47 protein-coding genes, 1 rRNA gene and 1 pseudogene (2 of these 49 cut by a window edge) are annotated in these 57,671 nt (G+C 34.7%); 27 read left to right on the forward strand and 22 right to left on the reverse strand.

Annotated features, from left to right (window positions below; all coding sequences use genetic code 11):
* On the forward strand, positions 1 to 562 hold the final stretch of the coding sequence (locus FEZ18_RS01415) for a metallophosphoesterase (RefSeq protein WP_153266665.1). The gene continues 659 nt to the left of window position 1, outside the view; the window shows 562 of its 1,221 coding nt (coding positions 660-1,221); its start codon lies beyond the left edge, outside the window; it ends in the stop codon at positions 560 to 562.
* A gap of 506 nt (positions 563 to 1,068) precedes the next feature.
* Positions 1,069 to 1,530 (forward strand): pyridoxamine 5'-phosphate oxidase family protein, encoded by a 462-nt coding sequence (locus FEZ18_RS01420; RefSeq protein WP_153266666.1) that lies wholly within the window; start codon positions 1,069 to 1,071, stop codon positions 1,528 to 1,530.
* A 152-nt stretch (positions 1,531 to 1,682) separates the two neighbouring features.
* On the opposite strand, the gene FEZ18_RS01425 is transcribed toward FEZ18_RS01420, so the two are convergent.
* The 4 genes from FEZ18_RS01425 to FEZ18_RS01440 all read right to left on the reverse strand — a co-directional run bounded on the left by FEZ18_RS01425 (position 1,683) and on the right by FEZ18_RS01440 (position 5,093).
* Complete coding sequence (locus FEZ18_RS01425; RefSeq protein WP_153266667.1) at positions 1,683 to 2,045, reverse strand: hypothetical protein; 363 nt, start codon at positions 2,043 to 2,045, stop codon at positions 1,683 to 1,685.
* Positions 2,046 to 2,057: 12 nt separating this feature from the next.
* Positions 2,058 to 2,990, reverse strand: a complete 933-nt coding sequence (locus FEZ18_RS01430) for a DnaJ C-terminal domain-containing protein (protein ID WP_153266668.1) — start codon at positions 2,988 to 2,990, stop codon at positions 2,058 to 2,060.
* Between the two features lie 31 nt (positions 2,991 to 3,021).
* On the reverse strand, positions 3,022 to 3,780 hold the full coding sequence (locus FEZ18_RS01435; protein ID WP_194269498.1) for an RNA polymerase sigma factor: 759 nt from the start codon (positions 3,778 to 3,780) through the stop codon (positions 3,022 to 3,024).
* A 158-nt stretch (positions 3,781 to 3,938) separates the two neighbouring features.
* On the reverse strand, positions 3,939 to 5,093 hold the full coding sequence (locus FEZ18_RS01440) for a hypothetical protein (RefSeq protein WP_153266670.1): 1,155 nt from the start codon (positions 5,091 to 5,093) through the stop codon (positions 3,939 to 3,941).
* 154 nt (positions 5,094 to 5,247) lie between these two features.
* Between FEZ18_RS01440 and FEZ18_RS01445 the strand changes: the two genes are divergently transcribed.
* On the forward strand, positions 5,248 to 6,072 hold the full coding sequence (locus FEZ18_RS01445) for an SDR family oxidoreductase (RefSeq protein WP_153266671.1): 825 nt from the start codon (positions 5,248 to 5,250) through the stop codon (positions 6,070 to 6,072).
* Positions 6,073 to 6,094: 22 nt separating this feature from the next.
* Here the strand turns inward: FEZ18_RS01445 and FEZ18_RS01450 are convergent, their stop codons facing one another.
* From FEZ18_RS01450 to FEZ18_RS01465, 4 genes are all read right to left on the reverse strand, one after another.
* Positions 6,095 to 6,712, reverse strand: coding sequence for a hypothetical protein (locus FEZ18_RS01450; RefSeq protein WP_153266672.1), 618 nt, complete (start codon positions 6,710 to 6,712; stop codon positions 6,095 to 6,097).
* 131 nt (positions 6,713 to 6,843) lie between these two features.
* A complete protein-coding gene (locus FEZ18_RS01455; RefSeq protein ID WP_153266673.1) occupies positions 6,844 to 8,727 on the reverse strand; it encodes a hypothetical protein in 1,884 nt (627 codons plus the stop codon).
* Positions 8,728 to 8,853: 126 nt separating this feature from the next.
* On the reverse strand, positions 8,854 to 9,936 hold the full coding sequence (locus FEZ18_RS01460) for a mechanosensitive ion channel family protein (RefSeq protein ID WP_153266674.1): 1,083 nt from the start codon (positions 9,934 to 9,936) through the stop codon (positions 8,854 to 8,856).
* A gap of 349 nt (positions 9,937 to 10,285) precedes the next feature.
* A complete protein-coding gene (locus FEZ18_RS01465) occupies positions 10,286 to 11,032 on the reverse strand; it encodes an SDR family NAD(P)-dependent oxidoreductase (RefSeq protein WP_153266675.1) in 747 nt (248 codons plus the stop codon).
* Between the two features lie 386 nt (positions 11,033 to 11,418).
* Here FEZ18_RS01465 and attM point away from each other — a divergent pair, with 386 nt between their 5' ends.
* The 3 genes from attM to FEZ18_RS01480 are packed head-to-tail and all read left to right on the forward strand — an operon-like array spanning position 11,419 to position 14,807.
* Complete coding sequence (attM, locus tag FEZ18_RS01470; RefSeq protein ID WP_194269499.1) at positions 11,419 to 12,213, forward strand: N-acyl homoserine lactonase AttM; 795 nt, start codon at positions 11,419 to 11,421, stop codon at positions 12,211 to 12,213.
* An 11-nt stretch (positions 12,214 to 12,224) separates the two neighbouring features.
* Positions 12,225 to 13,352 (forward strand): zinc-dependent alcohol dehydrogenase family protein, encoded by a 1,128-nt coding sequence (locus FEZ18_RS01475; RefSeq protein ID WP_153266676.1) that lies wholly within the window; start codon positions 12,225 to 12,227, stop codon positions 13,350 to 13,352.
* 9 nt (positions 13,353 to 13,361) lie between these two features.
* Positions 13,362 to 14,807 (forward strand): NAD-dependent succinate-semialdehyde dehydrogenase, encoded by a 1,446-nt coding sequence (locus tag FEZ18_RS01480; RefSeq protein ID WP_153266677.1) that lies wholly within the window; start codon positions 13,362 to 13,364, stop codon positions 14,805 to 14,807.
* A gap of 395 nt (positions 14,808 to 15,202) precedes the next feature.
* Here the strand turns inward: FEZ18_RS01480 and FEZ18_RS01485 are convergent, their stop codons facing one another.
* Complete coding sequence (locus FEZ18_RS01485) at positions 15,203 to 16,738, reverse strand: YifB family Mg chelatase-like AAA ATPase (protein ID WP_153266678.1); 1,536 nt, start codon at positions 16,736 to 16,738, stop codon at positions 15,203 to 15,205.
* 396 nt (positions 16,739 to 17,134) lie between these two features.
* Between FEZ18_RS01485 and FEZ18_RS01490 the strand changes: the two genes are divergently transcribed.
* The gene (locus FEZ18_RS01490; RefSeq protein ID WP_153266679.1) at positions 17,135 to 17,473 is read left to right on the forward strand and encodes a cupin; all 339 of its coding nucleotides are present in this window, start codon (positions 17,135 to 17,137) and stop codon (positions 17,471 to 17,473) included.
* Between the two features lie 299 nt (positions 17,474 to 17,772).
* Here the strand turns inward: FEZ18_RS01490 and FEZ18_RS01495 are convergent, their stop codons facing one another.
* The 4 genes from FEZ18_RS01495 to FEZ18_RS01510 all read right to left on the reverse strand — a co-directional run bounded on the left by FEZ18_RS01495 (position 17,773) and on the right by FEZ18_RS01510 (position 23,138).
* Positions 17,773 to 18,738, reverse strand: coding sequence for a YheT family hydrolase (locus FEZ18_RS01495; protein ID WP_153266680.1), 966 nt, complete (start codon positions 18,736 to 18,738; stop codon positions 17,773 to 17,775).
* 2 nt (positions 18,739 to 18,740) lie between these two features.
* On the reverse strand, positions 18,741 to 20,363 hold the full coding sequence (ade, locus tag FEZ18_RS01500) for an adenine deaminase (RefSeq protein WP_153266681.1): 1,623 nt from the start codon (positions 20,361 to 20,363) through the stop codon (positions 18,741 to 18,743).
* Positions 20,364 to 20,401: 38 nt separating this feature from the next.
* On the reverse strand, positions 20,402 to 21,712 hold the full coding sequence (gene tilS / locus FEZ18_RS01505) for a tRNA lysidine(34) synthetase TilS (RefSeq protein WP_153266682.1): 1,311 nt from the start codon (positions 21,710 to 21,712) through the stop codon (positions 20,402 to 20,404).
* Between the two features lie 124 nt (positions 21,713 to 21,836).
* A complete protein-coding gene (locus FEZ18_RS01510; RefSeq protein WP_153266683.1) occupies positions 21,837 to 23,138 on the reverse strand; it encodes an anthranilate synthase component I family protein in 1,302 nt (433 codons plus the stop codon).
* 85 nt (positions 23,139 to 23,223) lie between these two features.
* On the opposite strand from FEZ18_RS01510, the gene FEZ18_RS01515 reads away from it, so the two are divergent.
* From FEZ18_RS01515 to FEZ18_RS01535, 5 genes are all read left to right on the forward strand, one after another.
* Positions 23,224 to 24,114 carry an aldose 1-epimerase family protein gene (locus tag FEZ18_RS01515; protein ID WP_153266684.1) on the forward strand — a complete coding sequence of 297 codons (891 nt, stop codon included), beginning with the start codon at positions 23,224 to 23,226 and terminating at the stop codon, positions 24,112 to 24,114.
* 36 nt (positions 24,115 to 24,150) lie between these two features.
* Positions 24,151 to 25,503 (forward strand): DEAD/DEAH box helicase, encoded by a 1,353-nt coding sequence (locus FEZ18_RS01520; protein WP_153266685.1) that lies wholly within the window; start codon positions 24,151 to 24,153, stop codon positions 25,501 to 25,503.
* A gap of 91 nt (positions 25,504 to 25,594) precedes the next feature.
* Positions 25,595 to 26,545 (forward strand): calcium/sodium antiporter, encoded by a 951-nt coding sequence (locus tag FEZ18_RS01525; RefSeq protein ID WP_153266686.1) that lies wholly within the window; start codon positions 25,595 to 25,597, stop codon positions 26,543 to 26,545.
* Positions 26,546 to 27,069: 524 nt separating this feature from the next.
* Positions 27,070 to 29,256, forward strand: a complete 2,187-nt coding sequence (locus FEZ18_RS01530; protein WP_153266687.1) for a glutamine synthetase III — start codon at positions 27,070 to 27,072, stop codon at positions 29,254 to 29,256.
* A gap of 764 nt (positions 29,257 to 30,020) precedes the next feature.
* Positions 30,021 to 30,827 (forward strand): carbonic anhydrase, encoded by an 807-nt coding sequence (locus FEZ18_RS01535; RefSeq protein WP_194269500.1) that lies wholly within the window; start codon positions 30,021 to 30,023, stop codon positions 30,825 to 30,827.
* 507 nt (positions 30,828 to 31,334) lie between these two features.
* On the opposite strand, the gene FEZ18_RS01540 is transcribed toward FEZ18_RS01535, so the two are convergent.
* From FEZ18_RS01540 to FEZ18_RS01560, 5 genes are read right to left on the reverse strand one after another with little or no spacing between them, the layout of a single operon-like run.
* Complete coding sequence (locus FEZ18_RS01540; RefSeq protein WP_153266689.1) at positions 31,335 to 31,829, reverse strand: DUF192 domain-containing protein; 495 nt, start codon at positions 31,827 to 31,829, stop codon at positions 31,335 to 31,337.
* Position 31,830: 1 nt separating this feature from the next.
* Positions 31,831 to 32,760 (reverse strand): prolipoprotein diacylglyceryl transferase, encoded by a 930-nt coding sequence (gene lgt, locus FEZ18_RS01545; RefSeq protein WP_153266690.1) that lies wholly within the window; start codon positions 32,758 to 32,760, stop codon positions 31,831 to 31,833.
* A 50-nt stretch (positions 32,761 to 32,810) separates the two neighbouring features.
* Positions 32,811 to 33,926 carry a peptidylprolyl isomerase gene (locus FEZ18_RS01550; RefSeq protein ID WP_153266691.1) on the reverse strand — a complete coding sequence of 372 codons (1,116 nt, stop codon included), beginning with the start codon at positions 33,924 to 33,926 and terminating at the stop codon, positions 32,811 to 32,813.
* 2 nt (positions 33,927 to 33,928) lie between these two features.
* Positions 33,929 to 34,477, reverse strand: a complete 549-nt coding sequence (gldI, locus tag FEZ18_RS01555) for a gliding motility-associated peptidyl-prolyl isomerase GldI (RefSeq protein ID WP_194269501.1) — start codon at positions 34,475 to 34,477, stop codon at positions 33,929 to 33,931.
* Complete coding sequence (locus FEZ18_RS01560) at positions 34,461 to 35,489, reverse strand: DHH family phosphoesterase (RefSeq protein ID WP_153266692.1); 1,029 nt, start codon at positions 35,487 to 35,489, stop codon at positions 34,461 to 34,463. Before FEZ18_RS01560 ends, gldI begins: the two co-directional genes overlap by 17 nt.
* Before the next feature lie 89 nt (positions 35,490 to 35,578).
* On the opposite strand from FEZ18_RS01560, the gene FEZ18_RS01565 reads away from it, so the two are divergent.
* Positions 35,579 to 35,998 carry a nucleoside-diphosphate kinase gene (locus tag FEZ18_RS01565; protein ID WP_153266693.1) on the forward strand — a complete coding sequence of 140 codons (420 nt, stop codon included), beginning with the start codon at positions 35,579 to 35,581 and terminating at the stop codon, positions 35,996 to 35,998.
* Between the two features lie 122 nt (positions 35,999 to 36,120).
* Here the strand turns inward: FEZ18_RS01565 and FEZ18_RS01570 are convergent, their stop codons facing one another.
* Both FEZ18_RS01570 and FEZ18_RS01575 read right to left on the reverse strand, forming a co-directional pair.
* The gene (locus tag FEZ18_RS01570; protein ID WP_153266694.1) at positions 36,121 to 36,312 is read right to left on the reverse strand and encodes a cold-shock protein; all 192 of its coding nucleotides are present in this window, start codon (positions 36,310 to 36,312) and stop codon (positions 36,121 to 36,123) included.
* Between the two features lie 272 nt (positions 36,313 to 36,584).
* Entirely contained in the window at positions 36,585 to 37,589 is a 1,005-nt protein-coding gene (locus FEZ18_RS01575) for a 3-oxoacyl-ACP synthase III family protein (RefSeq protein ID WP_153266695.1), read from the reverse strand.
* A 152-nt stretch (positions 37,590 to 37,741) separates the two neighbouring features.
* On the opposite strand from FEZ18_RS01575, the gene FEZ18_RS01580 reads away from it, so the two are divergent.
* The 13 genes and pseudogenes from FEZ18_RS01580 to FEZ18_RS01640 all read left to right on the forward strand — a co-directional run bounded on the left by FEZ18_RS01580 (position 37,742) and on the right by FEZ18_RS01640 (position 53,977).
* Positions 37,742 to 40,150 carry an alpha/beta hydrolase family protein gene (locus tag FEZ18_RS01580; RefSeq protein ID WP_153266696.1) on the forward strand — a complete coding sequence of 803 codons (2,409 nt, stop codon included), beginning with the start codon at positions 37,742 to 37,744 and terminating at the stop codon, positions 40,148 to 40,150.
* A gap of 657 nt (positions 40,151 to 40,807) precedes the next feature.
* Positions 40,808 to 42,721, forward strand: coding sequence for a molecular chaperone HtpG (gene htpG, locus FEZ18_RS01585; RefSeq protein WP_153266697.1), 1,914 nt, complete (start codon positions 40,808 to 40,810; stop codon positions 42,719 to 42,721).
* A 996-nt stretch (positions 42,722 to 43,717) separates the two neighbouring features.
* The gene (locus FEZ18_RS14970; protein ID WP_410505126.1) at positions 43,718 to 43,891 is read left to right on the forward strand and encodes a hypothetical protein; all 174 of its coding nucleotides are present in this window, start codon (positions 43,718 to 43,720) and stop codon (positions 43,889 to 43,891) included.
* Between the two features lie 12 nt (positions 43,892 to 43,903).
* Positions 43,904 to 44,092, forward strand: a pseudogene (locus FEZ18_RS14975) (helix-turn-helix domain-containing protein); the annotation flags it as partial.
* A 47-nt stretch (positions 44,093 to 44,139) separates the two neighbouring features.
* Positions 44,140 to 44,568 (forward strand): hypothetical protein, encoded by a 429-nt coding sequence (locus FEZ18_RS01600; protein ID WP_153266698.1) that lies wholly within the window; start codon positions 44,140 to 44,142, stop codon positions 44,566 to 44,568.
* A gap of 67 nt (positions 44,569 to 44,635) precedes the next feature.
* The gene (locus FEZ18_RS01605; RefSeq protein ID WP_228122810.1) at positions 44,636 to 45,034 is read left to right on the forward strand and encodes a GNAT family N-acetyltransferase; all 399 of its coding nucleotides are present in this window, start codon (positions 44,636 to 44,638) and stop codon (positions 45,032 to 45,034) included.
* 167 nt (positions 45,035 to 45,201) lie between these two features.
* Positions 45,202 to 45,879: a tRNA (guanosine(37)-N1)-methyltransferase TrmD gene (gene trmD / locus FEZ18_RS01610; protein ID WP_153266700.1), complete on the forward strand. Its 678-nt coding sequence runs from the start codon at positions 45,202 to 45,204 to the stop codon at positions 45,877 to 45,879.
* Between the two features lie 205 nt (positions 45,880 to 46,084).
* Positions 46,085 to 46,435: a 50S ribosomal protein L19 gene (rplS, locus tag FEZ18_RS01615; RefSeq protein WP_153266701.1), complete on the forward strand. Its 351-nt coding sequence runs from the start codon at positions 46,085 to 46,087 to the stop codon at positions 46,433 to 46,435.
* Between the two features lie 855 nt (positions 46,436 to 47,290).
* Entirely contained in the window at positions 47,291 to 49,498 is a 2,208-nt protein-coding gene (locus FEZ18_RS01620) for an NADP-dependent isocitrate dehydrogenase (RefSeq protein WP_153266702.1), read from the forward strand.
* Positions 49,499 to 49,571: 73 nt separating this feature from the next.
* Entirely contained in the window at positions 49,572 to 51,947 is a 2,376-nt protein-coding gene (locus FEZ18_RS01625; protein WP_153266703.1) for a TonB-dependent receptor, read from the forward strand.
* A 94-nt stretch (positions 51,948 to 52,041) separates the two neighbouring features.
* Entirely contained in the window at positions 52,042 to 52,857 is an 816-nt protein-coding gene (locus FEZ18_RS01630) for a DUF4249 domain-containing protein (protein WP_153266704.1), read from the forward strand.
* A 72-nt stretch (positions 52,858 to 52,929) separates the two neighbouring features.
* Positions 52,930 to 53,760 (forward strand): N-acetylmuramic acid 6-phosphate etherase, encoded by an 831-nt coding sequence (gene murQ, locus FEZ18_RS01635; protein ID WP_153266705.1) that lies wholly within the window; start codon positions 52,930 to 52,932, stop codon positions 53,758 to 53,760.
* Positions 53,738 to 53,977, forward strand: a complete 240-nt coding sequence (locus FEZ18_RS01640) for a DUF6095 family protein (protein WP_153266706.1) — start codon at positions 53,738 to 53,740, stop codon at positions 53,975 to 53,977. Before murQ ends, FEZ18_RS01640 begins: the two co-directional genes overlap by 23 nt.
* 78 nt (positions 53,978 to 54,055) lie before the next feature.
* On the opposite strand, the gene FEZ18_RS01645 is transcribed toward FEZ18_RS01640, so the two are convergent.
* Positions 54,056 to 54,997: a hydrogen peroxide-inducible genes activator gene (locus FEZ18_RS01645; RefSeq protein ID WP_153266707.1), complete on the reverse strand. Its 942-nt coding sequence runs from the start codon at positions 54,995 to 54,997 to the stop codon at positions 54,056 to 54,058.
* A gap of 92 nt (positions 54,998 to 55,089) precedes the next feature.
* Here FEZ18_RS01645 and katG point away from each other — a divergent pair, with 92 nt between their 5' ends.
* Entirely contained in the window at positions 55,090 to 57,264 is a 2,175-nt protein-coding gene (gene katG / locus FEZ18_RS01650) for a catalase/peroxidase HPI (RefSeq protein ID WP_153266708.1), read from the forward strand.
* A 348-nt stretch (positions 57,265 to 57,612) separates the two neighbouring features.
* Here the strand turns inward: katG and rrf are convergent.
* Positions 57,613 to 57,671: ribosomal RNA gene (gene rrf, locus FEZ18_RS01655) — 5S ribosomal RNA — on the reverse strand (it continues 49 nt past the right edge of the window).

Below are 57,671 nucleotides of genomic sequence, written 5' to 3' on the forward strand. Positions count from 1 at the left end.
CCTAAAAGCGAAATCAGGTAAATACGCCATTTTGGGCAATCATGATTATGGTGATTATAGCACATGGGAAACCCCAGAAGCGAAACAAGAAAATGCTGAAGCCATAAGGGCGTTTTTTAAAAATACTGGTTTTAAACTCTTGTTAAATGAAGCTGAAGTTATTTCAAAAAACAATGAAAACATTGCAATAATTGGTGTAGAAAACTGGGGCATTCCGCCTTTTAAACAATACGGTGATTTAAAAATGGCTTTAGCAGAAGTTAAAGATGTGCCCTTTAAAATTTTATTATCCCACGATCCCACTCATTGGAGCGAAGAGGTAATAGACAAAACAGATATTACATTAACATTGGCTGGACATACACATGGCATGCAAGCCGCTTTTCAGTATAAAAATTTACAATGGAGCCCTATTAAATATAAGTTTAAACATTGGGCGGGACTGTATAAACATAACAATCAATACCTTTATGTTAATAGAGGTTTAGGCTGGTTGGGCTTTCCGGCAAGGATAGGAATGCGTCCAGAGATTACGTTTTTAAAATTAAAAAACGAGGACTAATATTAAATCATCAATGTACGATAAAAGATATAAGACCGCTTCGCTTTTAGAATTAAGAACAAAGACTTGAATCTAACGAATTGATAAACAGAAGTGCCTTAATGAACAAAATATCTCCTTTAATTCTTAATAATTGTTTAAATAAGCAAGGTAACATTTAAAAAATGTGCAAAGTTCTTTATTTTAAAAGGATTGACTGCATCATACTATTTTTAAGCGGACATTAGTGATATTAAATTAGAACTAAAAACATATTTATAGGCTTTTTCTTGTTAAATTGAATTGTTTTTTGTGCCGATGAAATAGAAAATCAATGTATAGCCTTGGTTATGATTGTATGTTATACCGAAATATGAGTGAAAAAGAAGCCAATTATAGGCGACATTACATTGTTAACTTGGTTAATCCCCTTAAACAGCTTCATGTATCAAAATTTCTATAACTGATTAATATCATTATTAATTAAGTAGAAATAGAATACCTTAATCGAATAAAATCCACTCTAAATGATACAAGTTTTAGACACCCATGCGTGCATAAATATATTATCTAGTAATTACATAGGTAATTTAGCTTACATCTATAGAAATAGACCTTATACAGTGCCTATTACTTATTTTTTTGATGCGAAAAACAATACTATTTATGGCTATTCTGCCGAAGGACATAAAATAGATGCTATGCGCGAAAACAACAAGGTATCGCTAAGTATTTCTGAGATTGATTCTGTAAGTTCATGGAAATCGGTGTTAGCACATGGTACTTTTGAAGAATTCTCTGGCAGTTCATCGAAAGCTAAATTACATCAGTTTTCTTTTGGAGTAAAACATTTAATTATGCTGAAAGAAAATAAAAAGCTAGATTTTATTAGTGAGTTTTCCAGTAAAATATACCGAGGTAATTTACCTATTGTCTTTCAAATTAAGATTGAAGAAATAACTGGAAAGATGAGAAATGTTGATATCTAAAAATTCAATCCTTTAAAAAAAAGTCGAAAATTGATTAATAACTGGTGAATACTTTTAATTTACAAAACTGGTAAACATATTTTCTATGCGCCCAAATAACGCACCACAATTAGATTTAATAATCTCGAATTAAAATGAATAAATTTCTAATTCTAAGAGCGATTCTTATCGATATAACATTGCAAAACATCCACTTGAAAATTAGCGACAACAGCGAGGTTTAAATCGGCATTTAAAAGTACTAATCCGTATCCTAAACGCGACAATTTACAATCTTCGATTACCCCTTGCTTTATCCCACTAAATACTGGCTTAAAATGCGCTTTAGTATTAATTTTTGAAGCATTAGCTATTTTTATGGCAGCTATAACGGCTTCAGAAATTTGCTTAGGAGACAATCCTTTATCCAATAAATCACTCGCCAAATACGTCATATTTAAACTGTAATACATATCCATAAAGTTATGAATAGCTTCAGACTCAGTATATTTTTTACTAAATATTAATAACTCCATTTTTGCTAAATTTTAATTATGACTTACCTTTTGTGCGGCTCTTAAGGCTTGTAATTTTTTGAATAATTCTTCTTCTTCAGTAGTCAGATTCTTTGGAAACTCTACCTGAAGTTTAACCAATAAATCTCCATATTGAGCAGTTTTGCCATATCTTGGCATGCCTTTGCCTTTTAGTCGCAAAATCTTACCAGTTTCACTGCCTTTAGGTACAGGAACCTTAACCTTACCTGTAAGTGTCATCACTTCTATTTTTCCGCCTAAAATAGCCGTATATAAATCTACTGGAACATTAGAAATTAAGTTATCACCATCACGCTGAAAACGAAAATCTGGTTGTACTCTTAAAACAATATATAAATCGCCTCGCTTACCACCTTGAACCCCTGGCTGCCCTTTTCCTTTTATTCTTAATTGCTGCCCATCGTAGGCACCAGGTTTTATTGTAATTCGCAATTTTTGGTTATGAATTTCGAAGGTGCGTGTACTGCCTTGATAGGCCTCTAACAATGTAATGGGCATTTCTGCTTGGGTATCGCCACCAGTATAAGCCGCTTGTTGACCTCTACCACCACCTCCAAAAAAGGCTTCAAAAAAACTAGAAAACCCCTCTGCTCCTGCTCCGCCTTGTCCAAAAAACTCAGAACCGTCTCCTTGATAATACTGTTGGTTTCTTCGACTTTGATTGGCATATTCTCGCCAATCGTCACCAGTATGCTGGTAGGCCTCCCAATTAGAACCTAAAGTATCGTATTTTTCTCGTTTTTCGGCATCACTTAACACTTCATGAGCCTCATTAATTTCCTTAAATTTATCTTCGGCTACCTTGTCATCAGGATTCTTATCGGGATGGTATTTTGCAGCTAATTTCCTGTAAGCCTTTTTGATGTCTTTTGGTGACGCGTCTTTACTAACTCCTAAAATTTTATAATAATCTTTGTAATTCATGTTATAATTAAGAATTTATAAAAACTATTTTTTATTGTGCTGGATATCTATTAAACAAACTCACTTGCAATGCTTTTCTAGCATCCTTCAAAAGGGTTTCAACGTCTTCAACTGCCATATTTCTTATTTCAGCAATTTCTGCTAAACTGAACTTTTGTTCAGCGTAAAGCTCATAAACGTCTTGCATTGATAAAGGTAAATTATAAAGCACCGTTTTTAGGTGATTGGCTATCGTTTTGTCGTCTAAACTTTTATCTATTTTATCAATTAAAGCCTTTTTATTGTCTTCTACAAACACATGGTTTAAAGTGTAACCTTCGTGACTGTATGAGACATCGTCAAACTCTTCCATCATTACAAAATCCCGTCCAGCATCAACACTAAATTCTTGCTCCATAGCATCCCATTCGAGTTTAGAATAAGTATCGATGTTTTTGAAGAAAAAATCGTCAAATTCTTCTTCAACAATAACATCTTCAAGAAGTTCGTTCGTTTTTTTAAAGAGCCATAAATACAAGTGTTTTTCTTCTTTAACAGTATCTATGTTATCGTAAACCTCTATAAAAAGTTGACTAACGAAATCGTCCACACTATATTTATTTTTTGGAAAATATTCTTTTTTAAGAGCCACAGTCAACCGGCGATTAATATGCTTTTTTATATCTGGTAATAGCTCTAGTAATTCTTTATTAAAAGATTCTCTATTCTTTTGTTTTTTTAATCGTTTAAGTTGTTGAAAGCTGTTTTCAATACGTAAACGTAAAACTTCTTGCTTTTTAGAATGTGCCATATTTGTATTCATTTTTTACTACAGTTTATTGTAATCGTTAAAGTAACTTTATGTATTTTTTACTACCCTACAATCTTATCACACCAATTTAGATTTATAGAGCCGTTATAAATCTAAATTGGTATGATTTAAGGTCTTTTAAAGAACAACTGATACTACTAAAAACGGTACAAAGCATTTAATTTCGCATTCGGATTTGGCATGTCTTCTTTATCTAATAAATAAACCTTACCTCCTTTTATTAAAGCTTCAACAGCAGCTAAATTCATTAACGACACGCCATGATCATCTTCACTTTCAGAAACCACTATAGTGTTATTTTCTTTTTTATAGGAGCCAAAAATATCTGCTTTATTTTCACAAAATAAGGCGTCAATTTTCCCATCTATTGCCGCTGGTAAAACTTTGCCTATTCCAATGGCGGTTTTGCCTGTGCCTTCTTCTTTTCTAAAAAGTGCGATTTTATCTTTTCGCTCTTGATCGAAAATTGGCTCTATAAGCTCCCAAGCTAACTCATGCAATTCTGAAGCATCGGTAGCATTTAAATTTACTTTAATGGCTCTTTCGTGTAAATTCGGGTAAGTATTCACTGTTTTATAAATATCGAAAAGATAATCTTGAGAAGCAATAAAGAATGGAATACTTCGGTCTTTTAAAACTGGTATAATACCATCATTAATCGCCCTAAAATATTTTTTAATTTCATTTTTTCTTTTCGCAGTGGCTGGCTCATGACCATGATACATCACATGATCTGCATTGGCCTGCTGAGTTCTAAACTGTAAATTTTTTTGTTCAAATTCATAGCCTACGCGATCTTGTTTACTTGCAGGAATTAAATCGTCGATAATAATTTCGGCGTAACTGTGCTTGGAACATTTGTATAATTTAACATCACTTAAGGCTAGCGACATTAAATAAAATTCACCATCGCCAACAAACATGGGCATTAATGGTTTTAAATAAAATTCTGTAGACACATAGTTAAATTCTTTAAAGTGCACAGGAAGTACAAATTTTTCAAAAACCCCATTGGCTAAAAAAATGGCTAAACCATCAGAAAGATTTCTCCAAAACGAAACATCTTCTATAAGTTCCTCTACAGGTCTTACAAAATTGCTAATTTGCCTATTGTCTAAACCCTTTTTAGACAGCTTAGTTTTTACGTCTTTTAATTGATTTTTTAAGTACAAGGTATCTTCACGCTGTAAAACTTTTTTTCCTGCTCTGTGGGTAGGTATAAAAATTGAAACACAGTTTTCTTGATTTACCTTATGTAATTCCGCTATTTTTTCTTTAGATATTAAAGTCATATTTTTTAGTTTATAAATTAATAATTAATTAAACAAGTCCCATTTTAAGCCACAACTAAGATACTATCCATAAAGCTGTTACGAAATGATATATATCAGTTCAAAAACGAAAGTTTGTTATTAGTTTTAGTGTTTAAACTTAAAATTTATAAAAATGAATTCTAGTGAAAACGTAATCGTTATTACAGGAGGCTCTGGAGGTATAGGTCAAGCCTGTGCAAGAGCTTTGAAAGGAAATCAATTAATTATTACCGATTATGCGCAAGACACGGTTAATAAAACAGTTGAAACACTAACCAAAGAAGGCTTTAATGTTACAGGGATAGCCTGCGACATTACAAAGCAAAATGACATTGATAAACTTATAAATTTTGTAGCCAAACACGGAGAACTAAAAGCCTTAATCCATACTGCAGGTGTAAGCGGAACAGTTAAAGACTTGAATAAAGTATTTACTATAGATTTAGTGGCTACAGAATTATTAGTTGAGGCTTTTTATAAGCTGGCCACTAATAATTCGGTTGCTGTGCTACTCGCTTCCATGATGGCTCATACAGTACCTGCTAATGAAGAATATGATCAAGCACTTAGAAATCCCCTAAAAACAAACGCCTTCGAGACGGTTAAAAAATTTGTTCATGGTAGTTCAGACACCATGTACAACTTTGCCAAACGTGGGGTTAAACTCCTTGTTGAAAAACATGTAGATAAATGGGGAGCGAAAGGCGCCCGAATTGTTTCGGTTTCGCCCGGTGTAATTGAAACACCCATGGCATTAAAAGCTGCAGAAGAGCATCCAGAAAGAATGAAAATGATTAAACAAATGACACCTTTACAACGCAACGGACAACCTAGTGATATTGCCGATGTTATAAATTTTTTAGTTAATGATGGAGCTCGTTTTATTACAGGCACCGATATTTTGGTTGATGGTGGGGTTATTCGTAATATTAAAAAATTAGAACAGCCTAGTGTATAAACTCATTCGGTTCTCTTTAAATTCAACTCACAAAGGTTACTGCTGTAACAAAAAGCGTCCATAAACCAACACCATTTATAAATAGTAATTCTGTGGCACCGTTTACACCATTTTTTAAAATAGAAAGCCCTACTGCTATGACTGTAAGTACAATAATTGCCATTCCTGATAAGCCTAAAAATTGCATCTCTGGAATGGCTATAAGTATAGCCTGAAAGGTAATAATAAGCGCTGGCAGAGATAAAAACACAACTACAGCTAATACATTATGAAGTAAACGCTGTAATGTTGGCCCAAGACTCTTAAAACTATAAGGTTTTAAATTATGCGGTACAAATGCCAGTAAAGCAAGCGATGCGAAACCCAAGTCTATATATTGCATAAGTTTGGTGTGCTGGCCTAGATCGTAATACTGTGTTAGCAACCAAAAGAAAACATAAGTGAATATGGCTGTACCAAAAAGCATCCATTTATAGCCTTTTACAAAGGTATTGCCATAAAGGCTCTTGTTACTTAAAAAACTAAGGGTTTCGTTTTTTAAGTCTAATTTTACATGCTGTAACGCTTTTTTTATCGCGTAAGGTAATAGGCTTGCTTGCGCAAAACCAATAAGTAAAATGCCCAATTTTGTAAAAATCATGAGTTTATCGAATTTACTAAAACGCTAACAAATCAAAGTTACAATACCTTATTTAAATCGCATCTTTATACGCCATTACCAATTTAAATTGGTGCTCTATTACTTTTAAGATAGCTTTATTTTTATAGCTACTAATTATACCAAATAGGCGACGGTTTTTGCAATTCAAAGCCTTGTAATCGAAAATCATCATTTTTAATTGCATTCGTTTTAAATATATTATTGCCTTGCCCCGGAATGCTTGGGTAAAAAGATAAAGATAATTGGAATGAATTGAAGACCAAATAATCATTTCTTATGATCAATCCAACACTAAAAGACGAGTATAACTTATTATTAATGTAACGTACCTTTTCATCTTTAATCATAGCCAAATTAAGGTTTAAGTATGGGTTAAACTTAAAACTCAAAATTTTCCATGGCGAATAAAATTGCGTTTGAAGAGAGAGCACATATTTTGATGTGCCCATTAAATTACTATTAAAACCAGGTATACCAATGCTGCTTTTACGTTCTTCTTCATTACCGTAAAAACTTCTAAAACCATTTGCTTCGTCAATTGTTAAACGGTCTCCAATAGAGTTCAAGCGATTTTTACCAATTAAAACCTCTGGCTTTATAAACTGGCGCATTTTCCATTTGCTTCCTAAAGGAATTAAATTGGTAAAATAATTAATACTAAAGGAATAAGCGGCTTGTTCGGTTTTCGATTTTTTAAGAAAGGTTCCAAACTCAAAATTAGCACTAAAATATCCCCAATTATAGTAGTTGCCGTGGGCTATTTTTGCTCCTAAATAAAATCTGTTTTGTTTGTTCTTATATTGATTACCAAAAGTAAAAGCATAAACATCTCCTATGGGTACGTTTTCTATAATACCATCTCTAAACAAGTAACGTTCTTCTATAAACTGTCTTGACGAAATACCGATACTTCCCAAATAAAATGTTTCGTTTGAAAAAAACTGGATATCATCAAACTCAAGTCCTGGTTTTTCACGATAATCTTTATTGAGAAACCTAAACGAGCTAATAAGGTTTGCACTTCTTTCTCTTTCAGATTTGCCTTTAAATAGATGAAATGAATAACCCGCCCAGAAATCTTGCGATTGGTATTTAAAATTCTGACTTATAAATTCCTGATTGACATTAGGTAAGAATTCTCTTTTAAATTGCTGATCAAAATACATACCTGCCGCCCACTTTGTATAGGGTGAAAAAAACGGCCTTACGATATTAAACCAATTGCTATAAGAATCGTCAAGACGAGACGTATGTGCAAGCGTACTACTAATATAAGAGTTTTTAAAGTTGGGCATTCTATACAAAAAACTAGGTGCTGTTTTACCATCATCAAACCTGTTTTCAAGCCCTAGATTTAATCGATGCCCAAAACCTAGATAATTATACTCTGTTAATTTCAAATTCATTCTCGTATTGGAAGTTGAAACTCCTGGCACTAAACTCCAAGCATCTATTGTTTTAATATATACATCAACAGAATCGGTACTTTTATCTGGGTGTTTAACTGTAATTTCAACAGATCTTATAAATCTTTGAGAACGTATTAATCGCTCAGATTCTTTAATTAATAAACTATCTAACAAACTGTTCTTTTTAAAAATTATATAGTTCTTAATAGCAAAATCTTTAGATCTTACATGCAGTTTATTTCCTGTTTTTTCCAACCAACTATTTGCTGTTTCTGTACTATCTGTAAGTGAAACACCAAAAGGATCATGACTCTTAACTATGATATCTCTAATAATTTTCCCTTCAAAAGGACTGTAATTTTGACTTTTTGAAGCGATTTTTTCATTTTTAGGTTTATCTTTAGATTTAAATATTAGCCAATGTAACAGTTTTGAGGGTTTGGTTTTTTTAGAATAATCTTCAATTCTTTTATAAATAACCGCTGTAGAATCCTTTTTTTGCTCTTCTACTTGTGAAAAAGAATAACTAAAACTACAGATACAAAGTATTATAAGAAATTGATTATTTTTTAAAAACTTCAACATTAAGTGTTAGCTTATTATAAAAAGATGTTTTTCTACTTTGGGTAGCGTTCTAAAAAACATAAACAATTCTAACATTCTGATAACCCTAGATACAGCCTATTGTCTTATATGAATTTTAAAACGCTACTAGTCTTGTGCTTTCATTAGCACCGTTCGATGTGGATATGGAATATCGATACCTGCTTCGTCAAACCGTTTTTTAATGCTTTCTAGTACATCACACTTTAAATTGTAAGCATCAGCATAATTAAGTGTCCAGGCCCAAGCTCTTAGATTTACAGACGAATCTCCCAATTCTATAACCGCCGTTCTTACCATAGGTTTATTGTCTTTTTTCTCTAAAAGTGTACGGTTGTCAAGAATTAACGGATGATTCTCACATTCTTCTTTCATAATTAATTTAGCTAAATCGATATCGCTTTCATATGATATTCCCATTTCTATGAACTCGCAAGATTTGTGTTCGCCTAAATCGTAATTTATTAGTTTCTCTTTATTAATAACGGCATTTGGAATCACGATCATTCTATTTTCGGTATTCCTTATTACCGTATGACGCAAAGTAATATCGGTTACGATACCCACCATACTGTCTGAAACCTTAATTCTATCCTTAATTTTAAATGGCTTAAAAGCTATAATAAATAAACCGCCTGTAATATTGGCTAGAGCTTCTTGAGCGGCAAAACCTGCAATTAAAGTTAATATTCCTGCACCACCAAGTGCGGTTTGTGCCACCCCTTTTAAAGATGGAAAGGCCAATGAGACTAATAAAACCCCTGCAAGACTTATAAGCGCTATAACAACATAACGCAAAAACTTATAATTAGTAGGGTCGTTGTTTGCAGCATTGGTTTTATTAATTTTATAATTAAACCAAATATTAGCAATTGTAATTGCTACAATGGTAATTACCGATATAATACCCAAGTAACTAAATAGCTTAAAGTAGTCAATAAAATCGGTGCGCTTCTCGGTTTTAATAAATATAAGACTAAGCGCAATAACACCCAGAACTAACCAAAGTGTTTTTAAAATGCGGTTTATTAAATTTATTGATTTAACAGGCGATCCTGGAAAATGTTCTTGTAATTTTCGATGCAGCCATTTGTGTAAAACTCTAGTTAATATATAGAGTGCCAAAACAATGACAAGAACTATAACAACGTATATGATATCAGATTTATAAGTTTCTAAAAATTTATTCATAGGATTAAAACGAGTTAATTAAAAATTGATTCTTATTTAAAGTTTGTTATGCTTTATGCTGTTTAAAAATAGTCATTAAAAACACAGAAATCTAGAGAGTTTACAAGAATTTTATACAATTACTGTATCCTTTGCTTAAATTAAATTTTCTATTTCTACTGTTTTTGCTTTTGAATCTATAAACAGGGTATTCAATCGGTTCGAATAATTTTGAGGTGCAAAAAATATGTTTAAACATATATCTTGGCTAAACGTTTTATTCTCGATACCAATTTCTATAATTTTTTCAGTAAAATTCACATGGTTCCCCGAAATCCTTCAAATTAATATCTTTATAGAAAACAGTTAATTACCTAAGTTTAATAGCACCACCATCTGCCATCAGAGTTTGCCCGGTCATATACTGGCTATCATCGCCTAATAAAAAAGCAATAATGGGTGCCACATCTTTTTCTGGGTCACCAAAACGACCTAAGGGAATTTTATCTGCAGAATCTTTGTACTGCTCGGGGAATTTGGCTTTCCAATGCTTTACACCATCTGTGAGTGCCATGGGGCATACTACATTTACTCGAATATTATCATCTGCCCATTCGTTTGCGGCCACTCGACTCAATCCGCGAATGGCTTCTTTTGCTGCGGCATAACTCGCTTGATTTTTTTGTCCGCTTAATCCTGCTCCCGAACCAAAATTAACAATAGAACCACCATGTTTTGATAATTCTGGATAGGCCGCTTTCATAAAATATAAAGTGGCGTTTAATCCGGTACCAAAAGACAAAGCCCAATCGTCTTCAGTAAGTTCCATTAAGGGTTTTTGTCTTGAGGCATGCGCGTTGTTTAAAAGACCAGTAAGTTTTCCAAATTTTGAAATGGCTAAGGCGACCGCCTTCTCGGCAGTAAGCATTTTAGAAACATCGCCGTTTAAAAATACAATTTTATTGGGATTCTGGGCGGCTATGCGCTCGCCGGCTTCATCATTAATATCTACGGCTATAACCGATGCACCCCGATCAACAAGAACTGTTGTTATGGCGGCTCCTATACCTGCCGCACCTCCAGTAACTATAACCACTTGGTTTTTTAAATCTTTCATATTATTTTAATTATGTGCTTTAAAATGTTCAGAAAACAAAACTAAAGGATGTAAAACTCGAGCACAATGACATTAATCACTTAAAATAAAAAACAGCCTGTCTTATATTTATTATGGCATTTAAATACAAAAGAGACCTGCTAATAACCCAATGCAGAGCTCAGAATAAATCGGCTAATAAAAACACATCTTATTGGTTGCAAGACTTACTTGAAAGCCAGCTCCAAATCATGAAAAAGCACGAAACTGACTAATATCATTTCACAAAACACTAATAGTAAATATTTTAACATCACAAACATCAATTTTAGCGCATTCCAGCTGAAATACACCAAGCAAAAAATCATAAATCTTTTAATAGAAGATATAACTAAAACTGAAAAGATATGAAAGATGAAATTAGGTTGTACATGTTTCAAACAGGCGTTTTGAAATGCAAGGAGAACAATATTAAAATGAACGCCTCCTTAGATCCGTACGAAATTCCAGTACCTTGGTATTTTATTAAACATCCCAAAGGTAATATTGTAATTGATGGTGGCAACGCTGTTGAATGTGCTACCAATCCCAAAGAGCATTGGGGTGGAATAACAGATGTTTACTGGCCCGAGATGAAAGCAGAGGAAGGCTGTGAAAACGTTATTAAAGGTTTAGATATCGATCCCGCTTCTATTAAGTATGTTTTACAATCGCATTTGCATTTAGACCACACGGGTGCTATAGGCAGGTTTCCCAATGCCACTCATATGGTACAACGCAAAGAATATGAATATGCGTTTACTGCCGACTGGTTTGCTACTGGAGGCTACATTCGTAAGGATTTTGACCGTCCTAATTTAAAGTGGCATTTTCTTGAAATCGAAAAAAACGAAATTTACGATGTCTATGGGGATGGCGTTATTAAAATCATCCCTACTCCTGGGCATTCGCCGGGGCATTGTAGTTTTTTAATCACATTACCCATTGATGGAGCTATCTTACTCACCGTAGATGCCGCATACACCATCGACCATTATGAAGACAAAGCGCTACCAGGCTTTTTAGCCTCTGCGGTAGATGCTGTAAGATCGGTAGCTAAATTAAGGGAAATAGCTGCTATAAATGATGCCTTGGTAGTTACTGGACATGACCCAGAGGCCTGGGGAAAATTTAGAAAAGGGCCAAAACAATTTTACAAATAAAAACGTATAAGATGAAAACTAGAGCTGTAGTATTACATAAAATTGGCCATGAACGGCCTTATCATAAAACCAAACCACTAACTATTGAAGAAGTAGAGTTGGACGATCCAGGCTTCGAAGAGGTCTTAGTAAAAATAAAAGCGGCAGGAATTTGTCACTCCGATTTATCTGTGGTCGATGGCAACAGGCCACGTCCCGTACCCATGGTACTAGGTCATGAAGCTGCTGGTGTTATTGAAGAAGTTGGTGACCATGTGAAGGGGTTTAAAAAAGGAGATCACGTTGTTTTTGCATTCCTTCCGTCGTGCGGGCAATGTAAATATTGCCAATCGGGAAGAACCGCGCTTTGTGAGCCAGGAGCTGCTGCAAATACTGCTGGCACACTTTTAAATGGTGATAGAAAAATAAAAAAAGACGGAAAAAGTTATTACCATCATTTGGGCGTTTCAGGTTTTGCAGATTACGCTGTAGCTTCTATTCACTCCTTAGTGAAAATTGATAAAAAAATTCCGTTTGATGTGGCTGCCATTTTTGGATGCGCGATATTAACAGGGGTTGGTGCTGTGGTTAACACGGCCAAAATGCGTGCAGGAGAGTCTGCTTTGGTAGTAGGACTTGGTGGTGTTGGGTTATCGGCGATATTAGGAGCCCAAGCTGCAGGAGCTTCAAAAATAATTGGCGCAGATATCAGTCAATATAAACTAGATATTGCGAAAGATTTTGGAGCCGATGAGGTTGTAAATTCTGGCGATAAAGATGCTATGGATAAAGTAAAAGCCATGACCAATAAAGGCCCAGATATTGCATTAGAATTTGCTGGTGCGATGCCCGCTTTAGACTTTGCTTTTAACGCTACCAATAGAGGTGGCAGAACCGTAACCGCAGCCTTACCTCATCCCGATGCGCGTTTATCACTTAATCCGCTTACTTTAGTTGGACAGGAGAAATCACTTAAAGGCTGTTATTTAGGAAGTAGTTCTCCAAAAGTAGATATTCCCAATCTTATGGACATGTACCAAGCAGGGCGCCTACCTGTAGAAAAGCTAATTACCCACCATTTAAAACTGGAAGATATTAATGAAGGTTTTGAACGGCTAGCGGCTGGCGAGGCCATTAGACAAGTAATACTATTTGATTAAACTGAACCTATGAAAAATTATAAAAATTTAATATTCGAAGCATCCTATGTTAACGGAGAATGGATTAAAGATTCTGATGAAAAAGTAGCTGTAAAAAACCCTGCCGATGGCTCGACTGTTGGCTATGTTTATAATAACGATGCTACCACCATTAATAAAGCTATCGATGCCGCCTACGACGCTTTTCCTAATTGGAGAAAAAAAACTGCAAAAGCACGTTCTGGCATTCTTTTAAACTGGTATCAGCTCATTATGGAAAACAAAGATGAGATTGCTCATATTATGGTTCTTGAGTCTGGTAAACCTTTAACCGAATGTAAAGGTGAAATCGATTACGGCGCTGCATACATACAATGGTATGCAGAACAAGGCAAGCGAAATAATGGCACTGTAATTCCGGGATTTACTGAAGATAGACGCATCTCGGTTATTAAGCAACCCATAGGCGTAGTGGGCTCCATAACACCATGGAATTTCCCCATAGCCATGATTACACGAAAAATTGCGCCTGCATTGGCAGTGGGCTGTCCCGTTGTGGCGCGCCCCAGCATATTAACGCCTTTTACAGCTTTGGCTTTAGCGCATCTTGCTCATAAAGCAGGTTTTCCAGAAGGTGTCGTTAATATTGTGGTAGGCAAAGATTCTTCAGCCATGGGTAAAGCACTTTGCGAACACCCAAAATTGGCTAAATTATCCTTTACAGGGTCAACACGGGTTGGGAAAATTTTAATGAAACAATGTAGTGATGGTCTTAAAAAATTAAGCTTAGAATTGGGTGGTAATGCCCCTTTTATCATTTTTAATGATGCTAATATCGATGATGCCGTGAAAGGCGCCATTGCGGGAAAGTTTAGATTTTCTGGACAAACCTGTGTATGTGTAAATCGCTTCTTGGTTCAAGATGAAGTATATGATGAATTTGTTGAAAAATTTGTAGCTCAAGTAAAAACCTTTAAAATTGGTAACGGTTTGGAAACAGATGTGAATTTTGGTCCACTTATAAACAAAGAAGCCATTACTAAAATGGAAGATTTTGTAGAGGATGCCATACAACAAGGTGGTACACTAGCTACTGGTGGTAACAAAATAGATGATTACTTCTTCGAGCCTACAGTTATTACGCAGGCCAACGCTAAAATGAAGTTTGCTAAAGAAGAAATATTTGGCCCTATCGCTCCTATCTTCAAATTTAAAACTGAAGACGACGCTATTAATATGGCAAACGACACCGAGTTTGGCTTAGCTTCCTATTTTTATACCAACGATTTAAACCGTTCCATTCGAGTAAGCGAAGCCTTGGAGTATGGTATGGTTGGACTTAATGCAGGTTTAATTTCGAGTGAAGTAGCGCCCTTCGGCGGCATAAAACAATCTGGACAGGGTCGCGAAGGTTCTGTTTACGGATTAGATGATTTTGTGGAATTAAAATACATTTGCACAGGAAGTGTAAAATAATAGCACCAAAAATAAAGACTTCTATTAAAAATAGGGCTTTTACCTTATCTTTTTTAGGAGTCCTTATTATCATGTAACGGGGTTAAACACCTTCAAAATTAGAAACAAATAATAACATATAATTTTAGATTTGTAAAGCGAATGTATCACCTTGTTTAATTAAATTTGCATAAAAAAGATATGTTTAGTCAAGGTCAAATTATTTTCGGTATCCTATTTTTTATTGTCTTTGCTATCATTATTGGTGTCATGTACAGAAAAGATTTAAAACTACATCAGCGGTATTATAAAGGCAGTTTATGGATGCTCCTTGCTTTTATTTCGTTTATCTTGTTTATCGCTGCTATTAAATTCTTTTTAAAGTGATTTAAATCAATTCAATAGTTAAAAATTAACTAGCCTAACCACCCCTCTCGATCTAAGCTTCTGTATTGAATGGCTTCACTAATATGAGTGCCATTAACCTGAGTAACGCCCTCTAAATCTGCAATGGTTCTAGACACTTTCAGTATTCTATCGTAGGCGCGCGCCGATAAATTTAAACGCTCCATAGCTGTTTTTAATAATTGCTTTGAAGCTTCGTCTAAAACGCAGTACTTACGAATTTGTTTGGTATTCATCTGTGCGTTATAATGTACTGCATCAGAATCTTTAAAACGTTCGGTTTGTATTGCCCTAGCTGCAGTAACACGTTTACGGATATCAACAGAAGATTCACCTTTTCTGTCGTCTGAAAGTTTTTCAAAAGGCACGGGAGTCACTTCGATGTGGATATCAATGCGATCTAATAAAGGCCCCGAAATTTTACTTAAATAACGTTGCATTTCGGCAGGACTTGAAGTTACGGGAGCGTTGGGGTCGTTAAAATAGCCGCCAGGACTTGGGTTCATACTAGCCACCAGCATAAACGACGACGGGTAAGTTACGGTGAATTTTGCTCTTGAGATGGTCACCTCTCGATCCTCTAAAGGTTGTCGTAACACTTCTAAAACATCGCGTTTAAATTCTGGTAATTCATCTAAAAACAAAACCCCATTATGCGATAAAGAGATTTCTCCCGGTTGCGGGAAACTACCTCCGCCAACAAGGGCGACATTCGAGATGGTGTGATGTGGGCTACGAAACGGACGTTGTGCCATTAATCCCGTATCTTTTACACGACCCACCACCGAGTGTATTTTGGTGGTTTCTAAAGCCTCATGCAGTGTCATTGGTGGTAAAATACTAGGTAATCGCTTGGCTAACATGGTTTTCCCAGCTCCCGGTGGCCCTATTAAAATAATATTATGTCCGCCAGCCGCCGCAATTTCCATACAGCGTTTTATGCTTTCTTGCCCTCTAACATCAGAGAAATCGAATTCTGGAAAGTCTAAATTTTTCTCGAATTCTTTTCGGGTGTTTATTATGGTTTGCTCCAGAGCTTCCCCTTTATCAAAGTAATTAATAACTTCACTTATGTTCTCTACGCCATAGACCTCTAAATGATCTACAATAGCAGCTTCTTTGGCATTTTGTTTTGGTAATATAAAGCCTTTAAAACCTTCTTCTCTTGCCTTTACTGCAATGGGTAATGCGCCTTTTATGGGTTGTAAAGAACCATCTAAAGACAGTTCGCCCATAATTAAATACTGATCTATATTTTCGGCTTTAATTTGATTTGTAGAGGCTAAAATCCCAAGCGCTAGCGTTAAATCGTAGGCAGAGCCTTCTTTGCGTAAATCGGCCGGCGACATATTAATTATTATTTTTTTGCCCGGTATTTTATAGCCGTTATTTTGAAGTGCTGCCGCAATTCTGTAATTACTTTCTTTAATCGCATTATCTGGCAAACCTACTAGATGGTAACCCACACCTTTATCGACGTTAACTTCAACCATAATCGTAGTTGCTTCAACTCCAAAAACTGCACTTCCAAAAACTTTTTTAAGCATAATTTCTATTTACTTCTTAAATGTAAGAAATGTATTTTAAATATTTATGCTCTCATGGGTAATAATAAGTTCTATATTCTAAATGAACATGCCATGAAAACAAATGCTCTTCAATGTAAAACAGCGCCTTTAATTTTAGATGTTCTTGCTGAATCTTTATCACCGTATTTTAAACTATAACCCTATATAACTATCGTAACCCTAAATAAATAAGACAGTACTCCCACCATGTCAATCATAATTTGAACACAAAAACAGAAATAAGATAAATTTGTCCTAATTAAATATAAACCTTAGCTTTGCCTCCTATTACGCGTATATTAAAAAATTAGTATCCAAACGCCCTTATACCATATTAAGATTTAACACTCATAAAACCAAAAACGATTAAAACCTATGAAAACCGCATCTTTAACCAATAACATAAGCTACAAAGAAGACAAACCAAACGTAAGTGTTTTGTTTAAAACGAAAACCACCAAAGAAATTAGAATCCTTATGAAAAAAGGACAAATCATGGAGGAGCATAAAGCCCCACAACCCATAGTTATTGAAATATTTGAAGGTGCTATCGATTTTGGAGTAAATGGCGAACAATTACTACTTAAAAAAGGCGATTTAATCACTTTAGAAGCACATGTTCTTCACGATTTAACATGCGTTGCTGATGCTATTGTGAGATTATCAATATCGAACTTAGATGATGAAGAGCGTGTTAAAAATGTGGCAAGTTAAATAGAATATGTGATAAGGTCCTCTATTTGGAGATTCTCGAGCCTTTAGAAAATAACATTTAGTGTTTGTATGTAAAGTGTCATAATCTCATATTTGCTGTGAGATCTTGACACTTTTATTTCATAACAAAAAACAAATATTTATTTTTCGCAATTCAGCAAAAATCAATTCGACAATTTACTACAGGGCCACTATTTATTGCTCACAGATTACCCAAACCAGCCTTCTGGCATGCGGGTAACTGAGATGCTTTATTCTTATGGCAAGAAACGGAGCTACAACTAAATTTAAAAATAAAATTATTTTAGAACGTCCTGAATAAACTCCAACGCACGTCGCTCATTATAATACACATTTTTTTTATCAATAAATCCAACATGCCCCCCATGATTAGGCATTTCTAAATACAAATTAGGATTGGTTTTAGCGTCTTTCACTGGGTAACATTCTGGAGATAAAAACGAATCGTTAAGTGCGTTTATAATTAAAGTAGGCTTTTCTATATTTTGAAGAAATTGCAAACTGCTACTTTTTCTATAATAATCGTTTGCATCTTTAAAACCGTGTGCTTTAGAGGTGTAAACATCATCAAAATCTATAATAGTTTTAATAGATTTAATATCTTCAACACTAAGAAAATCTGAAAACTGAGCTTGTTTACTTTTTAAGCGTTCAACCAAATATTTTTTAAACCTTTCGTGATATAAAATATTTTTAAGTGAGAGCATTTCTTTTGCAGCCCCTTCTAAATCGCAAGGTACAGACACTGCAATAGCCGCCTTAATTTGCTCTGGAATACGGTTACCCTCACCCAAATATTTTAAAATAATATTAGCACCTAAACTAATCCCTTTTAAATAAATTTCAGAATATTGGGTTGTGAATATGATGTGCTGTATAACGTCCATCAAATCGTCGGTAGAGCCCGAATGGTAACTCCTATATTTTAAATTAAGCTCACCACTACATCCTCTAAAATTTACACCTACCGCATCTATTCCATTATCGTTAAATAATTTAGCCGCACCCGTTATATAAGGGCGTTGCGCGTGCCCTTCCAATCCGTGCAATAAAATAATAAGTTTATTGCTATTGTTATTCGACAAACTCCAATCTAAGTCTATAAAATCCCCATCACTTAAAGTAAGGCGTTCTCGTTTTTGATGTACCGCTTTTACCCGTCTAAACAATCCAGAATATACGGTTGATATGAATCCGTTTTTAAGATAAAATCGTGGTTTGTAAGTTGATTGTATTACTGGCATATTTAATTGACTTCTAAAGCTGTAAATTTAAAAATTTCTCCGTTAAACAAACCTTTATCACTTAATTTTAAAGCAGGAATGACTAATAATGCCATAAACGACAAGGTCATAAACGGTGCACTAAGTGTACTACCTAATTGTTTGGCCATTGTATCTAGTGCTTCGTATTGTTTACCAACAGTCTCACCGCTTTTATCACTCATTATACCCGCAACGGGAAGTGGTAGAATTTTTTCTTCGGAATGGGAAACTGCAGCTATACCACCTTTATTATTAATTAATAAATTTACAGCTTGGCAAATGGCTTCATCGGAAACACCAACGGCAATTATATTATGAGAATCGTGAGCAACAGACGAGGCGATGGCACCAGTTTTTAATCCAAAATTTTTCACAAAGGCTATGGCTGGTTTTTCATTTTGATATCGATTAACAACCGCCATTTTTAATAAGTCTTTTTCAACATTAGACACTAAATTCCCGTCTTTAATTGAAGCTACTTCAACACGTTCGTTTGTCACTAATTGGCCTTCTAAAGCTTCAATAACTCGAATTTGTTGTGCTGAAGATTCAAATCTAAAATCTGAAACTTTCTTTTTGTTGCAATCAAAATTATTTAACAATTCGATTGAAACAGCGTCAATTAAAGCTGTATTATTATTAAAAACTAAGTTTCCGCTTATAAAAGTTTGCAGGGTGTTAAAATCCTTTAAATCTTCTACTATAATACAATCGGCATCATCTCCTTCTTGTAATAAACCAACTTCTAGATTATAGTGTTTTACCGGATTTACACAGGCCACTTGCAGCACTTTTAAAACGTCCATTCCTTTGGCCACAGCTCTGGCGCAAAGCTTATTAATATGGTTATCTAATAAATCGTCTGGATGCTTATCATCACTACAAAACATCATGTTTTCAAAATGTTTTGGAAGCAAATCAATTAAAGCTTCAAAATTTTTGGCAGCACTACCTTCGCGAATTAAAATCTTCATGCCTTTTTGCAGTTTTTCTAAGGCTTCATCAAAAGTGAAACATTCATGATCTGTAGAAATCCCAGCATTTATATATTTTGTAATGTTATCACCTCTTAATCCTGGTGCATGACCATCAATAGGTTTGTTATAATGTTTTGCCCAGGCTATTTTGTTCAAAACCTCATCATCATCAAACAAAACTCCAGGGTAATTCATCATCTCTGCCAGATATTTAATGTCTGGGTTTTCAAGAAGTTTTTTAATCGCCTCGGCATTTATTACTGCTCCTGCTGTTTCAAATGCAGTTGCTGGAACACATGATGGCGCCCCAAAATTAAATTTAAAAGGCGTCTGTTTTCCGTTTGCAATCATAAACTCCACACCTTTTACACCTAGCACATTTGCAATTTCATGAGGATCTGAAACCGTTGCCACCGTGCCATGAGTTACCGCTATACGCGCAAACTCACTGGGAACAAGCATAGAACTTTCAATATGTATATGGGCATCGATAAAACCAGGCAGTATAAAATGATTCACATTATGGCTTTTTTCTGTAACAGATTTAATTTTGTCGTTTTCAATTAAAACCTCCCCTTTAAAAATGCGTTTATTAACAACATCGACTATGTTTCCTTGTAATTTCATATGTATTCATGCTCTGGACGCATGGCTTTTAAATGGTCTTATTTTAAGCTTATTTTCAAAATCTGTTTTGTTTTATCGGTGACTTTAAAACGATTATCTGCTCTTCTACCAATTACCCAAACAATATCGTTTTGCGAGCACAATAACCAAACCTTTTCTTTGTCTAAAAGCGACAGCTTTTCATCTTTAAAGTACTTACTTAATTTTTTCTTCCCTTGCATTCCAAAGGGATAAAAGGTATCGCCTTCCTGCCACTTCCTGACGCTTAAGGGAAAACTTAAGCGATCTTGATCTACATAGATAGTATGGCTTTGATTTACAGAAATAGCATCTACTTCTTTAAAAAATAGGGTTCCGAAAGAGGTTTTAACAGGCTGCTCTTTTTCTGTAATTAAAATAAACGCACTTTCTTCCCGCTCTATTTCACTTAACAAGAGATGGGTTCTATCTTTTAATAATCGATGTGTTTTTGAAAAGACTTGTTTTCCAGACTGTGCGTCTAAAAGCTTTAAAATATCGTCCCATGCTGTAAATCCATATGCTTTAAAAACTTCGTATAAATAAGCTTTTGAATTATTCACTTTTTTAAATTCTGAAATCTTAAATGCGATGTGATTAGCATCTATTTTAACAATAGCACGCTTTAAAACGGCATTTACACTCTCGTCTACAATAGCGGCTGTATCGTTTAAATGACTAAGCGTATTTTGAAAATTTTGTAGAAATTGTGGATTCACTTCTTTTAACATAGGAATCACATCGTGTCGTATTTTATTTCGCAAATATTTTGTTGAAGCATTAGTAATATCTTCTTGCCATTTTAAATTTTTCGTTTGGGCATAAGCTTCAATCGCTGCTCTAGAAAATGGTAATAAAGGCCTAACTAATTTATTGTTAATAACCGGAATCCCGGTTAAACCTTCTAAACCGGTACCACGGGACAGATTAATTAAAAAGGTTTCTAAATTATCGTCGGCATGATGCCCTGTAAGAATATAATCGAATTGCAATTGTTCCGCAAGGTCTTCAAACCAAGTATAACGCAACTCTCGAGCCGCCATTTGTATTGATATTTTATTTTGTTTAGCGAAATCTTGGGTATCAAAACGTTCTATAAAAACTTCTAAATCTAAATGTTCGGCTAAATCTAAAACGAAGGCTTCATCGGCATCACTTTCTTTTCCTCTTAAATTAAAATTACAATGTATTAAGGTGATATCTAATGGTATTTGGCGGCATAAATGGGTTAATACCACACTATCTACACCTCCAGAAATGGCAATTAACAGTTTGCTACCTTTAAGAAAAGACAGCGTATTATTGATATGATTTTGGAATTGTTCTTGCACTTTTCAAAGTTAATATTTATTTCATCGCACAAAGGCGCAAAGGTGTAAAGTTTTATAGGTCTTGTTTTAGCTCTATAAATCTAGATATAAACCTATGTTAGCAACTTAAACTTATCAAATGATTTTAATGCTGTAAAACCTCATGCATCGCTTTGGCTTTTACTAAACATTCTTCGTACTCTTTTAAGGGATCACTTTTTGATGTTATGGCACTGCCCACAGAAAATGAAATGTATTTTTGGGTGTGATTGTATAAAATACTGCGTATCACTACGTTAAAATCGAAATCACCACGGGGTGTAATATAGCCCACTGCTCCAGAATATAAACCACGTTTGGTTTCTTCTAAATTTTCAATGATTTTCATTGCCGAAATTTTGGGCGCACCCGTCATACTCCCCATAGGGAACGTACTCTTTATAACATCAATAGGATGCGTGTTTTCTTCAATTTGCGATGTAACGGTCGATATCATTTGATGGACTTGATCAAAACTATATACTTTACATAATTCTTCAACTTTTACACTTCCTTTTACTGCTGTTTTAGATAAATCGTTACGCACCAAATCGACAATCATAATATTTTCGCTACGCTCCTTTTCATCTTTTGCTAAATCGTTTTTTAACAATTCATCATCTTCAAAATTGTGAGATCGCCTTGCTGTGCCTTTTATAGGCTGAGAAATAATAGTGTTTTGGTCTTTTTTTAAATAGCGCTCTGGTGAAGCCGATAATACATACTTATCGCTAGATTTTAAAAATGTGGCAAATGGCGCATTAGAAATAGCATTGAGTTTACGGTAAATTTCTAATGGATTTATAAGGCTATTTTCGGCATAAAACTCCATGCAAAAATTAGCTTCATAAATATCTCCACGGTTTATATTGGCCAGCATATTATTTACTTTTTCCAAATAGGCCGCCTTGCTAATGCGTTGATGTATTTTGAAGTTATCCCCTTTGTTTTTAAAAGGAATAGCCCCTTGGTCTTGATAACTTGTAATGTCTTTTAAGTCGGAATCAAATTCATCGTCGACAGCTTTTAAATATTGAATGTCAACTTGATTACCTTTAAAAATAAATATTTTTTTAGGTTGAAAAAAAAACAAATCAGGAAATTCTAAGCCATCGTAATTCTTAGAGCTTAAAACCTCAACATCATTTTTTAAATCGTAGGCCAAATACCCAAAAATCCAATCGTTTACCAAGCTTTGATAATCTTTTAATTTTTCAAATCCATCATAAAAATCGGTTTTAATACTTGTAAACGCATCAACGGCCAAAATGGCATCGAAACTAGAGTGATTTTGCTCGTAGTTATTGGAGTCTAACCAAACAACATCGTCAAATTGCTGCGCCCAAGCCAATAGCTGGACTTTAAAATTTTTTACTGATGTGGTTTTATGGTGAAAAGTTGTTCTCAATAAGAAAATTTTTATGTGCAAAGTTACTTAGAATACTTAAAAAAGTATGAGTTTTGTGGCTTGAAGTGATTAAAATATAATTCTTATGCACGTTTTACAAAACACTAAACTAAAAATAGCCGTAAAATCTATTGGAGCGGAGCTTTGTGAGATCGCTTCTGTAAAACATAAAACAGCATTTATGTGGGATGCCAATCCTGAAGTTTGGAGTAGCTACGCCCCAAATTTATTCCCTATTATTGGAGCTTTAAAAAACAACACCTATCTATTTGAAGATAAAACATACCGACTTCCAAAGCACGGTTTTGTTAGGCATAATAAAAAGATAAAACTAAAAGAACAAACAGAAAACAGCTTGACGTTTTCGTTAATTTATAACAGTGAGTCGCTTAAAAACTATCCGTTTAAGTTTGAGTTTACCCTCACTTATTTACTAATTGACAACAAATTAAGCCTTATACACCAGATTACAAATAGAGATGATAAAACCATGTACTTCTCTCTTGGTGGGCATCCCGCTTTTAAGTGTCCTGTGTTTAAAAATGAAAAATATGACGATTATTTTTTAGAATTTGAATACCCCGAAAACTCTAAAAACCATTTAATTAACACAGAAAGTGGTTTAATTTCCTCTCACACAGCCCCCTTTTTTAATGCCTCTAACACTGTTGACTTAACCCATGATTTATTTCAAAACGATGCGTTAATTTTTAAAGATCTAAAATCAAAAAAAGTAAGATTAAAAAGTATTAAAAGTGGTGAAATACTATCGCTTAGCTACCATGATTTCCCGTATTTAGGTATTTGGGCAAAACCTGAAGGCGATTTTGTATGTATTGAACCTTGGTTGGGTATTGCCGATTATGAAAACACTAACCAAGATTTTAAAAGTAAAGAAGGAATTTTAACATTGCCAGTAAAAGAAACTTTTAAAGCCTGCTACACTATTGAAGTGCATAATAATCACTTAGTTTAACAAATTAATAGTAAATTTGCAGTCTAAAACAAGATTGTGACCTTTACAGATTTAAACTTAAACACACCGCTATATAACGCTTTAGAAGATTTAGGATTTACCACACCTACGCTAATACAGGCCGAGGCTTTTAATGTGGTAGCCTCGGGAAAAGACATGGTTGGTATCGCGCAAACCGGTACAGGAAAAACCTTTGCTTATATGCTTCCTATTCTTAAAAACTTAAAATTCTCTACACAAGACAATCCAAGAGTTTTAGTTTTAGTACCTACACGAGAGCTGGTTGTTCAAGTAGTTGATGAGATTGAAAAACTTTCTAAATATATAAACAATCGTGTTTTAGGTGTGTATGGAGGCACTAATATTAACACTCAAAAGCAGGCTATTGCTCAAGGTATTGATATTTTAGTAGCCACTCCTGGTCGTTTATATGATTTGGCTTTAAGTAGAGTATTGCAACTTAAATCGATTCAGAAATTAGTGATAGATGAAGTAGATGTGATGCTGGATTTAGGTTTTAGACATCAGCTTATTAACATTTTTGATATCCTTCCTACAAAACGACAAAACATTATGTTTTCGGCTACGATGACTCAAGATGTAGACGCCTTAATTAGTGATTTCTTTAAAAGCCCCGAGCGTGTATCGATAGCAGTTTCTGGCACACCTCTAGAAAACATCTCACAAGCACGATTTGATGTGCCTAATTTTTACACTAAAGTTAACTTACTAGTTCATCTTTTACAAGACCGAGAAACCTTTAATAAAGTTCTCATTTTTGTGGCTTATAAAAGGATGGCAGACCGCTTATTTGAGAAATTAGACACCATTTTTCATGACGAGCTTTGTGTAATTCACTCGAACAAAACTCAAAATTACAGACTGCGAAGTATTGAACAATTTAGAGCAGGTGACAATCGTATTTTAATTGCAACCGATGTGATGGCACGTGGTTTGGATATTGACAATATATCTCATGTTATTAATTTTGATACGCCAGACTTTCCTGAAAACTACATGCACCGTATTGGTAGAACTGGCCGTGCAGAACGCAAAGGTGAAGCGCTTGTTTTTTCTACAGAAAAAGAACAAGAAGCCATTGAAAATATCCAGCAATTAATGCAGATGACCATACCTGTAATAGAGCTTCCTGAAGCCGTTGAAATCTCAAAAGAACTTATTGAAGAAGAACGCCCGCAAATTAAGGAACGTAACAATCCCAAAAAACGCAGAGATGAAGACGCTCCAGGCCCAGCATTTCATGAAAAATCTAAAAAAAATTTAAAAGAAAACTTGGGAGGATCTTATAAGTTTAAAATTGCTGCGAAATACAAAAAACCTAAAACACGTGGCGATAAAAATTACAATAGAAGAAATAAGAGAAAATGATTTTAAGACATCTCAATTCATTTAAAGATTCGGTCTAACATTTTTTTTAACTTTTAACTTTCATTTATCTTCGCAAACAAAAATAATAGATATGAGTATACTTTTGGTTGTACTTGGTTTTGTACTCTTAGTAGTTGGAGGCGAGTATTTAGTAAGGTCTTCGGTAGCATTGTCATTTAAGTTTAACATCTCTAAAATGGTGATAGGTATGACGGTGGTGTCCTTTGCAACTTCGGTACCAGAACTATTGGTAAGCTTACAAGCCGCACTATCAGGCTCTCCAGCAATCGCCATAAATAACGTAGTAGGCTCAAACATTGCCAATATTGGATTGGTTTTAGGGGTAACGGCAATGGTAGGTTCTATAGCTGTAGATAAATCATTCTACAAACTCAACTGGCCAGTAATGATGCTGTTTTCTGTTGCTTTATATTTTTTTCTCCGTAACGACAGTAAGTTATCTCCACTAGAAGGTGCGATTTTATTTGCTGGCCTTATTTTATTTCTACTCGTATTAATTAGAAATATTAAGAAAGATAATAATGTAGAAGAGGTTGACGAAAGTTTAGCCATTGTTTCAAATTTTAAAATAATTATGTGGTTAGTTATTGGGGGCTTATCACTATATTTTGGAAGTGATTGGCTTGTTATTGGCGCCAAAGACATCGCGATTTCTATTGGTGTAAGCGAAGCAGTTATAGGTATATCATTAATTGCAATCGGGACCAGCGTACCAGAATTAGCAGCTTCTGTAATTGCTGCCGCAAAACAGGAAAAAGCAATTTCTTTAGGAAATCTAATCGGTTCAAATATTTTTAACATCGGCTCTGTTTTAGGACTAACTGCCATAGTAAAAACCATTCCTGTAACAGAACCTTCCATATTAAAAAGTGATATTTTCTGGATGCTTGGGTTTTCGGCCGTTCTTTTACCCATGATTTTTATAGGCAAGAAAATGCAAATTAGCAGAGCAAAAGGCTTCTTACTTGTTTTTGCTTATGGCATATTTATGTTTTTGGTGTTTACCAACGGGAAGTTTTAAAAACAACACGCTTTTCTATTTAAGAGAACATGATGTATTTAGTTTTTAATGCTAATTTATGATAGACTCTAATAAGTTTCTGTTATAAAATATAAAATCACCGACATATATATTTTTAATTTACAGCCATTTATAATCCGTTTTTAAATACGGTAGCTTTTATATCTCTTCACTTTAATATTTTGTAAAATTAAGCATAAATTTAGTACAACGATTTTCTTACTAAAGGCCCTATTTTGATTTTACAACAATCCAATTTATTTAAGAACATTGCCCTATTTTCAAAACTCACCTCCTACTTGTTTTTGCCTTAATTTTATAGGGGTGATTTTATAAATTTTCGTTTTTACCTATACACACCCCTGATTTTTAATACCCAATTCATCAAAAAACCCTTGTTTTTACAGTAAATCGAAAAAAATATTGAAAATTTAGTTTCTATTTTAGTTTTTTTTCAAACCAAGTTCCTATTTTTGTTACTCAATCTTGTTATATCATGATGTAACAAACTAAAAATCTAATACATGTCGACCTTAAGATTTCATGCCATTAAAAAATCGTTAGCCTCTAAACCTGTTCCTGTAGACGAAACAGAAAGACGTTCTGATATGTTTGGCAGAAACGTATTTAACGAGAGTTCAATGCGTCAATATTTAACAAAAGATGCCTTTAATGGTGTGATGGATGCCATAAAATTTGGAAAAAAAATAGATCGGAATATAGCAGACCAAGTAGCCGCTTCAATGAAAGATTGGGCTTTATCGAAGGGTGTTACGCACTATACCCATTGGTTTCAGCCTTTAACAGGAGGAACTGCAGAGAAACACGATGCTTTTTTTGAAACTGTTGGAGATGGTATGGCGATTGAAAAATTTGGAGGCACACAATTAGTTCAGCAAGAACCTGATGCCTCTAGTTTTCCTAGTGGCGGTATTAGAAACACTTTTGAGGCACGTGGCTATACGGCCTGGGACCCCACTTCTCCTGCATTTATTTACCGTACAACCCTTTGTATTCCAACTATTTTTGTGGCTTATACAGGTGAGGCTTTGGACCATAAAACACCACTTTTAAAAGCTTTACATGCGGTTGACAAGGCGGCAACTGCAGTTTGTAAATATTTTGACAAAAACGTAAAAAAAGTATCGACTTCTTTGGGTTGGGAACAAGAATATTTCTTGATAGATAAAACGTTGGCCGCATCACGACCAGACATCACCCTAACGGGTAGAACATTGCTTGGTCACTCTTCTGCCAAAGGACAACAATTAGACGATCATTATTTTGGATCCATACCAAGCAGAGCTTTAAATTACATGCGTGATTTAGAAATGGAATGTATGCTTCTTGGTATTCCTGCAAAAACCAGACACAACGAAGTGGCTCCAAACCAATTTGAACTTGCCCCAATTTTTGAAGAAGCGAATCTAGCGGTAGACCACAACTCATTACTCATGGACATTATGAGTCGTGTAGCATCGCGACATCATTTTAAGGTGCTATTTCACGAAAAACCTTTCGCCGGTGTAAACGGCTCTGGAAAGCATAACAACTGGTCTTTATTAACAGATACAGGAGTTAATTTACTAGCACCTGGAAAAACACCAACGAGCAACTTACAATTTTTAACCTTTTTTATAAATACAATAAAAGCGGTAAATAAACACGAAGAACTTCTTAGAGCAACCATTGCATCGGCCAGTAACGATCACAGATTGGGAGCAAACGAAGCTCCCCCTGCAATAATGTCTATATTTATAGGCCAACAACTAACAAAAGTTTTAGACGAATTAGAAGGTGTAACTAAAGGCAAATTATCCCCTCAAGAAAAAACCGAACTCAAATTAAATGTAGTGGGCAAAATACCCGATGTATTACTGGATAACACCGACAGAAACCGTACATCGCCGTTTGCCTTTACAGGAAATAAATTTGAATTTAGAGCAGTTGGCTCTACCGCAAATTGTGGTGATCCTATGACTGTTTTAAACACCATAGTTGCTAAACAATTAAAAGATTTCAAAATTGAAGTTGATACGCTTATCGACGAAAAGGGATTAAAGAAAGACGAGGCCATTTTTAATGTTTTACGTGAATACATAAAAACCTCAAAACGCATTTTGTTTGAAGGCAATGGTTACGGTGAAGCCTGGGAAAAAGAAGCAGAAAAAAGAGGTTTAAGCAACAATAAAAATACACCACAGGCCTTAAAAGCAAAAATATCACAAAAGAGTATTGCGCTGTTTGAAGAAATGGAGGTCATGAGCAAAATTGAAACCGAAGCACGTTATGAAATTGAAATTGAAGCCTATATTAAGCACATACAAATTGAAGGCAGAATATTAGGCGATATTGCTCGTAATCACATCGTACCAATAGCAGTTCAATATCAAAATACATTAATTAAAAATGTTGCTGGTTTAAAAGATATCTTTGGCGAGAATTACAAAGCCTTTGCTAAAGAACAAATTAATTTAATTGAGCAAATATCTAATCATATTGAGAGCATTAATGGCAATGTTACCAAAATGATTAATGAGAGAAAAAAGGCCAATGCCATTGAAGAGGCCGAAATAAAAGCTCACGCATATTGCTACAATGTTAAGCCTTTATTTGAAGCTATTCGATACCACTGCGATAAATTAGAAATGCTAGTAGACGATGAAATTTGGCCACTAACTAAGTATAGAGAATTGCTGTTTACACGATAAATCAAACCTATTACAATACTAAAAAGCATTAATTTTCAATTTATTTCACTAGTGTCCGATTAAAAATATTATCATGCTGTCAATCCTTTTAAAATTAAGAACTTTGCACGATTTTTAAAATGTCACCTTGCTTATTTGAAATAATTATTACGATTTAAAGGAACTATTTTGTTAATTTAAAGTACCTCTGTTTATCTGTTAGCTAGAATCAAGTCTTGGTTCTTATGTCTATTAGCGAAGCGGTCTTATGTCTTTTGTCGGACATTAATGAATTTATTTATATAATTAATACCTTAAAAAAACGTCCTCTTCGGACGTTTTTTTAGTTTAGAACAAGAGATGATATCTCCATTTTAGCTTTAAATTAACAATTTCAATCCCTCCCCTTCGTCTCTTTCATAAATCTTAATATCATCCATTTCATTTGCATTTAGAATGACTACAATCTGAAGTTTTTTATTAATATCCTGAATTTTCGACGCTCTGTAAACAAATAATTTTTTATTTAAAACGGTCTAAAGCATTCCAAACACACTAATTTTAAATGTTAAAAGCAACTACAATTATACGTCTAATAACTTCCAATTTCTAAACTGGAAAAACTTTTTTCGTCAAAAAGTCGTACATAAATTATATAACCATTAAAAACGAGGTGTTTTAATAAAATCTGCAATTTTTCACCCTCTTTTGGTATGACTTAAAAAGTAGCTTTAATATTAATTCGAAGTGTAAACAACAAAAAAATGAAACTTAAAATGAAAACAATGAAACTGATTAAAATAAATTATTTAGTATTAGCATCTATATTTTTATTATTTGCCGTGTCCTCATGTAACGACGATGACGACCAGCAACCAGTAGCAGAGTGTTTTGATCATTTTGGCTATGATGAAAACATGACAAACGGCCCATCCAATTGGGATAACTACTGTGTTGCTGCCGGAACTGTTAATGAATGCGGAAGCATAGAACGCCAGTCTCCTATAAATATAACAGGTGCTATAAGCGACGCCACTTTATCGAACCTCGATATTACATATAACAACTCGTCTACAGACATCATTAACAATGGACATACCATTCAATTCAATTATAATGGTCCAAATTCTAACTTTACTTTCAATGGAGAAACCTATTCTTTATTACAATTTCATTTCCATGCTGGTAGTGAACATACGGTAGACGCTTTACGCCACCCGTTAGAAGTTCATTTGGTACACCAAAATAACACCTCTGGAAACATAGCTGTAATTGGTATTTTCTTTGAGCAGGGTACAGAAAATGCTTTTTTAGCACAATTTACAGAAAACCTGCCACAAGATGAGAACGGGACATATACAGATACCAACCTTAGTTACAGCGCTAATGCTATGGTAGATACATCAGGCGCTTATTACAATTACAGTGGTTCTTTAACAACACCACCATGTTCTGAGATTGTAGAATGGATAGTAATGGAGCAACCTTTACAAGCCTCTCAAGCCCAATTAGACAAATTCTCAAGCATTTTAAACGGTAACTTTAGACCCGTTCAACCTTTAAATTCAAGAACAATTAAGCTGAAAAATTAATTAAAACACACAAAACCGCTCTACTTTTTAAGTTTTAGCAGAAATACCAAAATAAAAAACACCAAAACAGTTTTAATCCAATTCCACCAATTTAATTTTGAAATTTCTCATTGATCATTTTAATTATTTTTTGTTCAGATGAGATAGAAATCGCAAATTCACGAACTCTTTTTTTTACTAGAATAGAAGCGTGAGCTAAAATCAAAGCATAGCCAAAGCTATGGTATTATTTATACCAAAGTATGGGCTAAAAAGAACTGCGAAGCACATCATGAACACCTATTTATAAAATAGAAAGATGTGAGTAAACGAATTATAGGTGACAAGACATGGTTAATTTGGTATTATATATGCTTAACAAAAACTCAGGATTGAAAGGACAGTCCTGAGTTTTTTTTATGACCACCAACAAACATTTTAAATTATATTGACTTTAAATATTCATACCTAAGACCCTTTTCTTTAGAAGCGATTCACGCCAAAGCTTTGAGGTCTTCATGCTGTTATTTACTCAGGCATAGTTTTGTAACTCACCCTATCGCCAACGCCGAGATTCCAATAATCTACAAGCCCAGCATTAACCTCTAAAACATATCTTGCGGGAGCGTTTGATGGTAACGAACTCTCGTCAAACGGTTTGGCGTTTTTTTGAAAACTCACGATGCGTTTCTCTTCATCAATAAAAATTAAATCTAAGGGAATTCTAGTGTTTTTCATAAAAAAAGAACGTGGTCTAGAATCATCAAAAACAAATAACATCCCTTGATTATTTTCCATCGAATTACGATACATTAAACCCGTTTGTATCTCGTAATCGCTAGAAGCTATCTCGATATCGATTTTAATTTTTGTAGAATCGGTGTTGGTTTTAAAAAGTTCCAGTTCACCTTCTTTTGTAAAAGTAACCTCGACCTGCTCAATCACTTTTTTATCTTCTTTACAAGAGCTTATATAAAATACAATAAGCACCAATAAAACTAATTTTGAAAACTTTAAAAACATCTTATTTAGTTACGGTTTTAGATTTGTAAATAAACATAAAGTACAAGCCCATGATTATAAAAGGTATGCTTAACCATTGTCCCGTATTTAAGCCAAACCAATTGATATATTCTTCACCTTGAGGCTCTTTAAAATATTCAATAAATAAACGTATGGTCCAAAGCAGTACTAAAAACAATCCAAAAAGAAAACCTGCTTGATCTTTTTTAGATGTTTTAGAATAAAAAAACCAAAGTATTATAAACACAAAAACATAACAAAAGGCCTCGTATAGCTGTGCGGGATGTCTATAAGGAACAGCTTCTAATAATTCGGAAAATTGCGGATTGGTAGCTACTGCATTATAGGCTTTTTGCACATCTTGTATACCAGTAAGTTGTGTAACTTGACTCTTGTAATAATAATCTTGAATAAACCGAACTCCTAAGCTAGAGTCGGTTACTTTTCCAATAATTTCAGAATTTATAAAATTTCCAATTCTAATAAAAACAGCACCAAAAGCCACAGAAATAACAACGCGGTCTAATATCCAAAGTAAGGACTTATAATTATATTTTTTACGGTATAAATACATCCCTATTATAATACCAATAGCCGCACCATGGCTAGCGAGCCCTTGAAAACCGGTAAACTCAAAACCACCTTTAAACTTAAAAGGTAGAAAAATACTAAAAAAATCTTGGGTTATCAGTTCTGATTGATAAAACAAAACATGCCCCAAACGTGCACCCAGCATAGTTGCCAAAATGGTGTAAATAAATAAAGGATCTAGGTATTCTAACGAAATTTTTTCCTTAGTAAAAATACGCTTCATGATGTACCAACCAATACCAAAAGCAATAATCCACATGAGACTATAAAAATGAAGTTTAAAATTGCCAATAATATCGACACCTGTTATGGGATTCCAATCAAATTTTAAGAGATACATAAGTTATGTTTTTCTGCGTAAATATAAGGTTTGTTATACTTTTAGGCTTGTTATTTAACAATTTCCAAAATCTCCACTTCAAATATGAGATTTGATTTTGGTGGTATGCCTCTATTTCCAGACTCTCCATATGCTAAATGGTAGGGTATAAATAAGGTCGCTTTATCGCCAACGTTTAACTGTTGCAAGCCTTCTTTAAATCCAGATATCATTCTCGCATTCGGACTCAAATCGGCTCTAATAGGTTGATATTGATTCGCGAGTTTACGCTTTTCATTAACTGTATTTAGGGCTTCGGCCGTTTTTAAACTACTTGTTTCTAGTAATTTACCATTTTCAAAAAAAACGGCGTAATGAACCAACACTTTAGAGGTTTCTTTTAAGTCTTCACCAGTTCCTTGTTTTGTAACAACATATTGTAAGCCTGAAGGTAAGGTAATTGCTTTCTCTTTTTGTGCTTTAAATTTTTCTTCTGAAGACTTGATAATTTTTAGTTCTTTTGCTGCTTTTTCCTTTTCTAAACGATCTACCTCTGCAAAATGATTGACAAAAACTTCTGGAGCATCAAATTTCTTAGCTGCTCTGCCTTTTCTTATAATGTTTAATTCTTCAATAAAAACAGCTTCAATAGGTCGGTTTGCTGCCGAAACTTCCACATTAGAAATAGAATCTTGAATGTCTATTCCAATAAGGAGTTCTCCAAACACACTGTGTAAATTATCTAGATTTGGTTTCGGAACTTCGGTTATAAAAAACTGACTGCCATTACTGTTAGGACCAGAGTTGGCCATAGATAGAATCCCAGGCTTATCGTGTTTTAAATCCGCATGAAACTCGTCGTTAAATTTATACCCAGGACCACCAGTTCCATCTCCTAAAGGATCACCACCTTGAATCATGAATCCATCTATAACACGATGAAAAACAAGACCATTATAAAATTTTTTATTCAAATACACACTGTCCACCAGGGTATTTGTACCTTCTGCCAAGCTTACAAAATTGGCTACAGTAACCGGTGTTCGCTCGTAATGTAATTTTGCAAGCATTACACCTTTTGTGGTTACAAACTCTGCATACATGCCATCTTCAAGATTGGGGTATTGCGCTTTACAAGACCATAAACTAATAAAAAGAACTAAAGCTAAAAATTTAATAATTCGCATATTTAATTAGATTGATTAGGGGTAATAGAATTAACCGTGACTTCACAAATAATAGGTAAATTCGAGCCAATCTTGTTTTGGTCTCCATAATAGCCATACGCTTTTTGCGAAGGGAATATGAATGTCACAGTTTCGCCAGATTTCATAAGCTTTAAACCTTCTCGCAAGCCAGTAAACAATTCTTGTTGATCCATAGCATAGGTTTGTGTTTTAATCTCTTCTTTCGAATAAATTGGTACACCATTTAAATCTTTAACATGATAATTAAAGTTTATAATATCGCCAAAACCTGGAGTTTTTAAAGAATCGATTTCGGTTTTAGTGTTATAGTAGTACCAAAATCCACTTTCTGAGGCTTTATAGTTTATGGTACTATCTAGAGCTATACGCCTTAATATTTCGGCTTCCTCTTTGGCCAATAATTCTTTATTGCGTTTCACCGAAACATCAATAAAAGAACCTGATTTTACCGAAATAGGCTTCCTAGCCTCTGGCTGTTTACAAGCACATAAAAAAAGTAAGGTTAATAATAAGCTAAATTGTTTCATCATGGTTTAGGGCATCGTTATAGCTAGGCAATATACTAATAAATTTTTCTACAGTATCTTCTAAAGACAACTCTGTACGCCCTCCTGCAGCATTGGTATGGCCACCTCCGTTAAAATGGGCTCGAGCAAATTCATTTACCGAAAAATCACCTTTCGAGCGTAGCGATATTTTTATAATACCTTCCTTTTTATCTTCAATAAAAATAGCTGCGAAAATAATGTTATTAATAGACAGCGCATAATTAACAACGCCTTCGGTATCGCCTTTTTTATAGTTATAACGATTTAGCTCGTCTTGCGAAAGTGTAATATAAGCGGTTCTATAACCTGAAATGATTTCTAAATTACTTAAAGCTTGACCTAATAGTTGTAAACGCTCGTAACTATTAGTATCGTAAACATGGTTGTGTATTTGGGAATTATTCGCACCTTTATCGATTAAATCGGCTACAATTTGATGCGTTTTGCTGGTTGTTGAAGAGAATCTGAAAGACCCCGTATCGGTCATAATGCCCACATAAATACAGGTAGCTATAGTAGCATCAATTTGAGACCTATCTCCTAAGTAATCAATAAAATGATAAACCATTTCGCAGGTGGAGCTCATACTAACATCCGAAAACATATAAGTGGCATAATCATCTGGCGCTTGATGGTGATCGATCATAATCTTTAAGGCCGCACTTTGACTTAAAACAGACTCCATATCGCCCGTTCTATGAAAAGCATTAAAATCTAAAGTAAAAATAATATCGGCAGCTTGAATGAGTGCCTCACACTCTTCTGTTTGAGAATCGTATTTTAAAATGTGCTCATTACCCGGAATCCATTTTAAAAAACTCGGATAATCATTAGGCACAATAACCTTAGCTTGATGCTTATTCTTAGACAGATAATGATACAGTGCTAAGGTGGAACCAATGGCATCACCATCTGGATTTTTATGCGGAACGATAACAATGTTTTTTGGCGTTGCCAATAATTCCTTGATACTTTTAATGTCTTCATTTTTCATAGTTAGCGAATATACAATTTTTTTAAAAGTAGAATGGTTGTTTTTAATTAGAAATACACTACTTTTGCACGAAATTTAAAAACATTAAAATGGCAACTAATAGAACATTTACTATGCTTAAGCCAGATGCTGTCGAAAAAGGACACATTGGTGCAATATTAGAAAAAATTACTGCTTCAGGATTTAGAATTGTAGCATTAAAATTAACACAAATGACTAAGGCTGACGCCGAAGCATTTTACGCAATACACAACGAGCGCCCATTTTTTGGTGAGTTGGTAGAGTTTATGACTCGTGGCCCAATTGTAGCGGCTATTTTGGAAAAAGATAATGCTGTTGAAGATTTTAGAACTTTAATTGGTGCTACAAATCCTGCTGATGCTGCCGAGGGTACTATTCGTAAATTATTTGCTGCCTCTGTAGGCGAAAATGCAGTTCACGGTAGTGATAGTGATGAAAACGCTGCAATTGAAAGTGCTTTCCATTTTTCTGGTAGAGAGATGTTTTAACACTTAATATTTCTTGAATATTCTAAGTTATGTATTAGAATATCATTTCAAGCTATTATAAATTAAAAATCCCGCAACATGGTTGTGGGATTTTTGTTTTCAAAAAAGTCTGTATGTTTTTACTAAACCACTTTTACGTTAACGGCATTTAAGCCTTTTCTGCCTTCTTCTAAATCAAACTCTACAAAATCGCCTTCACGAATCTCATCGATTAATCCAGAAATATGGACAAAATGCTCTGTGTTTGAACCTTCTTCTGTTATAAAACCGAAGCCTTTAGACTCGTTGAAGAATTTTACTGTTCCTTTACTCATTGTATTGTAATATTAAATTAATTACTAATAAGTAAGCAAACGCTATGCCGTAAAACACATCGACTAAACAAACTTTTAATCGATTTGTTTTGATTTTTTCGCGTTTGGGATTTTAATGAAAACTCTTTTTCTGAAGCACGAGCAAAAAGATAATATTAAAAAGCCCGACCCCTTTTTTGGGGTAACCTGCCCACTAGCAGGCTTGCGCACAAATTAAAATTTTCTTGAAAAAGACGATTTCCCACGGAAAACCATAGAGAAATTATTAAAATTTACCACTTAATAATGGCACTTCCCCAAGTAAAACCACTACCAAAGGCTGCTAATACGACATTATCGCCATCGTTTATTTTACCCTCTTCCCACGCTTCGGTTAGAGCTATAATGATAGATGCCGCTGTAGTGTTACCGTATTTCGTGATATTATTAAACACCTGCTCGTCTTTTAGCTCGAATTTCTTTTGTATAAACTGGGCAATGCGTAAATTGGCTTGATGCGGAATTAACATATCTATATCTTCCTTATTTAGTCCGTTTTTTTCAAGTCCAGCAACAATAGCCTCGCTAAAACGCACTACGGCATGTTTAAAAACAAAAGTACCGTCCATGTACGGAAAATAAGATAAATCTTCACCTTTAGACGCGATGATTTCTGGCACCCAATGCTTAATGCTTGGAGCTTCTACAATAAGTTTATCGGCATATTTCCCTTCGCTAAACAAATGTGTAGACAAAATGCCTTTGGTGTTATCTTCTTCTCTACTTAACACACAAGCCCCGGCGCCATCGCCAAAAATAACAGTAACACCCCGTCCTCTTGTGGTTTTATCTAATCCGTTAGAATGGTATTCGGCACCAACCACCAACACGTTTTTATACATGCCTGTTTTTATAAATTGATCGGCCACAGAAATAGCATAAATAAAACCAGAGCATTGGTTTCTAATATCGATAGCACCCACATTTTTAAGACCTAATAAGTCTTGAATTTGTACGCCACAACCCGGAAAATAATAATCGGGTGTCATGGTTGCGAATACCACAAAATCGATATCGTCTTTAGTTAAGCCCGAACGCTCAATCGCAATTTCTGCGGCTTTAGCACCCATCGTTGCCGATGTGTCTTCACTGCCTTCCTTTACCCAACGACGTTCTTTTATGCCGGTGCGTTCTTGTATCCAAGCATCATTGGTGTCCATCATTTTAGATAAATCATCGTTAGTCACCACCTGTTCTGGAACATATTTACCTAAGCCTATTATTTTAGAATTATACATGTTTCTTTTTTTAATTGTCTATCAAATTTAAGGAATTAATAAATATAAATGGATGTAACTATTTGCTAAAACTTATCAGTCCTCGTTTTTTTTTCCCGCTAGTATTATATAACTTAGTGGTTTATGCTATTTTCAACTAAACTTCAATAAAAATGAAAAAACATCTTTTTTTATTATTCATCTTATTTTCTGGAGGTCTATTGTTTGCCCAAGAAAATCTGACCTATCAAAAACCTTCCAATGAAATTTTAGAATTGGCAGAAGCTCCTAGAGCGCCATCAATTAGAATGGACAGTCAAGGCGAAAACATTGTTTTTATGTACCGCAGTAATTACAAAAGCATTGAAACACTTTCTGAAACAGAAATGCGCTTGGGTGGTTTACGTATTAATCCGAAAACCAATATAAACAGCAGGCAAACTTATTTTAATAATTTAAAAGTTAGAAATGGTAGAAATAATACCGAGGCTGCCGTTGCGGGCTTACCAGAAAATGGTCGTTATGCCAATTTTTCTTGGTCGCCAAATCAAAAAATGATGGCGTTTACCAATACGGTGAGTACTGGCGTAGAGCTTTGGCTGCTCGATATTGCTTCTAATTCGGCTAAAAAACTAACCGATGCCAACCTGAATGCCAATACCGGTAGACCGTTTTCATGGCTTAAAGACAACAGTGCCCTACTTATAAAAACATTAGTAAAAGACCGAAAATCATTAATTGATACCAAAACTGCTGTACCAACTGGTCCTACAATTTCGGTGAGTGAAGCGGGTAAAAAAGCACAAAATAGAACCTATCAAGATTTATTAAAAAATAAAACCGACGAGCACAATTTTGAGCAATTGGCTTTATCAGAATTACATAAAGTAGATTTAAATGGCAATACAAGTTTATGGATGAAAGCCGCCATGTACAGAAGTGTTTCTTTTTCTCCAGACGGTAATTATGTGATGGTGACTACTATAGAAAAACCATTTTCTTATTTAGTGCCTTATCGCAGATTCCCATCAAAAACAACTATTTACGACCCAAACGGAGGTTTAATTAAAACCATTTTAGAAGTGCCTTTAATAGAAGATTTACCAAAAGGATTTATGGCCGTTAGAAAAGGCAAAAGAAACCTGTCTTGGAGAGCCGATAAACCAGCCACGTTATTTTGGGTAGAAGCGCTCGACGAAGGCGACCCAGAGAAAGAAGTGACACACAGAGATGAAGTTTTTGAATTAGCTGCTCCTTTTAACGGCAACCCTAAATCTTTACTAAAAACCATAGGAAGATTTGGTGGCATAGAATGGGGAAATAACACTACTGCGGTGGCTTACGATTATTGGTGGAATACAAGAAATACGAAAGCTTATCTTTTTAATCCATCAAAAACAAAAAAAGAACCAGTAATTATTTCAGATAGAAATTATCAAGACCGTTACAACGACCCAGGTAATTTTGTAACAAAACGGAATGAATATGGTCGTTACACTCTAGACATCATTGATGATAAGGCCTTTTTAATTGGCGATGGCTATAGTGAAGCAGGAAAATTTCCGTTTGTAGACGAAATGAATTTAAAAACTACAAAAACTTCAAGGTTATATCAATCGGAATTAACAGATAAAGTAGAAGACATTTCCTCGGCCTTAGATATGGAAAAAGGAGAAATTTTAGTGCGCATTGAGTCTAAAAATGAATTCCCAAATTACTACATCAGAAATATCAAAGAGAAAACGGACCCTACTCCACTAACACAATTTGAAAATCCGTTTAGCAGCATTCAAAATGTCTATAAAGAAGTTATTAAATATACCCGTGAAGACGGACTAGAACTATCTGGAACGCTCTACCTGCCAACTAATTACGAAAAAGGCAAGAAATACCCAATGATTATGTGGGCTTATCCAGAAGAATTTAAAGACAAAAGTAGTGCAGGACAAAACACAAAAAGTGCTAACGAGTTTACCTACCCTTGGTATGGCTCACCTATTTATTGGGTTACAAAAGGTTATGTGGTACTAGACGATGCCTCATTCCCTATTGTTGGAGAAGGCGATAAGGAACCTAATGACACGTTTGTAAAACAACTTATATCTAACGCCAAAGCCGCTATCGATGCGGTAGACAATTTAGGCTATATTCACCGAGATAAAGTGGCTGTTGGCGGACACTCTTACGGTGCTTTTATGACCGCCAATTTATTATCGCACTCCAATTTATTCGCAGCCGGAATTGCAAGAAGTGGCGCGTATAACAGAACATTAACGCCTTTTGGATTCCAAAGTGAAGAACGCAACTACTGGGAAGCTCCAGAAATTTATTATAATATGTCGCCTTTTATGCACGCCAACACCATGAAAACACCATTGCTATTAATACATGGAGAGGCCGATAATAATTCAGGAACCTACCCCCTACAAAGTGAGCGTTACTTTAATGCCCTTAAAGGTCTTGGTGCTCCCGTACGTTTAGTGATGTTGCCTAAAGAGAGCCATGGTTACAGAGCAGAAGAATCGGTATTACATATGCTTTGGGAACAAGACCAATGGCTTGAGAAGCATTTAAAAAATTAAATGTTATGGGTTATTGTTTTTTAAAGACAGTACTTTGTCATTCAGAGCATTCCGAATATATACGGAGTCGAAGAATCTCTTTTTGAATATAGAATACATATCTAAAAAGTAAGACAAATGAAAACTCATAACAGAACTTGAAGATACATAAAAGATTCTTCAGTCGTGCCTCCTTCTGAATGACAGTCGTAATGCCATTCAGAGCATTCCGAATATATTCGAAGTCGAAGAATCTCTCGATTTTACTTGTGCTTTTAATTGAAAGATTGCTTCGTCCTGCGTCCTCGCTATGACGGATAATCAATGTTTGCCGTACTTAAAAGCTTCCCGCTTAGTGCAGCCCATCCGCTGTAGCCTACCATTACGAATGAGGAACCTAGCCGAACCTCATCATTACAAGGTCTTCGTTTGAAGCTCAAAATAAATGACAAAATGCTCTTAAAAAATTTATATTTCTAAAAAACATACCGTAATCCCCAAAAAACCATTCCGCATGAATGGTTTTTTTATGCCAACTTGTCACGAATTAAGAATTGGCATTTTTGTTGACTAATGATAAGCAGTGAATTAAAAAATTTAAGTTAAACCGTTTTTCCGCTAAAAACATTCGTGAAATGAAATACAACCTTGCGGAAAAAAGAAAAAATAACAGTAATTATGACAAAAGGAAGCATTAATGTATCGGTAGAAAACATCTTTCCACTCATTAAAAAATTCTTGTACAGCGACCACGAAATATTTTTGCGTGAGCTCATCAGTAACGCCACAGATGCCACTTTAAAATTAAAACACCTTACCAGTATTGGCGAAGCTAAGGTTGAATATGGCAATCCGCAAATAGAAGTTAAAATTGATAAGGAAGGCAAAAAACTTCATATTATAGACCAAGGTTTAGGAATGACGGCCGATGAAGTTGAAAAATACATCAACCAAGTGGCCTTTTCTGGAGCTGAAGAGTTTTTAGATAAATACAAAGATTCGGCTAAAGATTCTGGAATTATCGGTCATTTTGGTTTAGGATTTTATTCGGCGTTTATGGTTGCCGATAAAGTTGAGATTATCACAAAATCTTATAAAGACGAACCTGCAGCACATTGGACCTGCGATGGCTCGCCAGAATTCACTTTAGAGACTGCCGATAAATCAGATCGCGGAACAGAAATCATCCTTCATATCGCTGAAGATTCAACCGAGTTCTTAGAAGAAACACGTATTCGTGAACTCCTGTTAAAATACAATAAGTTTATGCCGGTTCCAATTAAATTTGGAACTAAAGAAATAAACGACCCAGACTTCACCCCACAAACAACAACAGATAAAGACGGTAAAGAAACTACCGAGCCTCATAAGCAAATTACGGTAGATAATATAATTAACAACCCAAACCCAGCGTGGACCAAGCAGCCGTCTGAACTGGAAGAAGACGATTATAAAAACTTTTACCACGAGTTGTATCCAATGCAATTCGAAGAGCCGTTATTTAATATTCATTTGAATGTGGATTATCCATTTAACCTAACGGGAATTTTATACTTCCCAAAAATGGGACAGGATTTAAACATTCAAAAGGATAGGATTCAGCTGTACCAAAATCAGGTGTTTGTAACCGATAATGTTGAAGGCATTGTACCAGAATTTTTAACCATGTTGCGCGGTGTAATCGATTCGCCAGATATTCCGTTAAACGTATCGCGTTCGTATTTACAAGCCGATGGTGCAGTTAAAAAAATATCGTCTTATATTACCAGAAAAGTTGCCGATAAATTAAAATCCTTATTCAATAATAACCGTGAAGATTTTGAAGCCAAATGGAACGATATTAAAGTTGTAATTGAATACGGTATGCTTTCCGAAGATAAATTCTACGATAAAGCTGATGCCTTTGCATTGTACCCAACCGTAGATGGTAAACACTATACTTACGATGAGCTTTTCAACAAAATAAAAGCAAAACAAACCGATAAAGATGGTAAATTAGTTATTCTGTATGCCTCAGATAAAGATGCGCAGCACAGCTATATCGAATCGGCAAAAGCTAAAGATTACGAGGTATTATTGTTAGACTCTCCAATTGTATCGCATGTATTGCAAAAACTAGAAAGCACAAAAGAAAACATAACCTTTGCACGTGTAGATGGCGACCATATTAATAATTTAATTAAGAAAGACGAAACCACGATTTCTAAATTAGATGAAGACCAAACTAAGGCTTTAGACGCGTTATTAAAAGAAGTTATCCCTGCCGAAAAATTCACGGTGCAATTAGAACCAATGGATAGCAACGAATCGCCATTTACCATTACGCAACCAGAATTTATGCGCCGTATGAAAGAAATGCAAGCTACAGGTGGTGGTGGTGGTATGAACATGTTTGGCAATATGCCAGAAATGTACAATCTTGTGGTAAATACCAACTCGGCTTTAGTAAGTGAAATTTTAGAAACAAAAACTAAAAAGAAACAAGAACGCTTAATTAATCAAGGTTTAGATTTAGCGCGATTGTCTCAAGGTTTACTTAAAGGTGAAGCGTTAACCAACTTTATTAAACGTAGCTACGACATGATAAAGTAAGCTCCCGTCATTGCGAGGACGCAGGACGAAGCAATCTTTCAATTAAAACTATAATTAGTCTTGCTCCTGCCAACAGGAAGGCTCGTAGAAACTTATAAAGGCTAAAACCACTTTGTGAAAACAGGGTGGTTTTTTTGTTTTGGGTTTTTTGGGGGTTTTAGAAAGGGAATGTTTATATTCGGTTGTTTGCCATAATTATGTTTACTTAAAGGTGAAGCGTTAACAAAATTTATTAAACGTAGCTACGACATGATAAAGTAAGCTCCCGTCATTGCGAGGACGCAGGACGAAGCAATCTTTCAATTAAAACTATAATAAGTCTCGCTCCTGCATACCAACAGGAAGGCTCGCGTAAACTTATAAAAGCTAAAACCACTTTGTGAAAACAGGGTGGTTTTTTGTTTTGAGGGTTTTTGGGGGTTTAGAAAGGGAATGTTTATATTCGGTTGTTTGCCATAATTATGTTTACTTAAAGGTGAAGCGTTAACCAACTTTATTAAACGTAGTTACGACATGATAAAGTAAGCTCCCGTCATTGCGAGGACGCAGAACGAAGCAATCTTTCAAACTATAATTAGTCTCGCTCCTGCCTGCCAACAGGAAGGCTCTCAGAAACTCATAAAAGCTAAAACCACTTTGTGAAAACAGGGTGGTTTTTTTGTTTTGGGGGTTTTAATTACAGGAAATATACTACCAGTAATACAGGCAAATCCATCGAAGATTTCCCTACAATTCAACTTTTTTATTATATTTAACAAAGTTCAACGACAACAAACTGATTGAAACCAAAATTTGAAGTTATTTTTCTTGATCAAGCTATTGATTTTATGTTCAAATTGAATGTTAAAGCATAAAAGAAATGCAAACGCTTTGCTTTTTGAGATAAAACTAATAAAACTGAAACGCTTGGGTTATCAACACACGGCAAAGTAGAAAAAGTTAGTAAAGTTCTAAAATCAGAAATTGAGAAAGTATTGAAAATTAGAGCTGAAAATTTTGACGAATAAACTTCAAATTATGGTAACAAAAAATAAGCCTGTCGAGCGTGCCGGTAAAAAAATAAAAATGATGATACTCGACCAAATAAAGGACAAAGACATTGGAAAGTTTGGAACAGCTGAACGTGACAAATACGAATTTGACTTACAAATGGTAGTGCTTGGAGACTAAGTAAAATCTGTCCGAAAAGAACGAAATCTAACTCAAGAACCACTCGGAGAATTCATTGGAGTTGAAAGATCGCAAATCTCGAAATTGGAAAGAAATACTAAAAACATAACTATCGAAACGATTTTAAAAGTGTTCAAGGCTTTGAACGCAAATGTTCGATTTCGTGTCGAAATGAACAAGTCGGAAGTTAAATTAGCATAAGTACTACTGCCAACGTATAGAGCAAAAATTATAAAACCAAAACGCCCATGAAAATTAAATTCAAAAAGAAAAGACTACACCTGAATTTAATTTTAGGAATAGTTTGGCTGATACTTGGAACTTTTAGTTTAGCAACCGATGATAAAATTCGATGGACTTATTACGTATATTTGGTTATCGGAATTTTATATGTTACAAGTTTCTTTTATAATTTAACCAATCAATATCTAACTGTCGAAAAAGGGACAATTCGTAAAAATGGACTTTATGGATTTGGAAAAAAAATAAATCTGAATGAAATAAATTGGATTAAAAAGTTTGCGGGAGACTATACTTTAAAAACGGAACAAAGAGAACTAAAAATTAATACAGAATTAATTGATAAAGATTCGTTAACGGCATTGAATAACATATTGGCAGAATTGGATTTACCACCTGAAAAAACGCCATTTCACAGCAAAGACGTACCTGATTAATTGCTTTTTGAAATCAAATCAAATGATTCGAGAATACTCAAACATAGACAAACCAAAAACAATAGAATTGTTTAGAAAAAACACACCTCAATATTTTGACCAATCAGAGGAAAAAGATTTGAAAAATTATCTAAACCATAACATTGAAGACTATTTTGTTTACGACGTACACTCTGAAATTATCGGAGCTGGTGGTATCAACTATTTTTTCGAAGAAAAACTTGCCAGAATTTCATGGGATATGATTCACCCAAATTATCAAGGGCATGGAATCGGAAAAAGATTAGTACAACACCGCATTAATCATTTAAATGCAAATCCGAACATTGATTTAATTGCTGTTAGAACGAGCCAACTTGCCTATAAGTTTTATGCTAAAATGGGCTTTGCATTAGAAAAAGTTGAAAAAGATTTTTGGGCGACAGGTTTTGACCTTTATCAAATGCAATTGAAGAACAAAAACTAACGCTGTGTATAACCAACTGTCCGGCAGGCGGGTTACTAGGTTATATATTGAATACAGAAACCCTTTCGGTATTTCCATTCAGTTTGTATTTCAAAATTACTCCCCAAAAAAATCCCCCCAAAAATCCCAAACAATTAAATTATCTTTGCCATTCTTAAAACAAGAACATGCGTATAGATATAATAACCGTTTTACCAGAATTGCTTAAAAGCCCGTTTGAAGCCTCAATCTTAAAACGTGCTATAGACGCAGGTTTGGTTGAAGTCCATTTTCATAATCTCCGCGATTATACCACAGATAACTATAAAACCATCGACGACACCCAATTTGGTGGTGGCGCAGGTATGGTTATGATGGTGGAACCTATAGATAAATGCATTAGCGCATTAAAAGCAGAACGCGATTACGACGAGATAATTTACATGACACCAGACGGTGAAACCCTAAAACAAGGTATAGCCAACCAGCTCTCGTTAAAAGAAAACATCATTATTTTATGTGGCCATTATAAGGGTGTAGACCAACGTGTACGCGACCATTTAATAACACGCGAAATATCTATTGGAGATTATGTGTTATCTGGTGGCGAATTAGGTGCTGCTGTGCTATGCGATGCTGTAATTAGATTAATTCCTGGCGTTTTAGGTAATGAAACCTCGGCACTCACCGATTCGTTTCAAGATAACTTATTGGCACCACCAATTTATACCAAACCAAGAGACTATAAAGGCTGGAAAGTACCAGAATTATTATTCGGGGGTAACTTGCCAGAGATCGAAAAATGGCGAGAAGAGCAAGCCTATTTGCGCACTAAAGCACGACGCCCAGATTTATTAGAAGATTAGAAAAAATTAACAATAATAAAATCAAAAAGCCCGTATTCAATCACAGCTTAGCCTTAACAAGTTTAAGGTACCCACAAAGCTAAAAAAATACAAATAAAACATTGCGCATTACTAATTAATAGTTATTTTTGCAGCCAATTTCAGGTTAACCTCTGGCGAAAATCGTGAATGTTGTTCTGAATTAATTTTAATTAAATTTAAAGATATGGAATCTTTAGTAAAGTTTGTACAAGACGAGTTTGTAACAAAAAAGGATTTTCCAGAGTTTGCTGCTGGAGACACAATTACAGTTTATTACGAAATTAGAGAGGGCGAAAAAGTGCGTACTCAGTTTTTTAGAGGTGTAGTAATTCAAAGAAGAGGATCTGGTTCTTCAGAAACTTTTACAATTAGAAAAATGTCTGGTACAGTTGGTGTAGAGCGTATCTTCCCAGTTAACTTACCAGCATTACAAAAAATTGAAGTTAATAAGCGTGGTGCAGTACGTAGAGCAAGAATCTACTACTTTAGAGGGCTTACTGGTAAGAAAGCTAGAATTAGAGAGCGTAGACGCTAGTATTACGTTAACCATTCAGAAGTATATAAAAGCCTTAACATAATTGTTAAGGCTTTATTTATTAACAATTGTTAATAACTACGGTTTATAAGTAGTTGATATCTAAAAGCTTAAAAATATTGTTTTTCTAAAATGTATTCTTATATTGCAGTATAGATAATAAAATGTTGATTTGATTTCAATTAAAATCAAATTCTATTAAAAAAAATAAAAATACGTTCTTTAACATAAATTGTTTTTTGAGGTTTTAGAGGCACTTCTTTAAGAATGTGAGTAAAAAATCATGATGCTATAATATAGAGCCAGATGTGCAAGCAGATGAAAACTAGTATAACTGAAAGCTTAAAAAAGTAGTGCTTAACGAAAGTAAACACTATAAATAGAGCAATATCTTTGTTAATCAAACATGAAAATGAATGCTTAACACTAAAAGATATCAAGAAAAACAATTAACTGAAGCATTTTAGTAATCATCAATACATTTTGATAATTGCAACATAAAATGTTTCGTTGAAATAATAGTACTTGAATTGAAAAGGTTTTATGAAGATTAAAACCGATTGGTAGCAATACCAATAGATCACGTGATGTTATTTCGAAGAAAGCCATGTCAAATATAGCATAAAACCTATAATGATATGGCTTTTGTTTTTTTATAATTTTAACAACGCTTTTTTATTAATTTCTTATTGAGGAAACCTTTTTTTATCATTCTACCATTTCTGTAATGACACACTTTCTTCGTCGATTTTTTAAATGTTTGTAAAAGTGAATTTTTGTATATTCGCTCAACTAAAACGTTTTCGTTTACCCTACTCCTATTTTGAGTAATAAACCTATAAAATCAACTGGTTAATGTCAAAAATCACTTACACAAAAACTGATGAAGCTCCAGCTTTAGCAACCCGTTCTTTCTTGCCCATAGTCGAGGCCTTCGTTAAATCTTCTGGAATACAACTCGAAACTAAAGATATTTCTTTAGCTTCAAGAATATTATCTGCTTTCCCAGATTTCTTAAATGAAGATCAACGCGTTTCAGACGATTTAGCCTATCTCGGCAAATTAGTGAAACAACCTGAAGCTAATATTGTAAAATTACCTAATATAAGTGCTTCTATTCCGCAGCTTAATGCAGCAATACACGAACTACAATCGCAAGGCTTTAAAATACCTCACTACCCCGATGAGCCCAAAAACGATTCAGAAAAAGATATAAAATCACGTTACGATAAAATTAAAGGTAGTGCCGTAAATCCAGTACTTCGCGAGGGAAACTCAGACAGACGTGCCCCAAAAGCTGTAAAAAACTACGCTAAAAACAATCCTCACCATATGGGTGCTTGGTCTAGCAACTCTAAAACCCATGTCGCGACAATGAGTCATGGCGATTTTGCTCATAATGAGAAATCGGTGACTTTAAAACATGCCACAAACATTAAAATAGAACATATAGATACGAAAGGAAATTCGACTATTTTAAAAAATGATTTAGCCTTACTACAAGGCGAAATTATAGATGCCACCGTATTGAGCAAACAAGCCTTAATTAGTTTTCTTGAAGAACAAATTGCAGATGCCAAAGAAAAAAACGTTTTGTTTTCTTTGCACATGAAAGCCACTATGATGAAAGTTTCAGACCCTATTATATTTGGCCATGCGGTACGATCCTTCTTTAAAGATGTCTTTGCCAAACACAAAGACACATTCGAGAAAATCGGTGTCGATGTTAATCATGGTTTTGGAGACTTAATAAACAACCTTAAAACGTTACCTGAGGCTAAGCGACAAGAAATCGAGACCGATATTGAAACTGCTTTTAAAAATGGCCCAGATCTGGCCATGGTAAATAGCGATAAAGGCATTACCAATTTACACGTCCCTAGCGATGTGATTATTGACGCTTCCATGCCTGCCATGATTAGAAATTCTGGGCAAATGTGGAATGCCGAAGGAAAACTGCAAGACACCAAAGCCGTAATTCCAGATAGTAGTTATGCAGGAATTTATACCGCAACTATAGATTTTTGTAAAAAACATGGTGCATTCGATCCCACAACCATGGGAACCGTTCCTAATGTCGGACTTATGGCACAAAAAGCCGAAGAGTACGGATCGCATGATAAAACTTTTGAAATAGTTTCTAACGGAATTGTACGTGTTGTAGATGCGTCAGGAACGACGTTAATTGAACATCCTGTTGAAGCTGGAGACATTTGGCGCATGTGCCAAACCAAAGATGCTCCCATTCAAGATTGGGTAAAACTCGCGGTAACACGAGCCAGAGCCTCGCAAACACCAGCCGTTTTTTGGTTAGACAAAAACAGAGCGCACGATGCCGAATTAATTAGAAAAGTAAACACCTATTTAAAAGATCACGACACAACAGGTTTAGATTTAAGAATATTAGCTCCTATTGATGCCACACTTTTCACCTGCGAACGATTAAAAGTTGGAAAAGATACCATTTCTGTTTCAGGTAATGTGTTACGCGATTACTTAACCGATTTGTTTCCTATCCTAGAAGTAGGTACAAGTGCTAAAATGTTGTCCATTGTGCCTTTAATGAATGGCGGCGGTTTGTTTGAAACTGGTGCTGGAGGGTCGGCACCTAAACACGTGCAACAATTATTAGAAGAAAACCATTTACGTTGGGATTCTTTAGGCGAGTTTTTAGCATTAGCAGTTTCTTTAGAGCATTTTGGTGAGGCCAATAATAATATAAAAGCCAAAATTCTAGGGGAAACTTTAGATGATGCGACCGATAAATTATTAGAAAATAAAAAAGGGCCATCTCGTAAGTCTGGCGAATTAGACAACAGAGGAAGCCATTTTTATTTAGCCATGTATTGGGCTCAGGAATTAGCTAGTCAAAATAAAGACCAGACCTTAAAAACAGAATTCTCTAAAATTGCTAAACAATTAGCAGAAAACGAAAATACCATTATAAAAGAATTAACCGAGATTCAAGGTAAACCTGTAGATATTGGTGGGTATTATCACCCTGATGAAAATTTAGTAAACCACATCATGAGACCAAGTAAAACACTTAACAGTATCTTATAAATCAAGAAAATATCTTTTGTTAAAAGCTTCTAAAAATAGGAGCTTTTTTTATATTTTTATAAAAAATTGGTACATGAAAAATTTTGTATTAGGGCTTGTTATAGCCCTATCTTTTTATAGTGTAACATCGAACGCTCAAGAAAAATTTACTTTAAGTGGTATTGTTTCTGAAGAGAAAAGTAATGAAACTCTAATTGGTGTTAATATTGTATTTCCAGAAATTGGGGCTGGAACAACCACAAACGAATACGGTTTTTACTCCATCACCCTCCCTAAAGGCACCTATTCTATAGTCGTGAGTTATTTAGGCTATCAAACCATAACAGAAACTATTGAACTTAATGATAACATATCAAATAATATCGGCTTAGCTGAATCCTTAGAAAATTTGGACGAAGTTATCATTACTAAAAATATTGAAAAACTTAATATAAAAAATCCGCAAATGAGTGTTAATACCTTAACCTCAGGCACCATAAAACAAATACCTGTAGTATTAGGCGAGGCCGATGTTATTAAAGCCATTACACTACTTCCAGGTGTAACCAACGCTGGCGAAGCCTCTTCAGGTTTTAATGTAAGAGGTGGAGCTGCAGATCAAAATTTAATTCTACTAGACGAAGCTATTATCTATAATTCATCACATCTTTTTGGTTTCTTTTCTGTTTTTAATCCCGATGCTATTAAAGACATCCGATTGTACAAAGGAGGCATCCCTTCACGTTATGGCGGTCGGGTTTCATCTGTTTTAGACATTTACCAAAAAGAAGGAAACAGCAAAACCTTTAACCTAAACGGTGGTATTGGTCTTGTGGCAAGTCGATTACTAGCCGAAGGCCCCTTAAAAAAAGACAAAGGCTCTTTTTTAGTGGGTGGAAGATCGAGTTATGCACATCTATTTTTTCCTATTTTCGATTTAAAAAATGTGGCGTATTTTTATGATTTAAATACCAAATTGAGTTATAAATTAAACGATAGAAATAACATCTATTTATCTGGATATTTTGGCAGAGATGTGTTTGAAATTCAGGATAGTTTTGAAAATACTTACGGAAATTCCGTAATTAACTTTAGATGGAATCACTTATTTTCAGACAAGTTATTCTCCAACTTGTCCTTAATCTATTCAGACTACTATTACAGTTTAAATCTGAACTTCGTGGAGTTTGATTGGATCTCAGGAATTCAGAATTTTAATTTAAAATACGATTTAAAACATTACTTAAACGATAAACTTAAGCTTGAATATGGCCTAAATAGTATTTATTATAGGTTTAATCCTGGGGAAATTAATCCTACAAGCGAATCCTCGGGAATAAACCCTTTAAAACTTATAGATAAATTTGCTTTTGAAAATGCCGTGTATGTAGATGTAGAGCACAAAATCTCTAACAAACTAGCGTTATCATACGGCTTAAGATTTAGTACATTCTTACGTTTAGGACAAGATGAACTTAATGTTTATGCCAACAATCGCCCTGTGATATTTAACGATAACCTCAAAATATACGAAAAAGCCGATCCTATTGATACAGAAACCTTTAAACGCCGTGATGTGATTGCCGATTTTTATAATTTAGAACCCAGATTTTCAATAGCTTATCAAATCACCTCTAATAGTTCTGTAAAAGCGAGCTATAACAGAATGAGTCAATATTTACACTTACTATCTAATACAAATTCTCCAACACCACTGGATGTTTGGTCTCCTAGCGGAAAATATATAAAGCCACAACTGTTAGATCAATTTGCCATAGGGTACTTTAAAAATTTTAATAATGATGACTACTCTTTAGAGTTTGAAGGTTTTTATAAAACAATAAAGAATAGAATAGATTACATTGATGGCGCAGATTTGATTGCAAACAATGCCATTGAACAAGTTATTCTTAACGGAAAAGCTCGAGCATACGGTTTAGAGCTTTTGTTAAGAAAAAATAGTGGTCGTTTTAAAGGTTGGTTAGCTTACACGCTTTCCAAATCTGAGCAACAAACCAAAGGAATAACTCCAAATGAGTTAGGAATAAACAATGGCGATTGGTACAATACACCCCATGATAAAACGCACGACATCTCCGTAACTACCAGTTATAAACTAAATGACAGGTGGGAGATTAGCTCTAATTTCCTGTTTCAAACAGGACAGCCTGCAACGTTCCCAAACGGACAATACGTTTATAACGGTATTGTTATCCCTAATTACGGGCAACGTAATACAAATAGATTGCCTTCTTATAATCGCTTAGATATTTCATTTAAATACCAGCCTAAACAATCGGTAAACAAAAAATGGCAAGGCCACTGGGTATTTGGAGTTTATAACGTTTACAATCGCAAAAATGCAGCCTCCATCAATTTTAGTCAAAATGCAACAACCGGTATAAACGAGGCTACGCGCTTGTCGATATTCGGAATCGTTCCATCCATATCTTATAATTTTAAACTATAAGTTCATGAAACATACATAACTAAAAGTGGATTCCCAAGAAAATGATGACATGGATGTCGCATGTGACCGATGAAAAAACTATAAATAAAAACACATGAAAAAAATAATATACATATTGCTTTTAAGTTTAACCATTTATTCTTGCGAAGATGTTATTCAAGTAGATTTAGACACAGCCGAAACCAGATTGGTTATAGATGCTTCTATAAATTGGCAAAAAAATACCGATGGTAAAACTCAGCAAATTCGACTCTCCCTCACCGCTCCATTCTTCAACGATACTATTCCTCCAGCAACAGGAGCCACGGTGCATATTAAAGACACCAACAATAATACCTTTGTTTTTATTGAAGATGGCGCTACGGGTATTTATAAAAACAATACTTTTATCCCAGTAATTAATGGCACTTATACCTTACATATAGTTTACAACAACGAAGTTTATACAGCTAGTGAAACCCTGACATCTGTAGTGCCTATAGATTCTGTAGAACAGAAGAATGACGGTGGTTTTGCTGGAGATGAAATAGAAATAAAAGCCTTTTATAACGACCCTCAAAATGTAGAAAATTATTATTTATTTGCGTTTACAGTGCCCAGCAGAAATAATATAGAACTAAATGTATACGAAGATAGATTTACAGATGGGAATCGTAATTTTGCCTTTTATTCGGGTGAGGAGCTACAAAGTGGCGACCAATTAATAATTAAAAACTACGGTATCTCTAAACGCACATTCAATTACTTAAATATTCTATTGCAACAAAGTGATGATAGTTCTGGCGATCCATTTGAAAACCAACCAGCTACCGTAAGAGGTAACTGTGTAAATCAAACCAATCCAGACCATTATCCACTGGGATATTTTAGACTTTCAGAAACAGACTCATTAACATATACTATTCAATGATTTTGAATTAATGAATAAATGCTTTTTTATCCTAAGAAATATTAAATTTTCAGAAATAAAAATTTTTAACCCATGAGCTTTATTAGAACAACAGAAGAAGATTCTAATTATAATCATCTGGAAAAGATGAGTGTCAAAGAGTTGATAACAAATATTAATAAGGAAGACAAAACGGTGCCTTTGGCAGTAGAAAAATCGATTCCACAAATAGAATTACTTATAAATCAAATTGTGCTAAAACTAAAAAACGGTGGGCGGCTGTTTTACATAGGTGCTGGAACAAGTGGCCGGTTAGGAATCTTAGATGCTTCAGAATGTCCACCTACATTTGGCGTTTCTCCAGATTTGGTTATTGGAATAATTGCCGGAGGTGACACGGCCATAAGAACCGCCGTAGAATTTGCCGAAGATTCTACCCAATTAGGCTGGGAAGATTTACAAACTCATAATATTAGCGATAAAGATGTGGTGGTTGGTATTGCTGCTTCTGGCACCACGCCTTACGTTATTTCTGCCTTAGAAATGTGTAACAAACACAACATTATAACAGGGTGTATTACTTGTAATGCAAACAGTCCCTTATCAAATGTCGCCACATATCCTATTGAAGTCATTGTGGGTCCAGAATTTGTAACAGGAAGCTCAAGAATGAAAGCTGGAACGGCTCAAAAATTAGTTTTAAACATGATTACAACTACCACAATGATTTTACTTGGCCATGTAAAAGGAAACAAAATGGTAGATATGCAACTAAGCAATGAAAAACTCATTGAAAGGGGTGTAAAAATGATAGTAAATGAGATTAATGTGACTCATGACAAAGCAAAACAATTACTAACCCAGCATGGAAGCGTACGTTTAGCGATTAAAAACTATAATAATGGAGACAAACAGAACAAATAAAAACGTACTTGCCAAAGGTTTAAAAATTATGGTGGCGGCTTTAGCTTGTATGTTTTTAGGCCCAACCCTTGTACATATAGCACTTACCAATAAAGAAAAACCGCTTTATATCCCTATATTAATTGTAGCCATAATAATTTGTGTATTAGCCATCTTCTTCACTTTTAAGGGCATAAACACCATTTTAGATAGTATGTTTAAAAAAAACAACTCCTAATTTAGTGCTAAATAAAAATGGTTTGTTAATCTGTTAGTATTCGAATTAAGATTTAAAATAGGTATTCTTTAACACACGCTACAACTTTAAAGGGGAAACAACATGTTCTTTATGACTAGACTTTAGTAATGGACTAATTTTTTCTTGGATATCCTTTTTCAATTGAAGCAATAAGTTATCTTTCCTAAAATGACGATGCACAGATAACCCAATAGTACGCACTGGAACTGGAGGTTTAAAAAAACTTAAATGATTTCGGTCTTCTGCAGTAAAATCTAGACATGCTAAATGGGGTAAAAGGGTTATACCCTTATTCTTCCTCACAAAACGTATTAAACTTTCAATAGAGCCCGCTTTGAAATCAAAATTTACAGCCCTTTTAGTACTGCAAATTTGACCTTCACAAATGGTGTTAATTTGTGTATGCAGACAATGTCCTTCCTCTAATAACCAAAATTTATTAAAATCTATATCTTCTAGCTTTACCTCCTTATTTTTGGAGTTCCCAGTACAATCATAAAGCATAAAAGGCTCATTGTATAAAGGAATTTCAATCAAATTCTTATCACCTATCGGTGTGGCTAAAATACCAATGTCCAGTTCCCTGTTCACCAACAAATTTAGAATAGATGTTGTTGTCATTTCGCTTACCGTAAAATTTATTTTAGGAAACTTACGCACAAAATCATTCAAAAATAATGGTAATAAATAAGGAGCTACAGTGGGAATTACGGCAATTTTAATATTGCCCACCAATTCGCCTTTTACACTTTGTATGGTGTCTGATAAATTAGAAATCTCTTTCTCTATAAGTTTTAATTGATTGATAATCTCCTCACCCTCTTTAGTTATTGTAATGGGCTTTGTTTTTCTATCAAAAATTCGAACACCTATTTCTTCTTCAAATTTACCAATCATGGTACTTAAAGTAGATTGAGAAATAAAACATCTGTCGGCCGCTAAGCTAAAATTCTTTAATTCGGCAACGGCAAGAATATATTGATACTGGCGCGTATTCATCTATTTTATAAATAATGTTATCTAAACTATCGTTTTTATAAATCAAATATATGTACTAGATTTACAATCTACAAATAAACTATAGTAAATTTATGGAAAATAACAATTCAAAACAGGGTAAATGCCCAGTGATGCATGGAGGAAATACCTCTGCAGAAAAAACCGTTACGAACTGGTGGCCAGAAGCCCTAAATTTTGATATTCTACATCAACACGATACGAAAACTAATCCTTTAAATGGCGATTTTAATTATCGTGAAGAATTAAAAAAATTAGATGTTAATGCGTTAAAAGAAGATTTACACGCACTCATGACCGATAGTCAAGACTGGTGGCCAGCAGATTGGGGTCATTACGGTGGTTTAATGATTAGAATGGCTTGGCATGCCGCAGGTACTTACAGAATTAGCGATGGCCGTGGTGGTGGTGGCACAGGAAATCAGCGTTTTGCTCCGCTTAATTCATGGCCAGATAATGTAAGTTTAGACAAAGCAAGACGCCTACTTTGGCCTATTAAAAAGAAATATGGAAACAAATTAAGTTGGGCAGATTTAATTATTTATGCTGGAACGATTGCATACGAAAGCATGGGGTTAAAATCCTATGGATTCTCCTTTGGTCGCGAAGATATTTGGCATCCTGAAAAAGATATCTATTGGGGTGCAGAGAAAGAGTGGTTAGCTCCTAGTGATGAGCGTTACAAAAATGTAGAAGATCCTTCTACTATGGAAAATCCGTTAGCGGCCGTACAAATGGGATTAATTTATGTTAATCCAGAAGGTGTAAACGGTAAACCAGACCCTTTGAAAACCGGAGCACAAGTTCGTGAAACATTTAAGAGAATGGCCATGAACGATGAAGAAACGGTTGCATTAACCGCAGGTGGACATACTGTAGGTAAAACACATGGTAACGGAGATGCTAGTATTTTAGGTCCAGCACCTGAAGCGGCTGGAGTCGAAGAACAAGGATTTGGATGGTCTAACCCCCATAAATCTGGAAAAGGTCGCCACACCGTAACAAGTGGATTGGAAGGCGCGTGGACCACACACCCTACGAAATGGGATAATGGTTTTTTTGAAATGCTTTTTAACCATGAGTGGGAATTAGTAAAAAGTCCTGCAGGAGCCTGGCAATGGGAACCTAAAAGCATAAAAGAAGAAGATAAACCAGTAGATGTTGAAGACAGCTCAATACGTCATAACCCAATGATGACAGATGCCGATATGGCCATGAAAATGGATCCCATCTACAGAGAAATTTCATTAAAATTTAAAAATGATTTTGAGGCCTTTTCTGATGCTTTTGCCCGCGCTTGGTTCAAATTAACGCACCGTGACATGGGACCTAGAAGCCGTTATTTTGGCCCTGACGTACCACAGGAAGATTTAATTTGGCAAGATCCAATTCCTGAAGGAAACAAGAATTACGACATTAATGCTGTAAAACAAAGAATCGCTCAATCTGGTCTTAGCATTTCCGAAATGGTTACAACAGCTTGGGATAGTGCTCGCACATTTAGAGGATCAGACCTTAGAGGTGGCGCAAATGGAGCTCGAATCCGTTTAGCACCACAAAAAGACTGGGCAGGAAACGAACCAGAAAGACTCTCCAAAGTACTTTCAATTTTAGAACCTATTGCTCACGAATTCAATATAAGTATAGCCGACACCATCGTATTAGCTGGTAATCTAGGTGTAGAACAAGCCGCAAAAAATGCAGGGATTAATATAACCGTTCCTTTTGCTCCTGGACGTGGAGACGCTACCGCTGAAATGACAGATATAGAATCTTTCGAACCTTTAGAACCACTTGCTGATGGTTTTAGAAATTGGCTGAAAAAAGATTATATCGTTAGTCCAGAAGAACTATTACTGGACCGCACACAATTAATGGGCTTAACTGCTACAGAAATGACGGTTTTAATTGGAGGAATGCGTGTTATAGGCACCAACCATAATAACACAGACCATGGAATATTTACCAATAATAAAGGGGCTTTAACGAACGACTTTTTTGTAAACCTAACAGATATGGGTTACGCCTGGGAACCTACAGAAAATGGACTTTATAATATCCGTTCTAAACATGATGGTAAAATAAAATTTACGGCAACTCGAATAGACTTGATATTTGGTTCGAATTCGATTTTACGTTCTTATTCTGAATTTTATGCACAAGATGATAACAAAGAAAGATTCGTAAACGATTTTGTTAAAACTTGGGTTAAAGTGATGAATGCAGATCGATTTGATTTAGTTGACTAATGATAATGTTATAATACATCCAAACTATTAAACTGAAGCCCATAATTTTGAAATTATGGGCTTTTTGTTTATTACCATAAAACAAGAGTTAGATTAAAGAGCATGTATTTTAGATCGTTTAACTACCTTTAATTTAAAAACCACAACAAAATACTTAACAACAAATATCCAATAGAATAATTCTAAGTTTTTGTTATAACCACAAATTCCGTACTAATAAAAAGACCATTCCCAAAAACATACCCTACACGATTTTATCAGATGTTTTTTAAGTTAAGTTTAAGCAAAAAAAAATCCTCAACACAGACATGTTGAGGATTTATAAATTCTAAACTTGATTTAGAATAAAAAAGGCAACGACCTACTCTCCCACAAATGCAGTACCATCGGCGCTAATGGGCTTAACT

This window comes from Oceanihabitans sp. IOP_32 (genome assembly GCF_009498295.1).
In the GTDB taxonomy this organism is placed as follows: domain Bacteria; phylum Bacteroidota; class Bacteroidia; order Flavobacteriales; family Flavobacteriaceae; genus Wocania; species Wocania indica.

Coding starts and splice junctions, on each gene's coding strand:
- FEZ18_RS01420 (WP_153266666.1), top strand. CDS start 1,069: ATGATACAAGTTTTAGACACCCATGCGTGCATAAATATATTATCTAGT.
- FEZ18_RS01425 (WP_153266667.1), bottom strand. CDS start 2,045: ATGGAGTTATTAATATTTAGTAAAAAATATACTGAGTCTGAAGCTATT.
- FEZ18_RS01430 (WP_153266668.1), bottom strand. CDS start 2,990: ATGAATTACAAAGATTATTATAAAATTTTAGGAGTTAGTAAAGACGCG.
- FEZ18_RS01435 (WP_194269498.1), bottom strand. CDS start 3,780: ATGGCACATTCTAAAAAGCAAGAAGTTTTACGTTTACGTATTGAAAAC.
- FEZ18_RS01440 (WP_153266670.1), bottom strand. CDS start 5,093: ATGACTTTAATATCTAAAGAAAAAATAGCGGAATTACATAAGGTAAAT.
- FEZ18_RS01445 (WP_153266671.1), top strand. CDS start 5,248: ATGAATTCTAGTGAAAACGTAATCGTTATTACAGGAGGCTCTGGAGGT.
- FEZ18_RS01450 (WP_153266672.1), bottom strand. CDS start 6,712: ATGATTTTTACAAAATTGGGCATTTTACTTATTGGTTTTGCGCAAGCA.
- FEZ18_RS01455 (WP_153266673.1), bottom strand. CDS start 8,727: ATGTTGAAGTTTTTAAAAAATAATCAATTTCTTATAATACTTTGTATC.
- FEZ18_RS01460 (WP_153266674.1), bottom strand. CDS start 9,936: ATGAATAAATTTTTAGAAACTTATAAATCTGATATCATATACGTTGTT.
- FEZ18_RS01465 (WP_153266675.1), bottom strand. CDS start 11,032: ATGAAAGATTTAAAAAACCAAGTGGTTATAGTTACTGGAGGTGCGGCA.
- attM (WP_194269499.1), top strand. CDS start 11,419: ATGAAAGATGAAATTAGGTTGTACATGTTTCAAACAGGCGTTTTGAAA.
- FEZ18_RS01475 (WP_153266676.1), top strand. CDS start 12,225: ATGAAAACTAGAGCTGTAGTATTACATAAAATTGGCCATGAACGGCCT.
- FEZ18_RS01480 (WP_153266677.1), top strand. CDS start 13,362: ATGAAAAATTATAAAAATTTAATATTCGAAGCATCCTATGTTAACGGA.
- FEZ18_RS01485 (WP_153266678.1), bottom strand. CDS start 16,738: ATGCTTAAAAAAGTTTTTGGAAGTGCAGTTTTTGGAGTTGAAGCAACT.
- FEZ18_RS01490 (WP_153266679.1), top strand. CDS start 17,135: ATGAAAACCGCATCTTTAACCAATAACATAAGCTACAAAGAAGACAAA.
- FEZ18_RS01495 (WP_153266680.1), bottom strand. CDS start 18,738: ATGCCAGTAATACAATCAACTTACAAACCACGATTTTATCTTAAAAAC.
- ade (WP_153266681.1), bottom strand. CDS start 20,363: ATGAAATTACAAGGAAACATAGTCGATGTTGTTAATAAACGCATTTTT.
- FEZ18_RS01515 (WP_153266684.1), top strand. CDS start 23,224: ATGCACGTTTTACAAAACACTAAACTAAAAATAGCCGTAAAATCTATT.
- FEZ18_RS01525 (WP_153266686.1), top strand. CDS start 25,595: ATGAGTATACTTTTGGTTGTACTTGGTTTTGTACTCTTAGTAGTTGGA.
- FEZ18_RS01530 (WP_153266687.1), top strand. CDS start 27,070: ATGTCGACCTTAAGATTTCATGCCATTAAAAAATCGTTAGCCTCTAAA.
- FEZ18_RS01535 (WP_194269500.1), top strand. CDS start 30,021: ATGAAACTGATTAAAATAAATTATTTAGTATTAGCATCTATATTTTTA.
- FEZ18_RS01540 (WP_153266689.1), bottom strand. CDS start 31,829: ATGTTTTTAAAGTTTTCAAAATTAGTTTTATTGGTGCTTATTGTATTT.
- lgt (WP_153266690.1), bottom strand. CDS start 32,760: ATGTATCTCTTAAAATTTGATTGGAATCCCATAACAGGTGTCGATATT.
- FEZ18_RS01550 (WP_153266691.1), bottom strand. CDS start 33,926: ATGCGAATTATTAAATTTTTAGCTTTAGTTCTTTTTATTAGTTTATGG.
- gldI (WP_194269501.1), bottom strand. CDS start 34,477: ATGATGAAACAATTTAGCTTATTATTAACCTTACTTTTTTTATGTGCT.
- FEZ18_RS01560 (WP_153266692.1), bottom strand. CDS start 35,489: ATGAAAAATGAAGACATTAAAAGTATCAAGGAATTATTGGCAACGCCA.
- FEZ18_RS01565 (WP_153266693.1), top strand. CDS start 35,579: ATGGCAACTAATAGAACATTTACTATGCTTAAGCCAGATGCTGTCGAA.
- FEZ18_RS01570 (WP_153266694.1), bottom strand. CDS start 36,312: ATGAGTAAAGGAACAGTAAAATTCTTCAACGAGTCTAAAGGCTTCGGT.
- FEZ18_RS01575 (WP_153266695.1), bottom strand. CDS start 37,589: ATGTATAATTCTAAAATAATAGGCTTAGGTAAATATGTTCCAGAACAG.
- FEZ18_RS01580 (WP_153266696.1), top strand. CDS start 37,742: ATGAAAAAACATCTTTTTTTATTATTCATCTTATTTTCTGGAGGTCTA.
- htpG (WP_153266697.1), top strand. CDS start 40,808: ATGACAAAAGGAAGCATTAATGTATCGGTAGAAAACATCTTTCCACTC.
- FEZ18_RS01600 (WP_153266698.1), top strand. CDS start 44,140: ATGAAAATTAAATTCAAAAAGAAAAGACTACACCTGAATTTAATTTTA.
- trmD (WP_153266700.1), top strand. CDS start 45,202: ATGCGTATAGATATAATAACCGTTTTACCAGAATTGCTTAAAAGCCCG.
- rplS (WP_153266701.1), top strand. CDS start 46,085: ATGGAATCTTTAGTAAAGTTTGTACAAGACGAGTTTGTAACAAAAAAG.
- FEZ18_RS01620 (WP_153266702.1), top strand. CDS start 47,291: ATGTCAAAAATCACTTACACAAAAACTGATGAAGCTCCAGCTTTAGCA.
- FEZ18_RS01625 (WP_153266703.1), top strand. CDS start 49,572: ATGAAAAATTTTGTATTAGGGCTTGTTATAGCCCTATCTTTTTATAGT.
- FEZ18_RS01630 (WP_153266704.1), top strand. CDS start 52,042: ATGAAAAAAATAATATACATATTGCTTTTAAGTTTAACCATTTATTCT.
- murQ (WP_153266705.1), top strand. CDS start 52,930: ATGAGCTTTATTAGAACAACAGAAGAAGATTCTAATTATAATCATCTG.
- FEZ18_RS01640 (WP_153266706.1), top strand. CDS start 53,738: ATGGAGACAAACAGAACAAATAAAAACGTACTTGCCAAAGGTTTAAAA.
- FEZ18_RS01645 (WP_153266707.1), bottom strand. CDS start 54,997: ATGAATACGCGCCAGTATCAATATATTCTTGCCGTTGCCGAATTAAAG.
- katG (WP_153266708.1), top strand. CDS start 55,090: ATGGAAAATAACAATTCAAAACAGGGTAAATGCCCAGTGATGCATGGA.